Source organism: Paenibacillus piscarius, from assembly GCF_022234545.1.
GTDB classification, from domain to species: Bacteria; Bacillota; Bacilli; order Paenibacillales; family Paenibacillaceae; genus Paenibacillus_AQ; species Paenibacillus_AQ piscarius.
Map to the genome: position 1 here is coordinate 57,672 of NZ_JAIEUI010000001.1, position 57,671 is coordinate 115,342.

The window sequence follows — 57,671 nt, forward strand, 5'->3', positions numbered from 1 at the left end:
GCTTTTGCTGATTACCTGATTCCTTATATTGACCGCCCTGCTAACGTAGGCGTGATTCCCAACGGGTTCGATGAGAAAAGATTCAAGCCGGTCCCCCACGAGAACGATATTCCGCAGCTGGTGACGGTCACCCGCCTGGTGCCGGCCAAAGGCCTGGATATTCTGTTCAAGTCCTGTGCGCAGCTGAAGCAGCGGGGCCATGAATATGTGCTTCATATCATCGGCGACGGACCGAGCCGGGGAGAGCTGGAGCGGCTGGCGCAGGAGCTGGGTATCTATAATGAGACGATTTTTTATGGCTATACGTTGCATCCTGAGGAGTTCATGCCCTTCTTCGATATCTTTGTCCTGCCTTCGCGGGCGGAGGCATTCGGGTCGGTATTCGCGGAGGCGGCCCTTAGCTGCCTGGCACTGGTCGGGACCAACGTGGGCGGTATCCCTGAACAGATTGAAGACGGGGTGAACGGACTGCTGGTGAATCCCGATGATGAGCTGGCACTGGCGGATGCGCTGGAGAAGGTTATCAGTGATCCCGGCTACCGCTACGAGCTGTCGCGTTCCGCCTGGGACAAAGCCAAGAGCCGCTACTCGCTGACCCGGGTGGCCAATGAGCTGAAGAAGACCTACCTGCAGTTTCAGCCGGGAGTGAAGGGGTGAGCAGGGTGATTCCGTTTCGTTTCCTCCATGCTGCGGATCTGCATCTGGGCAGCCGGTTTGCCGGGCTTGCCCATCTTCCGCAGGAGATACGCTCCTATCTCCGGGAGTCCACCTTCGCCGCCCTCGGGCGGCTTGTTGGCGTAGCTGTAGCACAGCAGGCGGATTTCGTAGTCATCAGCGGCGATGTCTACGATATGGCAGATGCCTCGCTCCAGGCCCAGCTCAGGTTCCGGGAGGCGCTGAATGAGCTGGGCAGCCACGGGATTCAGGTGTTCCTGATCCACGGCAACCATGATCCGCTGGACGGGCCGCGTCTGGCTTCCGCACCGCCCGGGCATGTCACGGTGTTCGGCGGCAGCGAGCCGGGGTTCGGCATCGCCCGCCGCAGGACAGACGGACAGGAGGTGGCCGTGGTCAGCGGAATCTCCTATCCGACCTCCAAAGTAACGGAGAATACAGCCTTAACCTTCAGCCGCCAGCCGGGAAGCCGGCTGTTCCATATCGCCATGCTGCACGGCAATGTAGACGGAGATCTCCAGCACGAGACGTATTCTCCCTGCACCCGTAAGGATCTGATCAGCAGAGGATATGATTACTGGGCGCTGGGACATATCCATAAGCGCAGTATTCTGCACGAGCATCCGCCGATTGTCTATCCGGGGAACATTCAAGGAAGAAGGATTAAGGAGACCGGGGCCAAAGGCTGTTACATCGCAGACGTAAATGAGGAAGGGGCGGTGTCTCTTCATTTCCACGAGCTGGATAGTGTCCGCTGGCAGGTCTGTGAGCTCTCTATCGGGGGGCTGGCTGACGAAGCGGCATGGACAAGGGCCGTCGAGCTTGCGGTAGAGGAGATCCGGGAGAGTGCCCCGCAGATGATGACGGTGGTCCGGTTCCGGCTGACCGGGCGGGGCGATGTACATAAGGTGCTGGCGGAGAAGGGGGCTGTGGACGACCTGCTCTCCGAGCTGCAGCGGAGGGAAACAGCCCGCGCGGTGCGTAAGGATTATGCGGGGCTGGTCTGGACGGAGGGATTCTCCATCGAGACCGGGCTTGCGGTTGACCAGGAACGCCTGCTTCAGGAGGACAGCTTCCTGGGCGAAATGCTGCGGCTGGCCGGACGGTGCACGGAGAATGAGGAGGAGCTGGACGGGCTGATGGCTGCTGCTCTGCGGCCGCTGACGGAGAATCAGGAGCTGCGTCGCCTGCTTGCGGCAACCGGCAGCAGTGACAAGCTGGAGTGGCTGAGAAGTGCGGCGGAGCTGGGGATTACGCTGCTGAGCGGCCTGGAGGAGTCTGGGACAGGCAGTAGCGGAGCAGCTGGGATTGACGGTTCCGAAATTGATGGATTAACAGACATTGCCGGGCTGGTGAGTGACGAGCTGGCAGCGGGCAGACCATCGGGTGCTAATGTGCACAAGGATATTGAGATGTATACAGGGAAGTCCGAAGGCTCTCTAGAGAGGTCAGCACCGGGAGCAACGTCTGAGCTCGGCGATCAAGCGGCCGGGCGGAATCGTTGGCAGGAGCGGGGGGATGCGGAGTGAAGATAGAAGCGGTGCAGATCGGCGGCTATGGCCGTCTGACCCGGCGCGAGCTTGAGCTGAGTGAAGGGATGACTGTGCTGTTCGGGCGCAATGAGGCCGGGAAAAGTACAACCCTGCAATTCATCCGGGCCATGCTGTACGGTATTCCAAGCCGGGCGAATCCTGCCGAACGGTATGAGCCGCTGGAAGGGGGGACCCACGGCGGGGTGCTGACGGCGCGTGACGATGGCGGTGCACTATGGACTATCCGCCGTTACGCCGCAGGCGGTGACGGGCCGGGCCGGGTGGAGAAACTGCATGTTGCGGTCCGCCATGCGGATGGTCAAGCCGAGGAGCTGAATCAGGCCGAGCTGGAACGCCGTCTGCTGGGCGGACTCTCTGCGGGGATGTTCCGCCAGTTGTTCGCTGTCTCCCTGGACGAGCTGCAGGAGCTGGGGACGCTGCAGTCCGGGGAGATGAGCAGCTACCTGTTCCATGCCGGCATGGGCGGCGGCGGCGAGATCATGCGGGCTGAGAAGCGCCTGCTGCAGGAGGCGGAGAAGCTCTACAAGCCGCGCGGCAGGGTGCAGGAGGCCGCCAAGATTCTGCAATCCATTGACAAGCTGGAGCGCGAGGTTGCGGAGAGCCGCACCTATCTGCCCCGGTATAATGCGAATACGCTGGCGCTGGAGACGGTGGAGCAGAAGCTGTCGCAGATGAAGGCAGCGGGTGAGCTTGCCGCAGCGAAGCTCTCGAAGCTGCGTAAGGCACAGGAGATCCGCGAGCTGTGGCTGAAGTGGTGTGAAGGCCGGCTGGAGCTTACCGAGCTGCCGGAGATCCCGGCGTTCCCCGAGGACGGTGCGGAACGCTGGAGGGCGCTGGAGGCCGAGCAGCACAGCCTGCAGGGCTCGGTGCAACGCCTGGAACGGCAGCAGGCTGAGCTGGAAGCCGGGCTGGCCGCGAATCCGCCGGACCCTGTGCTGATGCAGCAGGGGCCGCTGCTTGAGGCGATGGACCGCAGGCGGAGCAGCTACGAGAATAAGCGGTCCGAGACGCTGCAGATCCAGGCAGAGCTGGCTGCGCTGCACGGGCAGCTGGAACACGTCCTGCGCGGTATCGGCGCAGGCTGGGACGAAGCGAAGCTGGCCGGCTTCACCGCCGCCGCGGCGGACCGCGAGGCCGCGCGCCGCTATGCGGCATCCTTTGCCGGATATGACCGGCAAATGGAGACCCGGGGCGCGGAGCTGCTGAGCCTCCGTGCCAAGATCGCCGCCGCAGACGCTGCGCTGCAGGCGGCGGAGCGCCAGCTTGCGCGCGAGCACGCAAGCGGCGAAGCGGACTTCGCGGGCCTCGCCGCGCGCAGCCCGCGTGAACTGCTGCAGCTGTGGGACGAGCTGCAGCAGGCCGCCGAGCGGTGGCGCGAAGCGCTGCTCGGCACGGGAGGCGGCGCGTCCGCCCCGCGCCGCAGTGACGCCGCCGGGGGCAGCCGCCCCGGCGGGAGCCAACGCCGGGCGGCACGCTACCGGCGCCTCCTGCAGGCGGGCGCAGCGCTTACGCTGCTGCTGCCGCCTGCGCTGTGGCTGACCGGCGCGCCGTCGGTCAGCGTATGGTCCGCGCTCGGCCTGCTGGCCGCCGCGGACCTGTGGCTGTGGTCCGCCCTGCGCGCAGCAGGGGCGGACCAGGCCCCGCCGCCTGCGTCAAGCGGCGGGGAGGCGGGCGCAGCCGCAGCGGAGATGCTGCGGCTGCGCGGGCTGTTGCTCTCCGGCGCGGAGCGGGAGAGCGGGGGCCGGGCGGCCAGCCCTGACGCCAGCGGGCTGGAGGCCGGGATGAAGGAGCTGCGCCGCCTGATGGAGGGCTGGAACGCCTGGCGCCAGCGCCTGGAGCGGTGCAGCGCCGAGACAGAGAGCTGCCGGACAGAGCTGGCCGTGCTGACCGGCCAGGAGAAGGTGCTGGCCGGGGAGATGGAGCAGGCCGAAGCCGGATTCACGGAGCTGGCCGCGCGTTATGAAGAATGGCTGCGCGGGCGGGGGCTGCCCGAAGGACTGTCGCCGGACAGCCTGCCGGATCTCTTCGCGCTGGCGGGGCAGGGCCATGAGCTGCTGCGCCAGGAGAGCAAATGGACGCAGCGGCTGCGCGGGCTGGAAGCGGAATGCGCCGCCTATGAGCAGGAAGGGATGAAGCTGCTGGCGGAGGCCGAGGCTGGACGGGCGGATCAGGAGGTTTCAGCTGACGAGACTGATTCCAACGGATGGTTAAGCCAATCGGTAGCCGATTCCTCCGTGCCTCTGTCTGATCCCGCATACGCCGTTTCAGCCGATTCCTCCGCCGTCCCAGCTAATCCTGCAAACGCCGTTTTAGTCGATTCCCCCGCCGCTCTCCTGACGCGGCTTACGCTGCGCAAGCGGGAGTGGGAGGAGCTGAAGGCGGAGCTCCTGCGCAGAGAGAGCATGGAGGTGCGGCTGGCTGAGGTGCGGGAAGAGCTTGCGGCAGCCCGCAGCGAACAAGCCGGATGGAATGAACGCTCTGGCAGACTGCTCCAGGAGGGCGGAGCACGGGATGGGGAGGACTTCCTGCGCCGCTCTGCCGCCTGGCTGAGACGGGCTGAATTGACGAAGTCCATCCGCCAGTGGGAGCTGGCGATGTTCGGCGGTTGGGAGGCGGAAGGCAGGGCCGAGCTGCTGAGCCTGCTTGAGCACCACGATGCCCGGGGGCTTGCGAACGAATGTCTTGCCGCAGAAGAAGCGGCAGCTGATCATGAGGAGGAGCGCAGCGCCTTGCTTCAGCAGCGCGGCAAGCTGCTCCGGGAACGGGAAGAGCTGGCTGAACGCTGCAGAGAAGATATGGCGCTCCAGCAATTGGAAGAACAGCGGGCGGCGCTGCGCCAGCTGGCCGGTCAATATGCCGTAACGGCGCTGGCGGCCGAGCTGATTGGACGGACACGGCGGATCTATGAACAGGAGAAGCAGCCGCAGGTGCTTCAGCTGGCCTCAGTCTATTTCGCGAAGCTGACGCATGGGGAATACCGGCGGATCGTTATGACCCTGGGCCACAAGGAGCTGAAGGCCGAGCACAAGGATGCCGGCCTGCTGGACAGTGCCCTGCTCAGCCGGGGGACGGCGGAGCAGCTGTATCTGGCGATCCGGCTGGCACTGGCCGAGACGATGAGCAGTCAGGCGAAGCTGCCGCTGTTCTTCGATGATCTGTTCGTCAACTTCGACGAGCACCGGCTGCGCGCCGCCCTGGCGCTGCTGGGCGAGCTGTCCGCAACCCGGCAGATCGTCATGATGACTTGCCACCGGCATGTGGCTGAGGCAGTGGCGGAGCTGGTACCGGCCGCTGCTATTATTTCCGTGTAGTCCGGATCACGGGCTTGACACTGACAATCGTGATGCCGTGCTTCTTGCCGCCCGCCCCTCCTGCGGGCGGCTTGCCCTGCCCTGGCGGTGCAGACACAGGCGTGCGCAGCAGCATGACCACCCAGACCAGGCACAGGCCCCCGAAGATCGGGTAGAAGGTGCCCAGCAGGGAGCTGAAGCCGAACTGGCTGACCACATAGCAGATCAGCATCAGCAGCGGGGAGACCAGAGCCGGGGCGACCGGCAGCCGCTGCTGGAGCTGCACACTGACCCCGTAGATCCCTGCGATGAAGGTGCTGAAGATCTCCAGGAAGATCAGCAGCAGGAAGATCATCTGCACAGTGGGACCGAGCCGGAAGGCGATGTTGCCCATCGGGATCTCATATTGGAGGATGCCCGGCATTTGCGAGCTCATGGCGAAATGGGCCGCCAGCAGCATGAAGCCGATGCCGGCCCCGCCCAGAATGCCGCCGCGGATCAGCGCCCGCTCATCATCGGTATGCCGGGCCAGCGGAACCAGCACGGCTTGGGCCATCCCGAGGTTGAAGGAAGTATAGAGCAACGGTGACATCCAGGCGGTGAAGGCGGTGTGATCCGTCGGCAGGAACAGGAAACGGTCGGCTCCCGGTACGCCCAGCGTATTGAAGACAAGGATCAGGGACAGCGTAAGCATTAGGGGCACCACCAGGCTGTTGAGCTGCAGAATGCCGGAGATGCCGCGTCTCAGCAGGATATAAGAGCCTATTATCGTCAGGAGCAGCCCTAACTGGTAAGGCAGGCCAAGATGCTCTTTGAAGATGGCCCCCGCGCCTGCGAGCATAATACTGTTCACCCCGATCAGAATAATCATGGTGAACAGGCTGATGGCGGACCCGGTCCGCGCCCCGAACAGATGGCGGTTGAAATCCTCGAAGGAGTCTGCGGCAATCCGGCGGGCAATGATCATCATTTTGGTGCCGAGCCATATAAACAGGATCGCCGAGAACAGAATCGTCAGCAGGGCCCAGTGCCCGTACCTGGTGAAGAAGCGGAGAATTTCCTGACCGGTGGCGAAGCCGGCGCCTACGATCGTGCCGATATAAGTGAAAGCAATCTGCAATGTGCGGACATGTGACTTCATGCGTACCCTCCTCTGAATGCTGTAAATCGCGGGTTCTGTAGGTCAAGAGCCTTGTGCAGTCCGCATAGTACAGGTTATGATGGGGAACAGAGGGACATGACTTCCGCCTGTGGGAATAGGAGTTATTCATGTGAAACGTCTGCAATAATAAGGGTAATGGAGGCTCAAAGTCATGGAATTATTGAAACAGCGGATTTTGGAGGAAGGGGTCGTCGTTTCGGATCAGGTGCTGAAGCTGGACGGACTGCTTAATCACCAGGTTGATCCGGCGCTGACGATGGAAATGGGACGGGAGTTTGCCCGCAGATTTGCTGAGGCCGGGGTTACACGCGTCGTAACCGTGGAATCCTCGGGAATTGCCGTGGCATTTGCCACCGCATATGAGATGAACGTGCCGCTGGTGTTTGCCCGCCGCAAAAAAACGCTGCTTGCCGATCCCGACGCCTTGTGCGAACGGGTACCTTCTTTTACCAAAGGGATTGTTACGGACATTATGCTGTCCCGCCAGTTCATCTCCGAGGAGGACAAAGTCCTCTTCATCGACGATATCATTGCTAATGGTGATGCTGCCCGTGGCCTGATCAAAATCATTCAGCGCTCCGGTGCGGAGCTTGTGGGCCTTGGTGTAGTGGTCGAGAAAAGCTTCCAGGCCGGCGCACGCACCATCCGCGATCAGGGAATCCGGCTGGAGTCCCTGGTGAATATTACTTCACTCAGCGGGGGAACGATTGTCTTTGGATAAGACTGGAGCGCCTATTTTGAAACATCTGCTTTTCACCCTATAAGTTTTCCTTTATAATAAAAGTCAGACATGAGAGAGGAGGCGTCACAATGGGGAAAGAGCCGGTGACAGAGCAATTTTTTATTGATAAACTAGCCGAGGCTAAGGATCATTTCGAACGTGCGCTGGATTGCAAACACACGGAGTTCGACAATTTGTATCCCTATATGATCGAACATCCTCAGTTTTTCTGGTACAAACGTTACGTCGCTTGGTCGGAGCTTCTGACAATCACAAGTTTGTGTGAGGAACTGTCGTTTAACTGGAGACAGACCTTCACTGAGCATCAGGTAGAATATCTGGAAGAACGAGTGATGTCCGCTAAAGTTCTTGACTTCTGGTTTGAGAAGAATGAGGCGCTGATATAATACAGATCGAACTGGCAGTACCAGACCCGGATGATTATCATTTGGGTCTTTTTTTAGATATAATTTATGTGTACCGGGGTCCCCGCATAGTAAGCTATTGCCCCACTTTGTGGGGTTATTTTGTGCCGATGTCCGCATTTCTGGACAAGCTAATAACAGAGAGGGGAGCAATATACCTATGATCAGTGATGAACAACTGGATGCCTACCGGATTTCCGGTGAGCGGATAAGAGTCGTGCGCGACGGGCTGGCGAGCAATGATATCAGGGGAATCGTGCTGGCCTGGGACGAGACCCAGGTGATGATCCGGCGTCCTAACAAGCATGTGGTGAAGCTGGACCGGAGATACCTGTATCAGCCGGTGAGCGAGCCCAGACCGGAATCGTATACGGCAGAGTGAGTGAAGGATGGAGGCCACAATGAGTCATCAGCATAAAATTGCAATCGTAACCGGCGGCGCGGGCGGAATCGGGCGCTGTATCACCGAAGAATTCCTGAAGGCAGGGGCGACGGTCGCCTGTATCGATACGGATGCTGAAGCCGGACGCCGGCTGGAGGAACGGTACGGGACTGAGAGGCTGTTCTTCTATGCCGGAGACATCGCGGAGCAGTCTGTATTGGACGATTTCATTTCACGGGTGGTCAGCCGGTTCGGACAGGTGGATTATCTTATTAATAATGCCTGCATCAGCAAAAAAGGCTTGTTGTCCGGGTGCAGCTATGAGGACTTCGAGTACGTGCAGCGGATCGGAGTGACTGCGCCATATTACCTGACACTGCGGCTGAAGCCGCACTTCGCTGGGGGAGCTGCTATTGTTAATATCTCCTCCAGCAGGCAGTTTATGTCCCAGGAGGATACGGAGAGCTATACGGCAGCCAAAGGCGGAATCGGCGCTTTGACCCACAGTCTGAGCGTAAGTCTTGCCGGCAAGGTTCGCGTGAATGCGATCAGTCCTGGCTGGATTGATACGACAGCCTACCACGGTACGGAAGAAGCGGCGGAGCCGGTTCATTCCGCGCCAGACCGGCTGCAGCATCCGGCGGGTCGGGTCGGAACCCCGCAGGATATTGCGGCGATGGTGTTGTTCCTCTGTAGCGAAGCTGCAGGCTTCATCACCGGCGAGAATATAAGCATTGACGGCGGAATGGGGCGGCTGATGATCTATCACGGGGATAAAGGCTGGACCTATAACCCTGGAGGTCAATCATGAAGCTGCCAGTGATTAAGGATGCACAGCAGTTAGCTGATCTGGTGCGTGAGATCGGCTTCCTCCCCATGTTCCGCTCGGAGATCGCAGGCTTCTCCCTGGAGGAATGCACCCCGGCGGGCTACTGGTTCGTCAAAGGGGTAGAGGGACCATGGGAGTGGCGTGAGGAGATTGCCGCAGCGGGCGAGATCGCTTATGCCAAGCTCTTCAACCGCAAGGCCGGATTCATCAGCAGAGCGTGGTACCCGGATTTCGCCAATTACCGCCGGGACGGCTATGACTTCGATGCCAGATATGATGACGGCCTTGCCTCCATGGCCAGTAAACGAATCATGGATGTGCTGCTGGAGCATGAGCTAGGCCTGCTCTCTAGTGATCTTAAGCAATTGTCCGGCTTCGCAGTCCAAGGCGCCAAAGGCTTCGACACCGCTCTGACGCTGCTCCAGATGCAGACGTACATTACAGCCAGTAAATTCGAGTATAAGCTGGACAAGCATGGCCGTCCCTACGGCTGGGGCATCGGGCGTTATGCTGTCAGCGAGAATGTATTCGGAGCAGACTGGGTCACTTCACGTTATAGCGATCAGCCTGAGGCCTCGAAGACACGAATTGTGGAGCATACGGCCAAGCTATTCCCGGAGGCCGGGACGAAGCAACTGGAGAAGCTCTTGAAGTAAAGTTTGGTGTTACAAAAACCGAACACAATCGCTCACACGCAGGCACTTGCACCAAATGTATGCGAAAACCGAACACAATTGCTCACGCGAAGGTAGCTGAATCAAATGTAATCGAAAAACCGATTACAATTGCTCGCGTGGAGGTAGCTGAATCAAATGTAATCGAAAAACCGATTACAATTGCTCGCGTGGAGGTAGCTGGACCAAATGTAATCGAAAAACCGATTACAATTGCTCACACGCAGGCACCTGGGCCAAATCATAGTTTGATCTGTACCCGCACCAAGAGCCTCGTCCTATTCCGGACGAGGCTCTTCATGTCAGCATTATAATTATAACAGTGGGCAGCTTAGATGGACATCGCCATCTGTTCGGCCCGTTCTTCTCCGGGAAGCACGGAGGCAAGCTCGGCGCCCAATCCGAGATAAGCGCGCATACGCTGCATCATCTCATTACGGAAGCCGGGCCACAGGATGTGAATCTCGCCTGCGTATCCGCGGCAGTTGTACTCAGCGGTTACACCGCGCTGGTCCTGACGGACCGTGTTGATCTTGAGCTGACTCACGGTCAGCTCGCGGGTAACCTCCTTCAGCATCAGGGACGTCTTCTTCGTGGCGCTGGATACCAGCTCCATGTAGAGCTGGGGAGTCTTGAACAGACCGCTCTTGCCGATGGCGCGGCAGTCGCGCTCGAAGACTTTATGAATGAACGTTAGCAGCAGATAGCTTCTCACCAGGGACAATTCATCTTTGGTTATATTCTCAGGCATCGTTGGAATAGTTAGGGGAGTTCTCTTGGTAATCGCCATTATAAATCACCTCATTTATAGTATGCGAACCTTTGTTCTCATTATACATCGAACAGTCCATGAAATGCAATATTTAACATGAAATTTATGGATTGCAGTAAAAAAAAATTATTCTTGACTCATTCTTATCCGCATGGTATGATCTATCTTGTGGCTACGGAAGTTGGCCAACTGAATATGCGGTCATGGCGGAATTGGCAGACGCGCTGGCTTCAGGTGCCAGTGATAGCAATATCGTGGAGGTTCGAGTCCTCTTGACCGCATTACTTGATGAATTAGCTCTTGAATCAGTCCTTTTGACTGTTCAGGAGCTTTTTGTTTGATTGGTTAGATCTGAGTAATGTAGGAATTAATTGTGCCAATATGGTTTTGCTATTGAAATAGGCCGCTTGTATTGTTTATGATAATATTTATGATATTCATTAAATCTTGAGTAGGTAGATTATGAATTTAAATGACAATATATTAATTAAGATTCGTGAAATGAGGGACAGCTTTACTCCGGTTGAACGGCTGGTTGGGGATTATATTCTGGAGAATAAAGAAGAGATTCCCCATTTATCCATTAAGGAATTGGCCCAATCGAGTAAGACCAGTGATGCCTCGGTCCTGCGGTTCTGTAAAACAATGGGCTACAGCGGATACCGCAATTTTATTGTGAGTATATCGGCTTCTTTGGGTTCCCGTGATGAGGATGCAAAGGCCCAATATACAGATATTCAGCCGGGTGATGAGCTCTCGACGATTATTTCAAATATTTCACTCAATAACATGAAATCCATTGAGGACACACTTAGTGTGGTTGACCGGAAAGAGATTGCCAGGGCGGTTGAAGTGCTGTGCCATAGCAAAAGAATTGTTTTCTTTGGCATAGGGGCCTCAGGAATCGTATGCATGGACGGGGAACAGAAATTCTCACGCATCAACAAGATGTGTCATGCTTATACGGATGGCCATAGCCAGCTTACGGCAGCAACCTTACTCGGCAAAGATGATGTTGCCATTTTTATTTCCAACTCCGGTGCAACCAGTGACATTATTGACGCCCTGATCATTGCCCAGAAGAATCAAGCGACATGTATTGCGGTTACCCGGTACAACAAAAGTGAGCTTGCAGTGCGGGCCGATATTGTTCTTAGCATATCTACCCCTGAAATCACGATCCGCAGTGGTGCCATGGGCTCGCGTATTGCTATGCTGACGATCATCGACATCCTGTTTGCCGGAGTTGCAAGTGCAGAGTACGAGCAGGTCAAAACCTCTTTAATCAATACCCATAATATTTTGAAGAAAAAGCTCAGATATTAAGTTTTTAAGTTCTGACAATTGAATGGATCTGGAGGAAGCATTGATCGGTCATCGGTCAATGCTTTTTTGTATTCCCATTAACCATGTCAGATTATCTACATCAACAAATGTTTGATTTTGGTGAAGCTAATGAGTCGTTTTTCAGGAATACGGCAGAAGGAGTGATAAAAACGTTTGACAAAAGTAGAAAACGCTTATTGTAAGCGCTTTATAGATATGGTATAACTGATTATACAAGATGTTGAAATAAAAAATCGGAATAATACTCATAAATAAAATTTTATTTCAAAATCTATTGACGGCTTTGGGGATATATATTAGTATAAACATTAATAAATGTATGATATTCTAACATGAATTGTTAGATATATGTAATTTATAATCAACAAGAAGGAGGATGACTATGAATGACTACCTTGCGGGATTAACCACAGAAGCCGTGAATCCGGACACCCTGATGATTGATGAATGTACCACTGAACAGATGGTCCAGTTAATGAATCAGCAGGATGCTCTGGTCTCCGCAGCCATCGCTAACGAAATCCCGCAGATTGCAGGAGCGGTAGATATTCTGCACCACAGGCTGTCTGCCGGCGGGAGAATGTTCTACATAGGAGCCGGCACATCCGGAAGATTGGGTGTTTTGGATGCTTCTGAATGTCCTCCTACCTTTGGTACAGATCCTTCCATGGTACAAGGATATATCGCTGGGGGTGATATTGCTCTACGGAGTGCGGTTGAAGGCTGTGAAGACGATGAGGAGGCAGGGGGCGCATTAGTCGATAGCATCGGGGTGACAGACCAGGATGTAGTGATCGGCATTTCGGCAAGCGGGAGCGCCAGGTTTGTGATTGCAGCTCTAGTGAAGGCGAAGGAGCTTGGGGCAGCTACCATCGGAGTGTGCAACAACAAGGGCTCGAAGTTTGAACCCATTGCAGATATTTGTATTTCACCTGTGGTAGGACCGGAGGTCATTAGCGGCTCGACCCGGTTAAAGGCGGGAACGGCTCAGAAGCTGGTGCTTAATATGCTGACTACTTGTACTATGGTCAAGTTAGGGAAAACCTATAACAACTTAATGGTTGATTTGAAAGCCAGCAATTTCAAGCTGGTCGACCGCTCCCTCCGCATTATTATGAATACGACGGGTGTAGACACCCAAACCGCCTCAGAGACACTTGAGCAGGCAGGAATGAATTGTAAGCTGGCCATCATGATGATTAAAACGGGGTTAGACGCACAGGCGGCAGAAGAAGCGCTTGAAGCCAATGGAGGACGCCTGAAACAAGCGATCCTGTCATTGAATTAGAAAATTGAGGAGGCTGCTATCCATGAAAAAAAGAAAAGGTGTAACTCTGTTGTTGTCCGCAATCATGATGATGTCGCTGTTATCTGCCTGTGGAGGGAAAACAAATAACTCTGCGGGGTCTGCAAATTCCGGAAACTCAGGCGGCGGTGCGGGAAAAGATACGATAACGGCATTATTACCTCCGGTATCGGCTAATTACCAGGCCCGTTTTGCGGATATGGAAAAAGAATTTAATGCACTTCATCCTAATTTGACGCTGAAAATCGAACCGGCGAGCTGGGAGGATATGACCCAAAAGCTGGATACACAAGTCAATGCAGGCTCCCCTCCGGATATTGCCTGGATCGGTGCCTCCGGACTTTCGAAATATGCAGCACTGGATGTTCTAATCGACTTGAACCCAGTCCTGTCTGACGAAGTGAAGGCGGATTATGACGAAGTTCCAATGAAATACTTTCAATTGGGTGACGCCCAGTACGGCCTGCCGGCATATATGGAAATCCACACCATCGGCGGTAATAAACAATTCCTCGAAGAAGCCGGAATTGACTGGAAGAGTATTCAGCAAAACGGCTGGACCTATGATGAGTTCCGGAAAGCTATTTCCAAGGGTGTAGTCAAAAATGATAAAGGTGAAACCAGCCGGTACGGTTTCGTATTCGCGACCTCCGGTGTAGCTTCTAAAGACTACCTGGCTATTCTTGCTAAAACTGCAGGTCTGCCGGATTACTTCGATAATGACCTTAAATACACGTATACAAGCAAAAAATTCCTCGGTCTGCTGACAGCGATCCGTGAAATGATCGACGATGGTTCTATGCCGAAAGAATTAAGCTCCATCGATGCCGGCAAACGCTGGAATATGTTCCTGACCGGCCAGACGATGATCACCGGTAAAGGCTTGTCGGCATTTGAAAACTCCGCCCGTCTAAATAATGAGAAAATTAAAGCGAAGGATGGATCAGCGGTTGCCGATTCGATCGAAGTGGATTACATTTCCCTTCCGGTTCCAACCTTCAACGGTGCCGATTATGTCCCTACCTCCATCGTGGATGGTTATATCGCACTCCGCGGTAAAAAAGAGCCTTCAGAAGAACATATCAAGAATATTGCCCTGGCGATGAACTTCTTGTCTTCCGGTTCGATTGCTGCCAACTACAGTAATGAGCTGTTCTTAACACCAATTACCGAGTCTGCACGCAATGCAGAAGTGCTTGAAAAGTTCCCGCGTAATGAAGACAACGTTGCTGCAGGTCAAGCGATGATGGCCAAAGCGCTCCCGGCCCGTACAGATATTCCTACGGAGCAGGCTGCTGAAGCGCTCAAAATTGAAACAGAAGTGATCATTCCTAAACTGCAGGCATTGCTTGCCGATGAGATTACACCGCAAGAGATGTATGATGCAGTGAAAGCAGCTGCCGTCAAATCCTTCGGTGAAGATGGTGTGGTCGCTGACTAGATTACCATATAGACTGGTCTGTGAAGTGAAAGCTGTACGAAGCTTAAACGTACAGCTTTCCTTCTGAATTTTGGCAAGCAGAAGGTACTTTTTGAAGAAGAGAGGTGCGGCCCAATGAATCAAATGTTGACCAAACGAAAAAAGCTGAAGCTCGAAAGTGACTCCGGTTGGGGATACGCGTTTATCGCAGTAGCACTTATTGCGTTTTCTTTATTCACTGCCTATCCGGTAATCAATGCCTTTATAATCAGCCTGCAGAAATATCGTCCGTTAGGGTCCACTTATGTCGGCCTGGAGAACTTCGTCAATTCCTTTTCAGATGAGCTGTTCTGGAAAGCACTGAAGAATACATTAGTCTATACGCTGTTAACCGTACCCTTTAATATTTTTCTGTCCTTCCTTGTGGCCATTCTGATTATGCCTTTTAAGAAAAGAACACAAACGATATTTAAAGCGGTCTATTATTTGCCGGCTGTAGCTTCAGGTGTATCACTTGCTGTCGTATGGCTGTGGATCTTTGATCCGTTAAAATCAGGGATTGCCAATCAAGTGGTTGGGTTGTTTGGAGTCAGCAATCAGAACTGGCTGGGTTCCAGTGCCACGGCCATGTTCTCACTTGTATTAATGTCCTGGCTGTCAAGTCATGGTACAGCGATCATTATCTATCTGGCTGCACTACTCAGTATTGACAACAGTTATTATGAAGCAGCTGACATTGACGGAGCGACCTTTTTGCAAAAGCTGCGGTATATTGTCATCCCTTTCCTTAAGCCAACCACGCTATTCCTGCTGGTTACAGGGGTCATTGGTTCCTTCCAGGTGTTCCAGAACGCTTATCTGATGACAGGCGGCGGACCGGACCATGCCACGACCATGGTGGGATTGTTGATCTTTAACAATGCGTTCACATATTTCGAGTTTGGTGAGGCAGCGGCCCAATCCTTACTTCTGGCAGCGGTTATTGCCTTGATCTCTTTCTTCCAATTTAAGATTTTAGGTAAAGACATAGAATACTAGGAAAGGGGCAGAAACCTATGGGGTTGTTCAACAATACTATCAAAAGCAAAGGGTCTCTGTTAGCCCGTAATGGTCTGATCATTACATGCCTGCTCCTGTTTGCCGCAGCGACCATTTTCCCGATATACTTTATGATCATTTCCTCGTTCGGCGATCCGGTAGAAGCGGGCGCAATGAGCTATTCGCTGATCCCGGCGAAGATTTCCTTTGAGTCCTATAAATTCTTTTTTAACTTCAGTGCCCATTCCTGGGATTGGTTAAAAAATTCTTTTATTGTAGCAGCCTGTGTTACGGTATCGAACGTATTCTTCGCCACACTTGCAGGATACGCTTTTGCCAAAATGAAATTTAGAGGAAAAGGCATTCTGTTCGCGATTCTGCTGGGGTCCATGATGATCCCTACTCAGGTCACCCAGGTTCCGCTGTATATATTGATCGTAAATATCTTTGAATTGCAAAATACGTATACCGCGCTGATTATGCCAAGCATTGTCACGGTGTATAACATCTTCCTGGTCAAGCAGTTCATGTCTTCCATTCCGGTTGAAATTATTGAAGCTGCCAAAATTGAAGGCTGCTCCCAGCCTAAAATCTTCTGGTATATCATTATGCCGCTGTCCAAAACGGTGATGGCCGTGCTGGCGATCCTGACGTTTATGGCAGCATGGAATGACTTCTTCTGGCCGTTCCTGGTTACCAATACCATGGATATGCAGACGATCCAGGTGGGGCTCAAAAACTTCCGCTTTGCGAATACAACGTACTTTGCACCTATGATGGCCGGGGCAACCATTTCTGCAGTGCCGATGTTTATTTTGTTCTTCAGCCTGCAAAAGTATTTCCTTGAAGGTGTCGCCGTCGGAGCGGTGAAAGGGTAATGGGCGGCCCATCTGAAGTAGGCGTTACCTATCTCGTTGGCTTGATGTCCGGCACATCGGTAGACGGTATTGATGCAGCGGTAATTAAACTTTCTTCTTCGCCGGACAAAGCGTACGGAATAGAGACGGAATTACTGGCTTTTGAGAACACTCCGTTTCCAGCGCATGTCAGAAGCTCGATATTCGAGCTGTTTGAGCCTTCCAAGGCTACGGTGGATAAAGTAGGCGCAATGAACATGTGGCTGGGGGAATTATACGCACGGGCGGCAATGTCGGTGATCCGCAAATGCGGGCTTGCGCCTTCCCAAATAGCTGCGATAGGATCACATGGCCAAACGATCTATCATGCGCCGGAAGTGAAGATGATCGACGGCTATAACCTGCACTGTACGGTGCAGATCGGGGAAGGTGCTGTGATAGCGAACCGGACGGGTATTCCCTGCATTTCAGATTTTCGGGTGGCTGACCTGGCAATGGATGGACAGGGGGCGCCACTCGTGCCTTTTACCGAATATTTATTGTATAACCATCCAGAGAAAACATTACTTCTGCAGAACATTGGAGGAATAGGGAATGTAACGGTTCTTCCGGCAAATGCTGCTCCCGATGAGGTGTATGCTTTCGATACAGGGCCCGGAAATATGATTATTGATGGTCTTGTAGCCCATTTATTTGCGCCAATGACGATGGATGCCGGCGGTGAAATTGCTGCGGGTGGTGAGGTTATTGATCAGCTTCTGAAATGGATGAAGCAGGATGAATATTACACGCTGCCTTTACCGAAATCGACGGGCAGAGAACGGTTTGGACAACCCTATGTTGCCCAAATCCTTCAGTTGATGGAGGAGCATCACTGGAAGGCTGAGGATGTTATTGCCACAGCTACACATCTGACAGCATGGAGTATTGCTGACAGCTATGAACGGTATATTGCGCCCCGGCATCAGGCTCAGCAATTGCTGATTGGCGGCGGGGGCAGTTACAACCAGACGTTAATGCGTGAGTTGCAGCAGTTGTTTGCCCCCTTTGGAGTGCAGGTGCTGACACAGGAGGACATTGGCGGCAATAGCGATGCCAAGGAAGCCGTCGCATTTGCTGTGCTGGCTTATTATACGATGAGACGTCTTCCGAATAATATTCCGCAGGTCACCGGAGCTTCCCGGCCGGTGGTCATGGGCAAAATTTCCTGGCCTTATCCGGAGCACAGGAGGTTTGAATGATGGATATCAGACTCTTCACCATGGAAGATCTTGCTGTAGTGGTCGCGCTCTGGAACCGGGTGGCTACCAAATATGATTACAAGCCGTTTACCGAACAGGAATTTCAGGACACCTTCATGAATCATACTTATTTCGATGCGGAGTGCATGTGGGTAGGCATTAATGAACAAGGGATTGCCGGGTTTGCAGCGGGCTGCAGCGGAGATGATCTTCCGCTCGGCGATGTGGCCGGTTATATTACGTGCGTAATTATCGATCCGGGAGCCGCTTCTTTAGAGCTGTACGATGCCTTTGTGCTGCGAATGGAAACAAGATTCCGGCTGCTTGGCAAAAGTCAGGCGGAGGTGTTGTTCTTTAACCCTGTTAAGCTGAAATGGAATATTCCAAGCGCACCGCGGCATGAACACAATAATGCTCCGGGCATTAGTAAAGACCAGCCGTTATATGATGCTTTAATCGCCAGAGGGTATACAGACCGGGCGACACAATGCGGCATGTACCTGAGGCTGGGCAGCTTTAGTGTGCCTGAAGATATTATAGTCAAAGAATATAAAGCCAACCGTAAAGGCTATCAGGTTACTCATTATGCGTCCGCTGTTCATCAAGGGCTTGAAGCCATGCTTGCTGCCTTGCAGAATCCGCAGTGGGAGGAGGATGTAGCTGCGCATGTAAAGAATGGTGAACCTCTTGTAGTGGCAGTTCATGGCATTGAGGTTGTCGGTTTTGCAGGTCCAATTATGGCAGAACCGGATGGCCGGGCATTTTTTTGCGGAATCGGGGTACACCCGGAGCATGAGGGACATGGTCTCGGCAGCGTCCTATTTTTCCGGATGGTTGAAGCTTTTCAGGCTTCAGGCTGTCAATATATCTCTTTGTTTACCGGCAGCAATAACCCGGCGCTTCGAATCTATGAAAAAGCAGGCTTTCAGATTGAAAAACAATTTGCGATATTGCGGAGGGAGCTGTAAGGATGAGTGGAAAGCTGACAGTCTTAGCGGTTGGAGCGCATGTTGGGGATGTGGAATTGGCGTCCGGCGGTGTACTGGCCAGCCATAGCTTACAAGGAGACCGGATCGTAACCCTGGCTCTAACTCCAGGTGAAAGAGGCGTGCCGGCCGGGCAGGACATGAAGGCGTACCGTCAGCAAAAAATCAAAGAGGCTGAACGTTTCGCTGATATGCTGGGCGGTGAGGCCGTTGTGTTTGATTATTGTGACGGAGAGCTGCCTGACAATCAGCAGATCCGGATGGAAGTCTGCGATGTGATCCGCCGCGTGAAGCCGGACATTATCATTACCCATTGGAAAAACAGCATGCATAAGGATCATGCACTGACCCATCATATCGTGAACGATGCCAGGTTTTTTGCCAGTCTGTCTTCTTTTGAGCGTGAGCTTCCTGCCCATTTTGCTGCAAAGCTGTATTATTCGGAAAACTGGGAAGATGCTGTGGACTACGTCCCTTACGTTTACGTGGATTTTGATCAGGCGGCTTATGATTTATGGATTGAGGCTTTAAGTCAGCATTGGTTTGTGACGAACAGCAAATCTTTTAAATATATGGATTATTATAAAGCGCTGGCCGTTGTCCGGGGCTGTGAAGCAAGAAAAACCTATGCCGAAGCCTTCATGATCCCTGCCGAGACGATGAAGATCAGACAATCGGGGCTTGTGTGATATGGTGTTGAACGGAATTGACTCTATCGCAAGGTATCTTCATCTGTTAAAAGGGAAACGTGTGGGGTTAATTACAGCGCCGACAGGGCTTGCCAAGGATTTCAAATCAACCATTACGATCTTACACGAGAATTGTAATCTTACGGCCATGTTCTCGCCTGAGCATGGTGTCCGGGGAGACTTGGATGCAGGGGCATTAGTGGAGACGTATACGGACCCCTATACCCAAATTCCGGTCTACAGCCTGTACCGCAAGGATTCCAAACGATTAACTAAGGAAATGCTGGAGAAGGTAGATATCCTTGTGTATGATATCCAGGATGTTGGCGTACGGTATTATACCTTCATTTATACGATGCTGTATGCCCTTGAGGATTGTGCTGCGGCAGGCGTGGAATTTGTTGTGCTCGACCGGGTGAACCCGCTGAACGGGGTGAATGTGGAAGGGAATATCCTGCAGCCAGGCTTCAAATCCTTTGTCGGGAATTATGAGCTGGCTGTCCGCTACGGTCTGACTGCAGGTGAAGTGGCTGTCATGGCCAATGATCAGATGAACTGGCAGGCATCGCTGCATGTCGTTCGTCTGGAGGGCTGGGAACGGAGTATGTCTTTCCCGGATACAGGCTTGACCTGGGTTCATCCTTCACTGGGCATCCCCCGGTATGAAACAGCATTGTTATATACAGGCACCTGTCTATTTGAAGGAACCAACTGCTCCGAAGGAAGGGGGACAACCTTCCCCTTTGAAATGATTGGGGCGCCCTTTATCGAGGCGCAGCAGCTGGCAGATGAGATGAACGCATTGAAGATTCCAGGCGTGTATTTTCGTCCGGTTCATTTCAAGCCAACGACCTCCAAGCATTCCGGAGAGCTGTGCGGCGGCGTGCAACTCTATATTACCGACCGCCAGGTGATCAAGCCGTTAGAGGTGGGCGTAACCTTACTATTTACGATAAGGGATTTGTTTGAGCCCTTTGCCTTTCTGCCTCCCGTGAAGGAGGGCTCACGTCCCTTTATTGACTTGCTGGGCGGAAGCAGCATCTACCGTACGAAGGATATTCAGGCTAGGCAGCTGCTTGAACCGTTTGCAGAGGACAGCAGGCAATTTGCAGAAATGAAACAGCAATATCATTTATATCACTAGCGGATGGTGAATAGCGGATGAGAACGATAGAACAAATGAGCTTGCGTGAGAAAATCGGGCAAATGTTCGTAACTGGCTTTCCGTCAACGGAGATGTCACCTGAGCTGAAGGAAGTCATTGAGCACTATAAGATCGGGAATATTATTTTATTCTCCCATAATATCAGCAATAAATATCAATTAGGCGGGCTTGTAGCCGAGCTGCAGCAGTGGTTCACCACACATACAGGCATTCCGGGCTTTATTACGATTGATCAGGAAGGCGGCCGGGTGACCCGGATGCCCAAGGACGCGACGAATGTAGCCGGAGCCATGGCTATTGCCTCTTCAGGACGCCCTGAAAATGCTTATGCAGCAGGGAGAATAACGGCCCGGGAGCTACAAGCATTAGGCATTAATTTCAACCTGTCGCCCGTGATGGACATTAACAATAATGCGCTGAATCCGGTGATCAACGTCCGCTCTTACGGGGATTCCGTTGAGACGGTATCGCAGTATGGGATTCAGATGATGAGGGGCTTGCTCGACGGTGGCGTGATGTCCTCGCTGAAGCATTTTCCCGGTCATGGGGATACTGATGTCGATTCACACATTGGCTTGCCTGTCATTGATAAAACGGTGGAGGAACTGGAACAGCTTGAGCTGCTGCCGTTTAAGGCTGCCATCAGGCAGGGGGCTGAGGCCATCATGAGCGCACATATTTTATTCCCGCAAATTGAAAAGTCCGGCGTGCCGGGAACGATGTCTTATACCATCATTACAGAGCTGCTCAAAGAGAAATTGGGCTTTCAGGGGCTGGTTGTATCCGATTGTCTGGAAATGGATGCGATTAAACGCTATTACGGGACGGCAAAAGGTGCACTCGAAGCTATTAAGGCAGGGATTGATCTGGTGTTCATCAGTCACACGCCTGCAACGGTCAAAGAAGCGGTGCATTTAATAGAAGAAGCTGTAGCGGCCGGTGAGTTGGATGAAGCGGTTATTAATGCAGCCGTCGCCAAAATTGTAGCCTATAAAGCCCGCTATGCGCATGTAGAGGAGCCGGATTACGGGATCGTGGGCTGCGGGGTTCACCGCCGGGCGAACGAGCTGATGCGTACGGAAACGATCTGCCTGATTAAAGGTGAAATCGAGCCCGTTCAGACAGGTGACGGACAGGTCTTCTTTATAGGCTCTTATGCCTACCGGACCGACCAGGCCTCCAGCAGTGTGAATCAGGAGCTTAGCTTCCCGCAGTATATGGGTGAGCATTTTGCAGCAGCGTATGAGCTGATCAGCATTGATCCGGACGAGGAACAGATTAACGCAGTGCTGCAAAAGGCTGAAGGGTACAAGCATGTGGTTATCGGGCTGTTCAATGCGCGTGAAAATACAGGCCAACTGGCGCTTGTGCAGAAGCTCGTGGCAGCAGACTGTAAAGTAACGGCAATTACACTCGGCCGGCCATATGATTTGGCTTTAATCGAAGGCGGGTTTTGCGGCATTGCCGCCTTTGAATATACTCCGGATGCATTCAAGTCCCTTATTCCCATCCTGAATGGTGAGGTCACATCTGCTGCCCGTATTACGATTCAGCTATAGGGGGACATAAGTATGGCATATATTGTCGGCATTGACGGGGGCGGCACCAAGACAGCGGTCATTGTTACTCCTGAGGATCAGGAAGAGCCTGTACTATCCTTTACCGTAGGGCCAATTAATTATAATGGCGGTGATGCCGGGGCGATTGCTGCCGCTTTCGGGGAGATGTTTAATCAGATAAGCTCCTGCTGCATAGGCCTTGCGGATGTTATTCATGTATGTATAGGAGCGGCAGGCGTAAGCAATCCGGCAGTAGCGCGTTTTTTGGAGCAGCAGGTAAGAGATAACGGGTATAAGGGGCCGCTAACGATTACCGGTGATCAGGAAACCGCGCTATATGGAGCCCAGAATGCGATGCAGGGCATTATTCTCATTGCCGGTACAGGCTCCATTTGCTTCGGTGTTAATGAACAGAGCGAGCGGCACCGCACAGGAGGCTTTGGCCATCTGATTGATGATGTGGGAAGCGGCTATTATATCGGACGTGAGCTCTTGTCCGTGCTGGTTCAGGCAGAGGACGGAAGAATAGCGGATACGATGATTCCATCGCTGGTATATAAGCAGCTTGGACTTGGTACGGTGCAAGAGGTGATAGGTTTTGTCTATCACAAAAACACAACGAAAAAAGATATTGCAGCGCTCGCCCCGGTGATGACGGCAGCATGCGGGCTCGGGGACGCCCGGGCGCTACAGCTGGCGGAGCAATGTGCAGCCGGTCTGTTTGAGCTGGTGGTACCTGTTATTGAGCGGCTGAAATTATATGAGAGCAAGGTTGCGATTGCCGGAAGTGTGCTGCAGAAATCCCGTTTTGTAAGAGAGGCCTTAGAGCGGAAGCTTGCCCGCAGCTACCGGCAGACCAGACTGATTATGCCTGTTCATAATGCAGCCTATGGTGCGGTACTGCTCGGAAAAGCAAAAATGAGTAACGGGTAATCCGATGAATGAAGCAAAGGAAGGGTGTGCCATAAGTCCGGCAGTGTTGGACTTGCGGCACACCCTTTTAAAATTTGTCGGTTAAATAAAACACGGCCTGCTGTTTCGGGAAGAGGGCTTGCAGGATATCTGCATGTCGAGCAGGGGCCCCAGCTTCAGCTGCGCCTTCCGCAGAATAGCCGAAGATGATATAAGAGATCAGATCCCGCTCTTTCACTTCTATGGATATCCGGGACCCGGCCTGACTGCTCCCGGAAACGGTAAGCCGCTTCTGATGGTAGTCGAGGCAGACCCGATCCTCCCCGCATTGCAGCGCGATGGACAGTTCCTGTTCTGCCAGCAAGTCATTGCCGTTCAGGCGCTGCTCCAGTTCGTGCTGAAGCTTGTGGAAGGTAGAATACAGGTTGATCATTTTCCACATTGCCATATGGATCGGAACGGGCTCTGCCTGAAGCTGCTGATAATAGGCATATAGCTTGTGATCCTCAGGAAGCATCGCCAATATTTGCTTGGCCTTCGGCCGAAGGCGGCATAATTCGTGAAATAAGTACTCCACTCCGTCCGCTGCCACATCCAGATAGTTGAATTCGTTGATAAAGACCTGTTCGGTGTCCTTTTTCTCTATAATGCCATAAGCGACAATTTTATGATTGTGCTGAAGCAGCAGACAGTCCGATTTCTTCCATTCCGGCCAGCGGATCAGATCCTTCCAGTAGGTTTCATTACGCACAACGGTATAGGTACGGTTCTGATTGAATTGTTCATAAATACCACGGATATCATCCAGATAACGCGGCTCAAAAGGGATAATCTCATAGCCGTCCGGCTGCCCGCCCCGCGCCTGATTCTCAACAGCATAAGCAGTCTCGGGAATCAGTCTCCAGCCGGCCTTCTCATAAAAGGCATGCTTGCTGGCCAGAAGTACACTTATATCATAACAGGCTTCTCGCATGTAGTCTGTTTGTGCAGCAAGAATCTTGTGGGTCAGCCCCATGCCGCGATAATGGGGATCTGCAGCGACGCTGCCCATAGCACCCGTGCGCAAGACCGCTTGGCCGACTCTGATGGAGAGCGGGAAGATTTGAACATTGGCCGCAACCTTGCCGCCGACCGCCGCAAACCATGTGGTATCCGGGTCATAGGAGGTGTCGAGGTCTAATCTTTCCTGGAAATACCCCCGGCCTACGGAAAAACATTCATCCAAAATATCGTAAATCTGTTCAAGCTGTTCTCTGTCCGGCCTGTTTGTTACGCAGATGCTTTGTTCTGGGGTTGTCGTCATCTGTTCTGTCCTCCCGGGTCGTCAAGCTGAAAATTATTGTCATAGATAGATCTTAATATTGAAAATAATTTTCGTCAACAACTGCTTAGGCGTTGCCATAGTGGTCCAGCTCGATGAATTTATTTCATATTAATATGACAGAATGTAGTCATGTTAGGCATGTTATTGTTTTCTGGTCATTTGAAATGGAGGGGGCGTTATTGTTAACTGATACATTTCACGAAGTTCTGAAGCATGAGGGGATCGTCACCATTGTATCCTGGGCCGATAGTGAGCCGCATATTGTGAATGAGTGGAACTCTTATCTGGCCGTGACCGAGGATGAAAGAATTCTAATCCCCGCAGGAATCATGCGAAAGACTGAGGAGAACGTTAATGTTAATCCTAGAGTCAAGCTGGCATTAGGCAGCAAAAATGTAACAGGCTACAACAATTACCCCGGCACCGCTTTTGTGGTGGAGGGGATTGCCCGGTTTTTTGATTCCGGCGCTGAATTTGATGATATGAAGCGGAAATATGCTTTTGTCACCCGGGTACTGGAAATAACCGTTACGTCCGCTAAGCAAATGCTATAACCAGAAGGAGGGACTTACTAAGTGGAAAAGAAGAATCTGAGCTTCAATGAGATTATTGAGCGCTCCCTCGTGATAAGAGATCGTTATCATAGACTGGAGCAGCAGCATCATGGGACAGAGTGGAGTGTGGAAGAGGATGCGCTTGCTTTTTTGACCGATGCCGGATTAGTGGGCCGCTTGACGATGTCCGAGCAGAAGCGTTGGCCCAAAGGCGGAGACACCCGCTCCGAACTGGAGCATAAGCTTAGCGAGTGTATCTGGTGGCTTATTGTTCTGGCGGAGCGGATGGAGATTGATATCAGTGAATCCATGGAAGTGTTCCTGTCAACCTTGGAGGAGCAGCTAAGAGGCTGAACTGACCCCTGTCCTGTTTGCCCGCATATAAATATCATCCGACACATCGCAAGATATTGATGATTGATCAGGGAATCTTGAAGCTTTATGATCATATCATGCAACACGCTGTTGGATGATTCAAAGGAAATATGAGGAGCCAGGGGGAAATGGAATGGCAGCACAACCCGTCAGGATTTTAATTTTCGGTGCAGGTGTCATCGGGAGTATCTATGCAATGAAGCTTATGGAAGCAGGAATTGACGTGACCCTGTTGGCACGCTCAGACAGATTTAGATCTTTACAAGAAAAAGGTCTACAATATAATGACAAGGGTACAGCCCGGTCGGTACCGGTGAAAGTTATGGATACGCTCGAAAATGATGATGTCTACGATTATATTTTCGTCACCGTCCGTTATGACCGTGCCGAATCAGCGTTGTTAGCGCTTAAGGATAATCAAAGCCCGAATATCGTTACGATGACCAATAGCCCGATTGGATTTTCTTCGTGGCAGGATATTGTCGGGGATCGGCTATTACCGGCTTTTCCCGGCTTCGGCGGACAGATCAAAGAAGGGGTCCTGTACGCCCGGTTCATGCCCAAGTTTCTAGTGGCCACCTCATTTGGCGAAGTGAACGGCGCAGTGACGCAGCGCGTCTTAAAGCTCGCACAAGTATTTCAAGCCGCCAAGCTTCCCTATGTTATCAAAAAGGATATGCAGGCGTTTCTAATCACCCATTCCGTATCAGATATTGCTTTGTTGGGCAGTTTGTACGGCGGAAACGCAGACCCGGCCCGAACCCGAAAGACGGCGCGCCAAATCACAGTCACTTTTAAAGCGTATCTAAAGGCAATCCGTAAGGCAGGTGTTGCTGTTGATCCGCCCGTTTTTAACATCGTTCCTAAGCTCCCGGGCTTCATTCTGGATGTTCTCTTCATTGCCTGGCTGCGCACAAACATGGTGAAGGATATGCTGCTGCCGGATTATGCAGGTGCTGCGAATCAGGAGGTAGTGCAGCTGGAGCAGGATCTGACGAAATTTCTATCGATGCAGAGCAGCTGATGAACCGTTTGTTCCGGTATTGTAACCTGTCTGTTTATTCTTCGCTTCCAGCGGATGGTAAGGTTGAAGGACTGAAGCAGGCGGGAGGCTTACCATGATAACAAGATTGGCGATGATATTGAAAATATCGGTATTGGCGGTCTGTCTGGCTGGATGCAGCCAGGCCGGACAGCCCACACAGCCCTCAGACGCACAGCACGTCCCGGTCACTCCAGTACCACCATCAGAACATGCTGCGCAAGAGGAGAATCTGATTCCGCGCAATACCTCCGAACCTTTTATGGGGCGAATGGATCTGGATCAGGCGACGGAGGAGTTCATCTATGGAACCTGGAAGGTGGACAAGCTGCTGGGCTTCGCGAATTCCTATAATGATGCGTCTGAATATCCTACAGGACAGGATATCATTGGTGATGAACTTGTGATTCAAAAGGATTACTTCTCCTCCATGGGACTAGAGGGCTATGAAGCGTATCAATACGAGTTCACCAATCCCCGCTACAGCATAACCCAGAGGCATTATAACCGGGATTCCTTTTACAGAGTGAATAAACTGGATCTGTCCATGATCGGGATCAACGATGAGATGATCGACATAGAGGTAACTGAGCCTTCGCCGGGGCTGGGTATACCGCTAGGTTTCCTGGATGTGAATCATAACAAGCTGATCCTGTGGATCGAAGCCGCAACGTTTGAGCTGATAAGAGTGGACGAATCGGGTAATAAGTAGTCTAAGTACTGGAGTTTATAATGACAGGAGTGAGCATCCATGAGCTGGGATGTACTTATTATGAAAACGAAATATGATTTTGAAGCGCCGGAGGAACAGCAGCCCCCAGTGCCACCGCTGGGACAACGTGATGACATCATCGCGAAGCTGTCCCGTGCCATTCCGCAGCTGGATTACCGGGATAAGGCGTGGGGCATCCTTGAGGGCGAAGGGTTTTCGATCGAGTTCAACACTGGCGATGAGGAGCTCGTGGATTCCATCATGCTGCATGTGCGGGGCGGGGGAGAAGTGATGGAGACCCTCCGTTTGATCTGCGGGACACTGGAGGCTTATGCCCTGGACACATCGGATACCGGCTATATCGACTTTGAGCAGCCTGAGGCTGCGGAGCAATCCTGGGAGCAATTTCAGAAGTATCGTGACCAAGTGTTGAACCAGGACAACTGAAAAGTCTGGAGATGAACAGAGGCGCAGGATGGAGTACATCGGCAGCCTCTTTTTTTGCTTTTTAACCCCCTTACCAAATCCCCAGAAATAACGTGCAGAATGCTATTGACGCCTGAAGATTGATCATGTTAATATTTTCACGTAGCAAACTAACATGTCAGTATACCTAAATAGCATGTTAGCATGTTAACTCATTGATCCTACTTCAGGAGGTTATGTTGTGGATGTGACTAATGTTGTAATCGGTTTCATTATGGTCTTGTCATTTTTCGGGTTGGTGTGGTATTGCGTCAAGGGGTATAACCTTATGGTCGGCTTCTTCGTGATGTCGGTGCTCTGGACTACGATCGCTCTGATCGGGAACAGCATTCATCCCACCTCTGTGATGGAGGGCAAGACGTTCATTGACGTCCTGACGAATGTGTTCCAGACGGGGCCTGAGAATTACGGGAAGGCGATACTGGTTAATATTTTCTTCGGTGCCTTCTTCGGCAGAGTCCTGATCGACACCGGGATTGCCGCCACGCTGATCCGTAAGGTCGTAGAGCTTGGGGGAGACAAACCAAGAATCACCATGTCTCTGCTGTGTATCGTTACCGCTGTAATCTTCACCTCCATGACCGGGATCGGCCCGGTAATCTCCATCGCTGTTATCGTGCTGCCGATCATGCTGTCGCTCGGGATTCCTTCGCCGATTGCCTTGTTCTCCTTCATGGGCTCGATCATGGCGGGGATCTTCGGAAATATTGTGAACTTTAAGCAATATCAGGCGATATTTGCAACAGCCAATGAAAGCTATGCCAGCTACGACTATAATACATATTTCAAATTCGGCGTGATTGCGATGGCTGTATCTCTGATCGTGGTTCTGGTGGTCTCTAATGTGATGATGAACCGCAAGCTGTCACGGGCCTGGGCGGCCACGCCAGAGAGTGGTGCTACCGTTGATGCGCCTGCGATCTCCTGGATTTCGATTATTCTTCCGGTCATCGGTGTAGTGCTGTTCAAGGTTCCGATTATCTTCGGCTTCATCTTCGCAGCCCTGTTCGCTCTGTTGACCTGCGGAAAGCTGAAGGGCGGTTTTGCAAGCGTTTGCAGAATGGTGTCGAAGCAGTTCGCAGACGGAGCCATCGATGTGGCGCCCATGATCGGCTTCCTGCTCACGCTGTCGATGTTCAATAATGCCGCTACCTATGCCTCCCCTTATTTCAAAACCCTGCTGGACGGCGCAATGCCCCAGACCGCGCTGCTCCTGTGTATCGTCTTCGCGATTCTGACACCGCTCGGCTTCTTCCGCGGTCCGATGAACCTGGTCGGCTCCGGTTCCGCGATCCTGGCTGTGGTCGTAGCTACGGCCGCCTGGCCGGTGCAATTCCTCTATCCGCTGTTCGCCATTACTACAGTCGCTCCGCAGCATTTGGACGTCACCCAGTCCTGGGTGGCCTGGGGCTTCGGCTACACGAAGGTTCCGGCTAAGGAATATATGAAGATGTCGATTCCTACCGGCTGGATTATCGGGATTATCCTCTGCGCGGTTGTGTTCTTCATGTACGGCAATCTGGTTTAGCACACTATTAATGAAGAGAAACGGAGAAATCATATGAGTAAAATGGTTAGAATGGGGATCGACGTAGGGGGAACCCATACCAAGGCAGTGGCCATTGATAATGCGACACATGAGATTATCGGGAAATCCTCCGTCAAGACGACGCATGATCATGTCACTGGCGTAGCCGCAGGTGTTGTGAAATGCTTCATGAATTGCCTGGAGGAGAACAACATCCGTCCAGAGGACGTAGTATTCGTGGCCCATAGTACCACACAGGCTACCAATGCGCTGATCGAGGGCGATATAGCACAGGTGGGCATCATCGGTCTGGCGAAGGGCGGTCTGGAGGGCTGGCTCGCCAAGCGGCAGACCAAGCTTCAGAATATCGATCTGGGCAACAGCAAGGAGATCAAGATCTACAACAGCTTCCTTAATGTTAAAAAAATGTCCGAAGCCTCCGTGATGGCGGTCATCGACGAGCTGAAGCAGCAGGGGGCGCAGGTGATTGTGCCTTCGATGGCTTTTGGCGTAGATAACGGGCGGCCCGAGGAACTGGTCTATATTGAAGCGGAGAAAAAAGGGATGCCGACCACCATGGCCTCCGACATCACGAAATTATACGGGCTGACCCGGAGAACCCGGACGGCCGCGATCAATGCAAGCATTCTGCCGAAGATGCTGGATACTGCCAATTCCACCGAGAATTCGGTGCGCGATGCCGGGGTCCATGTTCCGCTGATGATTATGAGAGGCGACGGCGGCGTCATGGAGATCAGTGAGATGAAGAAGCGGCCCGTGCTGACGATGCTGTCGGGTCCGGCGGCTTCGGTCATGGGCTCGCTGATGTACCTGAGAGCATCGAACGGAGTGTATTTCGAGGTCGGCGGCACGACAACCAATATCGGGGTCATCAAAAACGGCCGCCCGGCCATCGACTATTCCATCGTCGGCGGTCATCCGACCTATGTCAATTCACTGGACGTCCGGGTGCTCGGCGTGGCCGGCGGGTCGATGATCCGGGCGAACAAAAGCGGCGTGGTTGATGTCGGACCAAGATCGGCGCATATCGGCGGTCTGGATTACTCGGTATTTACCGACCCGGACAAGATCAAGGGAGCGCAGGTCGAATTCTTTTCCCCGAAGCCTGGTGATCCTGATGATTATGTAGCGATCCGGCTGGAGAACGGGGAACGGGTGACGATTACGAACTCCTGTGCAGCGAATGTGCTGGGACTGGTGAAGCCGGAGCATTTCTCCTACGGGGATGTGGAGGCGGCCCGAAGAGCGATGCAGGCGCTGGCGGATTACTGCGGAACTACGGTAGAGGATATCGCCAAGCAGATTATGGAGAAGGCCTATGCCAAAATCGAGCCGATCATTCTGGCGCTGGCCGAGAAATACAAGCTGGAGAAGGACCAGATCTCGCTGGTCGGCGTGGGCGGCGGTGCGGCTTCGCTGATTGTCTATTTCTCGGAGAAAATGGGTCTCAAATACAGCATCCCCGAGAATGCGGAGGTTATCTCTTCGATCGGAGTTGCCCTGTCTATGGTCCGGGATGTGGTGGAGCGGATTATTCCGTCCCCGTCCAAGGAAGTGATTGCCGCGCTCAAAATGGAGGCCATGAACAAAGCCATCCAGAGCGGGGCCACCCCCGAGAGCATCGAGATTCATATTGATATTGACCCGCAGACGTCCAAGGTGACAGCCATTGCTACCGGCTCTACCGAGGTGAAGACGACCGAGCTGCTGAAGGAATGCGATGAGGCCGAGCTGCGGGAGCTGGCTGCACAGGATATGCGCATCCCTGTGGAGCGGACGGAGCTGCTGCAGAAGACTAGATATGTCAGTATTTTCGGCGAAAAAATGGATAAAGCCGGTGAAGCCGGTGCAGTCCGCATCCTCGACACCAAGGGCTTCATCAAGGTGCAGAGAGGCCGGGCCATGGCGCTGAAGACCACTGCCGGGGAATATCTCAGCGCGGTCAAGCAGCTATGGGAGGCTATGGCAGTCTATCAGACGGAGCTGATTGCCAGACCTGACTTTTACCTGTGTGTTGGCGCGCGGGTGATGGACTTTACCGCCTCAGACTTCGAACAGTTAGAGCTGCTGATGGACATTGAGGTATCTACGTTCGAGCCGGACACGGAGGTCGTTGTGGTGGCGGCCAATATCAAGCAAAGCTAAGCGCTGCGCGGGAGAGCGTATAGACAGGAGGACGTATGCAAGTACAGACGAAGCTGGGAGAGCTGATGTATCCATTGCTGGAGGTTGACCATGAAGCTTGGGGGATGTATGCCTTCTCGAGAGACATCCTGAACCGGCGTATTCCGCCGGAGACGAAGCGGGAGATGCTGAAGCGGGCCAGAGCCTGCGGCATAGAATATGCACAGCGGATGATGCTGGAATATGGGACCCGTGATGTCAGGGTACTTGCCGGGCGGATGAACCTGAAGCTTGAAATGAAGGATGCGCTCATGACCGGCAAGCGTGTGCTGTTCGCCTCCTATACCCCTCCGGGCCGGATCGAAATTATGGAAGAACCCTTGCGCAGAGCGGCCGGGCAGGTGCGGGAGGCGGGGGCTGGTCTAGTTGAACTTTTTCCGCAAGCTGGTATAATGAATACTATCCTTGGCCACGAAATTTATCATTTTGTAGAAGACCGGTTTGCACAGGAAATATACACCCGGACCGAGCGCATTCTGCTATGGAAGCTGCTGGGCCTGAAGAATTATTCTACAATACGCACCTTAAGTGAGGTTGGAGCCATGGCTTTTACACAGGAGCTGAACAGACTGCGGTATTCGCCGTTTATTCTGGATGTTCTGTTGTATTATGCCTACGACCCTGCCAGTGCGGAGACAATAACCCGTGATGTACTAGGAGTGAGTTCAGGGAAGGTGTAGGGAAGCCGTTGAAGATTATGAATAACAGTAATTCACTGAATGATGTAACTTATAATCGAATAAAAGAAGACATCATGAATATGACGCTCGAGCCGGGAATGGATGTCAGTGTGCAGAAGCTCTCTGAACGCTATGGCGTCAGCCGCACACCGGTGCGGGAAGCTGTCGTCCGTCTTCAGCAGTCAGGACTGGTGGAAATATATCCTCAGCGCAAAACCGTAGTCTCCAAGATCGATCTGCAGCGGGTCCGTGAGGAATGGTTCATCCGCACCTCGCTTGAATCAGCGGTGATCGATGAGTTCATCCGCAAGTGCAGCGAGCTGGTCGCAGATACGATGCAGGAGCTGATTAATAAGCAGAAGAAATACATGGACAAGAAATACTTCAGAGAATTCTATATCAAGGATAACCGGTTCCATCAGCTGATCTTCCAGACGGCCGGGGAGGAATTATCCTGGTTCACCATCGAAGAGGTAGCCTCCCATTATAACCGTATCCGTCTGCTCTACGGCAAGATGGAGGGGGTGCAGCCCTCCGATATCGATAAGCATGTGAAGATGGTGGCGGCAACCCGCAAGCGGGATGTGGAAGGGATGCGCAAGGTCGTGATGGAGCATTCCAATACGCTGCTGGAACGGGTGCAGAGCATGTCCAAGCAATATCCGCAATTCTTCTAATTGTACACAAGATCAAAGGCGTATCCGAAAGTTCCTCTCTATAGGGAGAATTCCGGGATACGCCTTTTTGTTGTGAAATAAGCAGGCTGTTTCTGTATGTGTTAAGCCCTTATTGCTTCTTGAGCCGGCGGTAATACAACCAGGATCTCCCGGTCAGCAGGCCGAAGAGCAGAATGCAAAGGAACAGAATGGAAGTGTTCCATACCCGGGATGGAGTAAATCCGTCACGTATTAGCCCGTCCACGAAGGCTGTTACATTCACACTGTAGAGCAGCATAATGGGCAGGAACAGCGCAGTATAGCTCACGGCAATCTTCCGGGCGTGCTTCAGGCGGTGGAGCGGATCGCTATAGAGCTGCTCCGGGTGTCCGGCAGAATGCTGACCCTCCCGGCCCCACAGGGTCCACTTCTGCAGCGAGAAGGGAGAGCTGTAGAGCTTGCTCCAGCCTGCCTCCTGATGCAGCTCGAAATATCCTTCGCCTGCAATGACCTGATAATCTGCGTGATAGTGCATTGTCCGCGAACGGCCTTGGCTGAAGTGGAACAGTGTGCCTCCCAGGCTTACCTTGTATAGATTCCAGCCCAGCAGCTCCTGCTCCTCCAGCCATTGCTCCAGCCGGTCAGGAGCATACATCCAGCCTAATTTCATCCGCGCCATTGTAGTGCCCGTAGGCTTATGCGTTGCGGGAGGCTTCGTCATGTCCGTGTGCCCATGGAGAAGTGCGTTATTGGCCGCCCGGAGCTTGATCAGCGAATAAATGGCAAGCACCAGCAGGAGTACTGCCAAGGCAGCGGCCGTCCAGGTAACCGCCCACATTGGGCTGGGTTGAATGCGGACGGGAGCATTCTGGGAGTAGGAGAAGCTTAATATAAGGAGCGGTATAAGTGCGATAAGCAGCAAATACACCAGAATGCCCATAAATACATAGTAGATGATGCGGTTCCGCTTTAAGACATCCTTACGGGAAGGATAGGCCTTAATCTGTGACGGCTGCTGATCGTTTTTGTAGAGGCACCATTGTCCTTGCTGTAACTGCTTGGTCCATCCCGCTGCGGTTAGGGAGGAAGCGACCTTGAAGCGGGAGGCCGGACCGTAATCCAGTTGATATGTCAGCTGGACCGGCTCCGCCTGCCGGAATGTAAAGCGCCGCAGCAGCAAGTTCCACTGTGTCAGCTGCCATCCCCGGCCGGCCATACCGGCCAGCCATGCCTCTGTTCCAGGCAGGTCATAGCTCCAGAAGGGCCGAAACACTTTTTTCATTGAAATTCCTCCTCACTGGCGGCAGCATTGCGGTGAAGCTCCTTCAATCTGCCGATTTCTGCGCGCATGACTTCCTTGCCCGGCTCCGCTACCTCGTACACCGTCTTTCGCTCTTCATCGGCAAAGACGGTAATCAGACCGTCCTTGCTCATCTTGGTCAAGGTACCGTACACCGTACCCGAGCCCAGCCTGAGCCGCCCGCCGGACAGCTCCTCCACATGCTTGATGATTCCATATCCGTGGCGCGGCTTGGTTAAGGATAACAGAATATAGAAGGCCGTCTCGGTCATAGGGACGTACTTCTTGAGAATCTTGTCTACATTGGACACTGCGGTCACCTGCTTCGATATTCATATGTCACGCTGCGACTATGTCATGGTGTGACTATATCACGTTGTGACATATTAGGCAAGAAGGATTACTCCTGAGAAATAATCAGGGGCTCACATACCGGCTGCCAAATCTCAGGCACCAGCTGCGGCTGTGAACAGTAGACGGTCTGTAAATAACGGCTGATAGGGGCCAGCTCGCCTTCAACCAGCACCTCCTTAATCTCTGAGGGCTTGGAGGGGATAGCTTGTCCGGTGGAGGACATGAATTCGGTAAGGGGGAGCAGCATGGCGCAGCTTTTGCGGTACAGCATCCGGTGCGGGAATCTGGGCGAGCTGCCGGAATCATATTTGGAGAGTCTGATGCGGGAGAAGTGAGCGGCCAGTACCTGACGGGCATCGAGCTTAAGCACGGCGAAGGGTTCGTCCGGCTCCCGGCGCGAATACATCGCAGCCATCGCCAGGCAATCGCGCCAGGTCGGCCACAGGAACACATGGCGGTCCAGGCAGCGGCGGAATTCCTCTACGGTGGTACCCGGTGCCATCGCTTCAGGCTTAATGCGCAGATGGGCATTAAGCACTGCGGCTTGCCCGGCATAGCTTATCCGGTGCGCGGCCGTCCGGCGCTCCCCGTCTGCATGGGCAGGACTCAGCACCGCTGGGGAATATAAGCTATCCAGGGCAGCGATGGCCGGCAGATTCGCCGCCCGGGTGAAGTGGTAGAAGGAGGTGCGGAGTGGGCTTTTGGTTATGGCGTCAATCAGCGAGGGGTTCATGGCAGCCTCTTAGCCTTTAGGGAGCTGAGAGGCATACTCTTCACCTTACGGTTCAGCAGCACTGCATTAATCTCGCCTCCGGCCAGGATGATGAACGAACTGATATAGAGCCAGAGCAGAAGCACCGTTACGCCTCCGAGGCTGCCGTAGGTTTTGGAGAAGTCGCTGAACTGGTTAACATAGACTGAGAACAGGATGGAGGTCGTAATCCAGCCGATGGTGGAGAACAGCGCACCGGGCATGACCTCCCGCAGGAGCAGTCTGCGGCTGGGCGCGATCCAGTAGAGCAGGGTGAAGACAATGAACATCACCAGCAGCGGAATCAGATATTGCAGCAGGTCCCACAGCTTCTGGAAGCCGTAAGGGAGATCAACCAGCAGGAACACCTGCGTCTTAAGCCAGGTTCCAAGCACAAGCAGCAGAATGCTTAGCAGCACGACTAAGCCGATCGTCAAGGTGGCCAGCAGGGCGATCCCGCGGATTTTCCAGAAGACTCTGCTCTCATCGATCTCATAGGCACGGTTCAGCCCCTTGATGATGGCATTGATTCCCTTGGAGGCGGCCCAGAGCGTAGCGAGCATCCCGAAGGACAAAAGCGTCTGGCTGCGGCCGGCAGATACATCCTGCAGAATCTCTTCAATAATAGTGATGGCTTCGGCGGGCATAACCTGCTCCAGCTGGTGAATGTACTTCTCCAGGGAGATATTCGCATATCCGATCAGGGTCATAATGAAGATGAGGAAAGGGAACAGGGACAGAATCAGATAATAGGTGAGCTGCGCGGCAATTCCCTGGACATCGTCGGTATTGATTTTGACCCATAATTGCTTGATGAAACGGAAGGTGCCTCGTGCACCGCCGGAGCTGCTGTTCATAGAATCCTCCTAGATGATTTGATGAGTAGGCTACCATGTTCGCCAAATATATCAATATATATGTATACCCCGGCAAAATATCCTTTTACCCGCAAACCTGCAGTTATTGTATCACCAGAAAATTTCCGGTTCCCTGCCTGATTAGATTCTGTTATTCTAGCTTCAGTCAGATTATATATGCCGGGAGAGTGCTCGAGTGCCGCTGCTGTATTATGTTCAGACCGCTATGATCGGGTTAGTGATTACCCTCATTATCAGCTTCCATATGTTTATCCGCAACAAGCAGAAATCGGAGCTGAGAAGTATTTTCCTCGGCCTGCTACTGGCTAATACGCTGCTGCTCTTGCTGGAGATGAGCATTAACATCGTTACAGGCACGGATTCGTCCGTCGCCGGAAGACTGCTGCCTTATATGATCTGTCTCTTCTATATTCTTAATCCGCTCCCGGAAGCGCTGTGGATCTTCTACCTGGATGCGGTGATCCGCAGGAATGAACAGCAGGGCATGAGCCGGAGCACGGCTGTGTGGGTCTGCCTGCCGCTGCTTGTGAATACGCTGCTGTCCGTTGCCAGCTTATCCGGGGGTTATCTATTCTATGTAGACGGGGACCATGTGTATCACCGCGGGGAATATTTTCTGCTGATGCCCGGGATGTGCTATATCTATCTGCTGTATTATCTGGTGATGATCGTACGGAAGCGCAAGCATATTTCGCCTCAGGAATTCCGCGCCCTGCTGTTCGCAGCTCTTCCGGCCATTGTTGCCGGTCTGCTGCAGAGCATGTTCTACGGCATCAGCGTGGTGTGGATCGCCCTGGCGTTCTCCCTGCTGATTGTCTATATCAACCTCCAGAACGAGCAGGTCTACAAAGAGCTGGTGGAGCTCGACCGGCTGAAGGATCAGCTGCTGGCCAATACGTCACATGAGCTGCGCACGCCGCTGAACGGAATTATTAATATTACCAGCTCCGTACTGGATAGCGGGCGGGAAGAGCTGGATGAGGCGCGGCGGTATAATCTTCAGACCGTTGTGTCCGAAGCGCGGAGACTCGATAGTCTGATCAATGATATTCTGGATGCGGCTGTCATGAGAAGCGGCAAGCTGAAGCTGAAGCTGCGTCCGATCGACCTGCACTCCGTTGCCGAGGCCTCCCTGAATATGATCCGGCAGCTGCATAACAGCGGAGAGATTGCCTTCATCAATCAGGTCCCGGAAGCTCTGCCGCCCGTCTATGCCGACGAGGACCGGCTGTACCAGATTCTCTACAACCTGATCGGGAATGCCGCCAAATTCACCCGGCAGGGTTCAATAACCGCGGGAGCCGCGCTTAGGCAGAACCGGATGGAAATCTGGGTCGAAGATACAGGCAGCGGGATTGCCGGGAACCGGCTGGAGGACATCTTCAAGCCCTTCTACCAGATTGATTCCAGCGAGACCCGGGAGGCTGGAGGCACCGGACTCGGGCTGTCTGTTACCAAGACACTGATCGAGCTGCACGGGGGCGGGATCCGGGTCAGCTCCGAGCCGGGGCAGGGCAGCCGCTTCATCTTCACTCTTCCGGTCAGCAGGCTGCCTGCGGAGAAGGGACGCAGGAAGGAGGCGGCAGGCTTGCCTGTACAGTCCCGCAGAAACGCTCCTGCCGCAGGGAATGAGAGCAGGGGAGATCAGAGCCGCTCCATCCTGGCTGTGGAGGATGATCCGGCGAGCCTTGCTGCGCTGATCAGCATTTTGCAGCATGACGGATATTCGGTCACAGCCGTCACGGACGGCGTGGCTGCACTGGAGGCGCTTGAGCAGCAGGGCCGGTATGATCTGATGATTCTGGATGTGATGATGCCGCGGATGTCAGGCTATGAGGTGCTCAGGAGGCTGCGGGACAGATACGGGATGCTGGACATGCCGGTGCTGATGCTGACCGCCAAGGCCCGGCCGGAGGATCTGCAGGCCGGATTCGCGGCGGGAGCGAATGATTATCTGGCTAAGCCGTTTGAGGCGCTGGAGCTGAAGTCGCGGGTCAATACACTCGTACAGCTGAAGGAGTCGGTCAGTAACCGGATCACGGCGGAGCTGTCTTTTCTGCAGGCGCAGATTAAGCCTCACTTCCTGTTCAACTCCCTAAGTACCATTATTGCCCTCAGCACGAAGCAGCCCCAGCGCTCCAAGGAGCTGCTGTACCACCTGTCTGATTATTTGCGCGGAAGCTTCAACTTTGAACAGAGTGACGGGTTCACGCCGCTGGCCAGCGAGCTGTCTACGGTAAGGGCTTATGTGGCGATTGAGCAGGAGCGGTTCAGGGACAGGCTGTGTGTAGAGTATGAGATAGATGAGCACATAGAGCTGATGGTGCCCGTGCTCGTCATTCAGCCGCTGGTCGAGAATGCGATCCGCCATGGCATTATGCGCAGGATGGAGGGAGGGACCGTCCGCCTGAGCATTAAGCAGGAGGGCCGCCGGGCGGTCATCCGTATCGGGGATAACGGCGTCGGCATATCCCCTGAACAGCTATCCGGCCTGCTCGAGCGCCAGGGTCCGCAGACCGGCGTGGGGCTGGCTAATATTCAGCGGCGCATGATGATCCATTACGGCTACGGGCTGCTTGTAGAGAGTAGACCGGATCAGGGCACCTCGGTAACCTTCAGCATTCCGCTGGATCCCAGAATACTATAATCGATGAGCGTCTTCTGTGCCGTTAGCGGCCGGAAGGCGTTTTTTTGCCGCTTGCTGCGGGGGCAGAATATGACTATGGCGGGGTTGCGGAATGAATGAACGAGTGCTGTAAACCCAGCAGCAGCAAGGCTTCGCACAGTGGTACTAAGATGACTATAGACGGCAATTCGCGGACTCCTCTATATTGGGGGCAGAGCAAGCAGCTGCTGCCTTACCCTGCTGTGCCGGAGCAGAAGCTCACTGGCCGGCAGTGAAATGAATACGCTTTCCAGAGGAGGCAAGAGATTTGACAACGACAACAACTGGAACGGTGAGCCGGATGAAACGGGTGCAATTGAGAGCGGTATGGATCTGGGCGTTGTGTGTCCTGCTATGTGTTCCATTGCTGGCAGGCGGGGGCCGTGCGCAGGCTGATCCTGCTGAAACCGGCGGACCCGCCGGACCTGCTCCGCTTACCGCGAAGCAAATGGTTGCTCTGATGGGCAGAGGGACGAACCTGGGCAACACCTTCGAGGGGAACTGGAACAGCCAGAGCTTCGCGGATGTGAAGGGGGCGGTGGATGCTTACATTGCGGCGGGCTTCACCAGCATCCGCATTCCGGTCAACTGGGGCGGACGGGGCAGTAAATATGCTTCGACTGCGGATGAGGCCGGGAATTTCTCTCCCGATGCACCGAATGTGGCAACTGTGAAGCAACTGGTGGACTATGTGCTGAAGGATGTGAACGTCCAGCGTGCCTGTGAAGGCAAGCAACCGGTGATCCTGATTGTGAATACCCATCATGAGGAATGGGCGATGAATGCGGTGCAGGGGGAACCTGCTTTTGAGACGAATATGCAGCGGCTGGAGACGATCTGGTCGGGTATCTCCGCCTTATTCAAGGACGCGCCGGACACGCTGGTGTTCGAGCTGTTCAATGAACCGCATCTGAGTATGAATACGGGAGCTGCCGCCAAGGCAAGTGTGATCGAGCTTAACAAAAGAGCCTACGACGCCATCCGCAGCTACACCTGGAATGGCACCCAGCCCCATGCCAGCCGGGTCGTGATCTTCGGCGGGTACAATTACAACAGCGGCTGGGGCCTGTACGACACGTACCGCAATCCGCTGGATCTGCCGGGTGAAGGCACAGACCCGTATGTGATGGGCACGTACCATTCGTATTTTCAGAATCTGGCCGATCATCTGAAGCGGGTGGACGATGTGAAGCGTGAATTCGCAGATGTGCATGATATTCCTGTGTATCTGGGCGAATTCGGGTACGAGCACCGGGGCGTCATTACGGATACGCTGCTGGATAACTACCGGCAGATTGCGAATAAGGCGATATCGGCGCAGTTCGCCGTGTCGGTATGGGATGACAATGGCTGGTATCAGGTCTATAACCGGGCAACCGGGCAATTCAATGCACTGAAGGATCAGGTCCTAGACATAGATAACTGATCCTCCGTGCCGGAAATGGGGAAGGAAGATGGGAAATCCATTAGCGGCCTCCCGGCCGTCAATGTCTGCTGTCCACCGGAAGCAGAGACTGAAGCGTCTGGTCCGCAACCGCTGGTTATATATCATGCTGCTGCCCGGACTGCTGTACTTTATTATTTTCAAATATATCCCGATGTACGGGGTACTGCTCGCCTTCAAGAACTACCAGCCGTTCCTGGGCTTCCTGGATAGTGAATGGGTCGGGATGAAGCATTTCGACCGGTTCTTCGGCGATCCGCTGTTCTGGAAGCTGCTGAAGAATACGTTCGTGCTGGCGGCTTACAATATTCTGTTCTTTTTTCCGCTGCCGATTATTCTGGCCCTGATGCTCAATGAACTCCGCTCGCAGACGTACAAGAAGACGATCCAGACGCTGGTCTACATCCCGCACTTCATGTCATGGGTCGTCATTGTCTCGATTGCCTACCTGTTCTTCACGACCGAGGGCGGGCTGGTCAATGAAGCGATTGCGTCTATGGGCGGCGAGAAAATCCAGTTCCTGCTCAGTCCAAGCTGGTTCCGCACCTTCATTACCGGGGAAGTGATGTGGAAGGAGACCGGCTGGGGAACGATTATCTTCCTGGCGGCGCTGGCCGGTGTAGACACACAGCTCTACGAGGCTGCCAAAATCGACGGAGCCGGGCGGACCCGCCAGCTATGGCATATTACGCTCCCCGCCATCCGTTCCACCATCGTTATTCTGCTGATCCTGCGGCTGGGCAACTTCCTGGATACGGGGTTTGAACAAATTTTCCTGATGCTGAATCCGCTCAACCGCGAGGTCGGAGAAGTCTTCGATACCTATGTCTACACCACCGGGATCTCCCAGGGAGAGTACAGCTACAGCACGGCGGTCGGATTGTTCAAGTCCGTGGTCGGGCTGGTGCTGGTGTTCGGCTCGAACTTCCTGGCGAAGCGCTTCGGTGAGGAAGGCATTCTCTAAGGCTCATAGCGAAAGGAGGAAGTACCCGTGTTAAAAGAAACCTCTATCCCCAGCCGGCTGTTCGATCTGTTCAATATCATCGTGCTGGCGGTGATTGCAATCATAACGATTGTCCCGTTCATCTATGTCGTTGCCGGTTCGTTCGCAACCCAGCGGGAGCTGCTGGAAAAAGGGTTTATTCTCTTCCCTACAGAATTCTCACTGGACGCGTACAATTATATTTTCTCCACCAGTACCTTGATGCGGAGTCTGGGTATCACGATCTTCATCACCGTGACCGGGACGCTGATCAATATTGTACTAACCTGCCTGATGGCTTATCCGCTATCCCGCAGGGATATGGATTTCCGCTCGCCGATTCAGCTCCTGGTGATCTTCACCATGCTGTTCAGCGGCGGGATGATTCCAACCTTCCTGGTCGTCAAGGAGCTGGGGATGATCGATACGTATTGGTCGCTCCTGCTCCCCGGAGCGATCAGCGCCTTCAACCTGATTATCGTGCGCAGCTTCTTCCAGCAGCTTCCGCCGGACCTGGAGGAGTCGGCCAAAATCGACGGTGCCAGCGACCCCGGCATCCTGCTGCGGATCGTCATTCCATTGTCGCTGCCGGTGCTGGCCACGTTCTCGCTGTTCTACGCGGTCGGCCACTGGAACACTTATTTCAGCTCGATTCTCTACATTAATGATTCCACGATGTGGCCGATTCAGGTGCTGCTGCGCCAGATCGTCATGCTGTCCCAAGGCGGCAGCCTGGGCGACACCTCGTCGCTGGAGAGCAACTTCGTCCCGCCGGACCAGGCGGTGAAGATGGCCGTCATCGTCGTATCCACCATCCCGATTCTGATCGTGTACCCGTTCCTGCAGAAGCATTTTGCCAAGGGGGCGTTGCTGGGATCGGTGAAGGGCTGAGGGCTGGGAGCTGAAGTATGGCTGAATTGGCAGGCGGGGGTTTGGGCTTGAGCTTGGGCGAAATGTTGCACAATTTGCAATTTAGACTCCTGGATAGTTAGGTGAATAGAAGGAATGTTGCACAAATGACAAGATTATTCCAGCGAAACCGCCGGATATAGATGAGATGCTGCCTTTTATGCAACAAATTTGGATTTAGCACGATCGGGTGCGTGAAATGTTGCATTTGGTGCAGGATTTCAAGAGAATGGCTACTACCGAATTAAAAAAGGAGAACAACAACCATGACCACAACCAAAGGGGCAAAACGCTTCACCAGACTGGCAACGGCTGCGCTGTCCGCAGCGCTGGTGCTGGGCACATTAGCCGGATGCGGCAGCGTCAATAGGGCGGCAGAGAACGCCGCAGGAACAGACGGAGCCGCAGCGCCTGCCGGACCGTACAAAATGTCCATGATGCTGACCAGCTACAACCCGGAGCCGATGGACCCGGAAGGCGAAATCTACCAGAAGCTCGAAGAACGGACGAACACCGATCTCAAAATCACCTGGGTCCCGTCCACAACCTATTCGGATAAACTCAGCGCGACCATTGCTTCCGGTGAGATGCCAAGCGCCGTACTGGTGCTGGACCAGAAGCTTCCCTACATCGTCAACTCAGTCCGCTCCGGCATGTTCTGGGAGCTGGGACCTTACCTGAAGGATTATCCGAACCTGAGCCGGATGAATGAGGTTGCGCTGAACGCCATCTCCATTGACGGCAAGGTGTACGGCATCTACCGGGCCCGCGATCTGGCCCGCGACGGCTTGATGCTGCGCAAGGACTGGCTGGAGAACCTGGGGCTGCAGGAGCCGAAGACGGTGGATGAATTTTACAAGGTGCTGCAGGCGTTCGTGAAGGATGACCCGGATAAGAACGGCAAGGCGGATACCATCGGTCTGGCCGAGCAGCAGGTGGCGGCGGGCTGGCGGGCGATGCTGACCTGGATGGGCGGTCCGGCGGACTGGGAGATCAAGGACGGCAAGGCGAGCCCGGCGCATCTGAACCCTGCTTTTCTGGAAACGATGAAGTTCTACAAGAAGCTGTACGATGAGAAGCTGATCAATCTCGATTTCGCGGTGGTCAAGGACGGCAAGCAGATGATCAACGCAGGCAAGGCCGGGGCATGGATCGCCAACCTGAATGATGCCAACGGGATTGATGAAAGTGTGCAGAAGGTAACACCAACCGGCTCGATCACGATGGTTAACGCGCTGGAAGGCCCGGAAGGGCTGCGCAGTCCCGGCGGCTCCGGCTCCTACGGTCTCTTCATGATTCCCAAAACGTCCGTGAAGACGGAGGAGGAGCTGAAGGCGGTGTTGAACTTTTTTGACAAGGTGTCGGATGAAGATATGCAGAATATGCTGGTGAACGGTCTGGAAGGCCGCCAATTCACACTGGAGAGCGGAAATTACGTCAAAACAGCCGATCCCAAGCTGCTCGCGGAATACGGGATGGGCGACTCCTCGCAGCTCGCTGTGCTGAGAGATAAAGTGGTGACCTACGGCAAGCCGCTGGTGCATCTGCGCGATGAGATGTGGAAGAAGAATGCGGAGATCGCTGTAGTGAATCCGGTGCAGCCTTTCATTTCTGACACGTACAGTGAACGGGGCTCCGAGCTTAGCAAAATCATCGACGATGCCCGGGTCCGCTTCATTATGGGCGATTTGGACGAGAACGGGTGGAACCAGGCGGTAGCGAAGTGGGAGCAGGACGGCGGCGCCAAGGTAATTGAGGAATACACGGAGGCTTACAATAACGCCAACGCCAAATAGGCAGGAATGGAATTCCCCATATGCTAAAATGAAACCAACAACGCAGATTGCGGGGGGAGTTAGTGATGCGGATACGGATATCCAGCTATTTATTGAAGTTAATCCTGTTTACTCTGGTGATCGGCTCCTTTCCGGTGCTGATCCTGGGATGGTATTCCTATCACTACTCCTCCCGGTCGGTGCTGCAGCAGGTGGAGGAACGCAACTCCCAGGTGCTCAGGCAGAGCCAGCTGCGGGTGGAGCAGACGCTGAAGATGATCGATTTCTCCACCACGCAGCTGCTGGGGCTGCCCACGGTCACGAAGGCGATGGCCACGAAGCTGGACATTAAGGATATGGACATGATTCATGAGCTGTACAAAAATCTCTCCTCGATCCAGACCTTCGAGCTGGGCATTAAAGACGTCTATCTGTTCAGTCTGGAACAGGATTGGCTGATTACGAACTCCGGCATGGATGCCTACAGTCAGCCGGGGCTGAAGGAGAAGCTGCGCCCGTTCGCCGGTATGCAGAGCGGCTCGATGTGGCTCAGCGGCAATTCGGCCAGTATCCAGGGTGCGGACGGGATGGTTGAACTGAATCATGCGGTGATAAATATCAAAAAATGGCCGATTAACGCCAGCCGCCCGCGCGGCTTAATCGCGGTGGTGCTGTCGTCCCAGCAGCTCGATGACCTGATCGGCAACGAGCCGGGGCCGGGCAGTGTGTTCATTCTCGATGAGGACGGCCGGGCGATCACTCATTCCAATCCTTCGCTGCTCGGCAGAGACCTGTCGTCCGAAGGGTATATTGCTGCGATTCTGGAGCGGGAGGATACGGCCGGTGTGTTCAACGGAACCGCCGGGGAGCGTAAGGCCTCCATCTCCTTCCGCAAGTCTGCCTATAACGGCTGGACCTATGTGTCGGTCATTCCGACAGCGGCGGTCACCCGCCAGGCTACCGCGATTGGCCGGACCTCCATCCTGATCAGCTTGAGTGTGCTGGCGGCCACGATGCTGGCGGCGCTGATCGGGTCACGCCGGATGTACAGTCCGGTGCGGCATATTTACCGGTCCCTGCTGCCCGACACCAAGGATCCGCGTCCCAAAAAAGATGAATTCATCGCCATCTCCGACCGCATTCAGGGCATTCTGTCCGACCAGTCCAAGCTCCAGGTGGAGCTGGCAGGCCAGCAGCAGCAACTGGCCGAGTTCCTCGTCCGCAAGCTGATGCTGGGCGAAGCCAGATTCCAGGGTATCCCGGAGCGCCTGCAGGATTACGGCTACGGATACACAGGGAAGTGGACGCTGATGCGGGTATTGCTGGTGCAGGTGGACCGGCTGGACCACAGCAGGTTCACCGAGGAGGACCGTGATCTGCTGCTGTTCGCGATCAGCAATATCGCCCAGGAGGTCATCCCGGAGGGAGACCGGCTGCCGCCGATTGTCATCCGCGAATCGGTGGTGCTGCTGACCGGCAACAGCTCGCAGTCCGAGGAAGCCTTCAAGGAGGCTGTGTATGCCAGGGCAGCCGAGGTGCAGGCTTCTGTGAAGAGCTATCTGCAATTGCAGACCAGCATCGGCATCAGCCGTTCCTGCCAGGCCTGGACCGAGGTAGGACGGGGCTATGAGGAAGGTGAGAATGCGCTGAAGTACCGGGCCCGGCTCGGAGAAGAGGTCATTCTGTTCATAGAGGATGTGCAGCCTGCCAGCCGCAAGGAGATCGTCTATCCCAAGCAGCTTGAGGATGAGCTGTCCGCGGCGATCAAGTCGCATGAACGGGAGCAGGCCGGGGTGCTGCTGTCGCGGATGATGAACGCGCTGGCCGGCGAGGAGGCGGACCATCAGGAATATCAGATGTCGCTGGTCCGCCTGCTGATGGACCTGATCCGGCTGCTTCAGGATGCCGGGATCTCCCATCATCTGCTGAATGCCGGGGAGAACTCGCTGTTCGAGGAACTGCTCGCGATGCACAGCCCCGGCGATATTGAGACCTGGTTCGGAGAGACCATTGTGTATCCGGCCATAGAGCTGCTGAAGCAGCGGCAGGAGACCCAATTCACCAGCATCTCGGAAGAGGTGAAGCAGCTGATCGCCGAAGCGTTCGATACCGATCTGACGCTGGAGAAATGCTCGGCCCGGCTGAACTATCATCCGCAGTATATCGGCCGGGTGTTCCGCCAGGAGACCGGAATCAGCTTCACCGATTATCTGGCGCAATACCGGCTTAACGTAGCCAAGAGATGGCTGAAGGATTCCGATCTGACGATCACCGAAATTGCCATGAAGCTGAAATATAATAACCCGGCGAACTTCATCCGTTATTTCCGCAAAATGGAGGGGATGACCCCGGGCCAGTACCGGGCGGGTCTGATGGAATAAAACGACGGCCCCCTGGTGCTGGAAGCAGAACAGGAAAGGTGTGCTTATCACTTGAATTCAATTACTGCAAGTCAAGGCAAGTCTTACGGTGCATTCCGCAACGGGGGCAGACAGTATGTCATTACAACGCCCCGGACACCGGCAAGATGGTTTAACTATCTGTTCAACGACACGTATTACACGGAGGTATCCCAGACCGGCCAGGGGGACAGTGTGGCCTTCCGGCCTCGTCACCGTACGATAACAAGGGGATTCCGCTACTTTTATCTGAAGGATCAGGTCACGGGCGAGGTCTGGTCACCGCTGTATCAGCCGCTGAGAACAGAGCCTGAATTCTATGAATGTATTCATAGCCTGGGAACGACTGAGATCATCTCAGAAGCGCAAGGGATCAGGTCGTCCGTGCATGTGTTTGTCCCGCGCACAGGCCAGCAGGAGATCTGGACGGTTACGCTGCGCAACACCGGATCTGTACCAAGAGAGCTGTCGCTGTTCAGCGCCTTTACGCTGGAGAACGGGGGCGTGATGGGCAGCCGCTGCCACTTCGATGAAGCGTCGCAGACGGTCTCCAGCTATTCCTTCCCGTATCACGTGACCTATGAGCAGAAGGCCGGCTGTGATGACCATACGAACAGGGTCTATGTCTACCCGGATGCTCCCCCGGCTTCCTATGATTGCAGCCAGCGGGCTTTCTTCGGCGGCGATGATCTGAATGAGCTGCCCGAAGCGGTGCGCAGGGGTATGTGCTCGGGCCGGGTGGCCGAGGCGGAGCATCCGCTGGGTGCGTTCCAGCATACGATGCTCCTCCAGCCGGGGGAGCAGGCAGTGCGGCACTTCGTGCTCGGCTGCGCTCATTCGCTGGAGGATATCCGCCGCAGCAAGGCGGAGCTTGCCGATCAGGGGTACGCGTCCCTGCTTCAGGAGACGGAAGAATACTGGGAGCAGATGTGCGGCAGCTTCCAGGTGGAGACGCCGGATGCGGATGTGAATGCTTTTATGAACCGCTGGCTGCAAAAACAGATCATCATGCAGAGCCGCACCAACCGCATGTCGAATTACTGCCCTGTCCGCAATCAGCTGCAGGATGCGCTGGGGTATGCCCTGGTTGATCCGCAGGGTGCGGCCGGGTATATGATCTCTGTGCTGGAAGGGCAGGAGAAGAGCGGTTTCATTCAGCAGTGGATTATGACGGACGGCTCGCCGCCCAAAAATCTGTGTCTGCTGAAGCACACAGACGGGCCGGTATGGCTGATTATCTGTTTCACCGCGCTGTTGAACCAGTACGGGGACCCGGAGCTGCTGCATCGCCAAGTCGGTTTCAAAGACTCTGATGATAGCGCTACCATCTATGAGCATCTGCTGCTGGCTGCAGACTACATGGCAGGTGCGACCGGTGCCCACGGTCTGTGCCTGATGGGGGACGGGGACTGGAATGACCCGATTAACGGGCCGGGCAGATTGGGGCGCGGGGAATCGGCCTGGAACACGATGGCGCTGGTCTATGCGATCCGGTCATTGCTTCCGTTCTGTGAGCGGCTTTCGGATACAGCGGCAGTGCAGCGTCTGAATGCTGCTGCTGAACGGTTGACGGCAGCAGTGAATAGCATCTGCTGGGACGGCGGCTGGTATGTGGCCGGCTTCGACGATGAAGGCCGGGCGTTCGGCACCGCCCGGGATCAGGAGGGCAAGCTGTTCCTGAACACCCAGACCTGGGCGATAATGAGCGGCATTGCCGAGGGGGAACGGCTGGAGCAGTGTCTGGCGGCCATCGACAGCCTGAATACACCGTTCGGTCCCCGGCTCCTGGAGCCACCGTTCAGCGGGTGGAACCCGCGCTGGGGCCGGATCAGTCTCAAGCTGGCCGGGACGACCGAGAATGGCTCCGTCTATTGCCATGCCTCGATGTTCAAGGCGTTCGCCGACTGCATCGCCGGGCGGGGGAATGAAGCCTGGGAGACTCTCCGCCGGACGCTGCCAACGAACCCGGATAATCCTCCGGAGCGAAACGGTCAGGTACCGATTTTTGTGCCGAATTATTATTTCGGTCTTGCCGATTCCCCGAACTACGGCAAATCCAGCCATCATGTGCCTACCGGAACCGCAGGCTGGATGCTCTGGACCACGCTCGAATATGCCCTGGGGATTCGCGCTACGATGAGCAGGCTGGTGATCGATCCCTGTATCCCTGCCGAGTGGCCGGAGTACCGGGTCGAGCGCCGGTTCCGGGACTCGGTCTACCGGGTTCATGTGCTGAACCCTGAACGGATCGGCCGCGGGACGGTAAAGGTCACGGTGAACGGTGAGGAGTGGACGGAGCCTGTGCTTCCTTATGAGGCGGGGCAGGTATATGAGGTTACGGCTGAGTTGGAGCGTTGACGGAGCAGCGGCCGGAAGTCCAAATGTTCACCGGAGTGACGATTACGCTATAAGTAATTTAAGAGATCGGAGTGGATAAACATGCTGTTCCCCAAAGATACATTAACGCGTGAAATCAAGGACCTGTCCGGCATCTGGCGCTTCAAGCCGGACCCGGACAACCGGGGCAGGGAAGAGAACTGGCAGGCGCAGCCGCTTCGGGATACGATCCCGATGCCAGTGCCCGCCAGCTATAACGACATCACCCAGGATGCGGCGCTGCGCGATCATATCGGTGACGTCTGGTATGATCAGACGTTCATCGTACCGCGCTCCTGGTCCGGGGAGCGGATCATGCTCTGGGTCGGCAGTGCCTGCCACCATGCCGTAGTCTGGGTGAATGGGGTGGAGGTGGCCGCTCATAAGGGCGGGTTCCTGCCTTTTGAAGCAGATATAACAGAGAAGGTATTGCCTGGTCAGGAGAACCGGGTGACGCTGGTGGTCAACAATGTGCTGGACTGGCAGACCCTGCCGCCGGGGCGCATCCGCACCTTTGACGATGAGAAGCATCCTGAGGGCTACCGGGTGCAGGAGTATTTTCATGATTTTTTCAACTATGCGGGCTTGCACCGGCCTGTGAAGCTGTACCGGACCGCTGCGGCGTACATCCGCGATATCACTGTCACTCCAGATGTGCAAGGGCAGACGGGGATCATCGGCTATGCGGTTGAAATCTCTGCGGCTGAAGGCGAGGTTCGCGTGCGGCTGGTGGATGAGGAAGGGAAGGAGGTGGCCGCCGGGACGGGACGCTCAGGCACCTTAAGGGTGGAGAATGCGAGATTGTGGAGACCGCTGAAGGCTTACCTTTACACCTTGCATGTGGAGCTGGTTGACGCAGACGGGCATCTCACCGACCATTATCCGCTCCAGACCGGCATCCGTACAGTGAAGGTGGAAGGGACGCGGTTCCTGATCAACGGCGAGCCCTTCTACTTCAAGGGCTTCGGGAAGCATGAAGACAGCGATATCCGCGGCAAAGGGCTGGACCATGCGGTCAACGTGAAGGATTTCAACCTGCTGCGCTGGATCAACGCCAACTCCTTCCGCACCTCCCACTATCCGTATGCCGAAGAACTTCTTGAACTGGCCGACCGTGAGGGCATCGTGGTTATCGGGGAAGTGCCCGCCGTGGGCTTCACGTTCTTCAATTATAACGACAAGGTGTATACGCCGGATCAGGCGAATGATGAGACGCTGACCCATCACCAGGATGTGCTGTGTGATCTCATAGCCCGGGACAAAAATCATCCTTCGGTGGTGATGTGGAGCTTGGCCAATGAAGCAGCCACGTTCCAGGACGAGGCGGTGCCGTATTTCCGGCAGTTAGCCGATACCGCGCGCAGGCTGGACCCGCAGCGTCCGATCACCATCGTGCAATGGCCGTTGCCGGATAAGTGTAAGGTGGCGCAGTTTTTTGACGTCATCTGTGTGAACCGTTATTACTCCTGGTATCAGGACCCGGGTGCGCTGGAGCTGGTCGAGCATCAGGTGGAGTGGGAGCTGACGAACTGGTACAGCCGGTTCGGCAAGCCGGTGATTATGACCGAGTACGGGGCCGACGCCATCGCCGGGTTCCATCAGGACCCGCCCGTCATGTTCACTGAGGAGTATCAGCAGGAGCTGCTGACCCGGTATCACAATGTGTTCGACCGGCTGGATTTTGTGATAGGGGAGCATGTGTGGGCGTTTGCTGATTTTGCCACCAAACAGGGAATTACCCGTATTAACGGGAACAAGAAGGGCGTGTTTACCCGCCAGCGCCAGCCCAAAGCCGCCGCCCGGATGCTCCGCACCCGCTGGGGAGAGATGGGGAAATATCCGGGGGAAAAATTGGGTAAGTAGGTGGATTAACTATCTCAGTGGTTCCCCGTAGCAAATATGCCAGTGCAGATGCTTCGAGTCCTGATATTTACCGAGATTGGTAATCACTCTGCACGCTCCGTATTCTTCAGTTACCTGGGCTGCAACCTGCTGGATTACTCCGATAAGCTCAAGCAGCAGCTCATGTTCTTCCGTCTGAATGGTTAATAGGGAAGAGATGTGCCGTTTGGGAATGGCTACAATATGAACGGGGTAAAAGGGTCTGGTATGGTGGTAAGCTAGAATATTGTCCGTTTCGATAACCTTGTTAATTTCTGTTTTGCCGCTCAGTACTTCGTCACAATAGAAATCTTCTGTCATATATATCCTCCTAAATAAGTTTTATTCACTTGTATTATACTGGAAAACTCTTAGAATAGTAGGAAAGATAACTAGCCAAAGCTGTCAAAGCCTGACGGTTAAAATACTTCATCAAACCTGCTATAAGGAGAGTGCACTATGAAGCTGCTGCTTGAGGAATACGAGGGAATCAGACGCTGGATGTACCGCAATGCCCGTCCGCTGGACCTGGCACGGTGGAGATTTCATTTGGAGGGCGGCGGGGCTGCGCCGGTACTGGGAGCGCTATCGGCATACCAGAATGAAGACGGAGGCTTCGGCCATGCGCTGGAGGCGGATGCCTGGAATCCGTATTCCACCCCGATTCAGACTGCTACCGCTGTGGAGCGGCTGCTGGAGCTGGAGTTCACAGATACTGAGCATCCGCTGGTGCAGGGAATCCTGAACTATCTGGACAGCGGCGCGGATATGGATAAGCGCACATGGAAGAACGTGGTGGCCTCCAATAACGATCATCCCCATGCTCCCTGGTGGCATACGGAGGCGGATAGTACGTCCCGCAGCATTTACAATCCGACGGCCATTCTGGCCGGATTCATCCTGAAGTATGCTCAGAGAGATAGCGGGCTGTATGCAACCGGATTGGGGATTGCCCGCGAGCTGGCGGAGCTTTTTCTGCGTGATCCTAATATTGAGATGCACCCGCTGAAATGCGTAGCCACCCTGCTGGAATGTATCGCCTGGGCGGAATTGCAGGAGGAGTTCCCTTACGCTGCCCTAAGAGAAGCGCTCAAGGTGCAGAGTGTGCAGCTGATCAGCCGGGATGCGGCTGAATGGAACGGGTATAGCTGCAGGCCGTCCGCATTCATCCATTCTCCGCATAGCCCCGAATACGCAGAGCTCGGCGGATTGCTGCATCAGGAGCTGGATTATCTGCTGGAGACCCGGAATTCTGAAGGTGTATGGAACCTGACCTGGAGCTGGGCGGGGTATGAACGGGAATTTGCGGTCAGTGAGAACTGGTGGAAGGCGCATATTGTCATTGAGAACCTGCGGCTGCTGCGGGCGTTCGGGCGGATGGCTGAGCTGCCGGGGAGCGAATAGAAATTGATTGAACTGTTAAAAAAATGATGCAGCGCATAGTCAAGCCACAGCCCTTCTGATGGAGGGGCTGTGGCTTGACTTGTGCCCGGATACCCGCCTTGCCGGCAGGCAGAGACCGTTAACGTGCGCTATTCGTCTGAACGAATTCCCGCTCGTATATGGCTTGCACATTCTTCAGAATGGTGCTGCTGTGTTCAGAGAATTTCAGCGGGGTGACCCGGTTCTTATGCAGGAACACCCCAGACTTGCCGCTGTGTTCACCGAGGGCCGCCTGATAGAGTAAGCCTGCTCCGTGGGCCGGGCCCGGGAAAAACATGCGTGTAATCGGCCGCAGCCAGAAGGGGATTCCTGATTTTTTGTCGCTGCGAAGGGTGTTGTTGCCTCCGGGATCGGCGCTGCGGATCAGGATGCCTTCGGCTGCAAGCTCCGGGGCTACTGCCTCTGTCCATAAGGACATGGCGCGCTTGGTGTCGGCATAAGGGCCGGTCAGCATCTGAAACTTCGCCGGGTGCTCCAGAGAAGCCGGGTCGAAGCTGCGTTTCATCATGAAAGCGTTGGAGGACGTATTCACGACCGTACGGAGCGTGCCTTTCAGCAAGAGGGGCTTCAGCTCCATCGTAATGATATACGGAGCCACCGTCTGCAGCTCATAATGGAGCTCACGCCCTTGCTTGGACAGGAGTAACTCGGGGAAGCTGCCGCCGGCATTATTGAACAGGATGTCAATCTGCGCTTCGTGGCGGTTAATCTCCTGCAGGGCACTCCTTAACTTTCCAAAATCGCTTAAATCCGCCTTATAGATCCGCAGTTGTCTGCTGCTTAGCGCCTGCCCGACAAGCGGGTCATCTTCTGCAAAAGCAGAGCGGATCAGCGCAATGACCTCCCAGCCTTCTTCCAGAAGTCTATGGGTCAGGGCCAGTCCGATACCGTGATTTGCCCCGGTAATCAACGCTGTACGCGTGGGATGTGATGATTTCATATTGGTTACTCCTTTTCATGGAAAAGTGGTGAATGGTGTTCATTGTATAACTTGGAGCCGAATCCAAGTCAAGTACTAAATTGAGTCATTGACTTGGAGCCAGCTCCAAGTTATATAATGGAATGGAGGATTGATGAGACTAATCGAAGGAAGTGATTGTATGAGTCTGGCGGAAGCGGATCTCCAGCAGGGATATTCGATCAAGGAAACGGCGGAGCGGACCGGTATGTCGGAGGATACAATAAGATATTACGAGAAGATTGGCCTGCTGCCCCGGGCGAAGCGCAAGGGAAACAGTCACCGCATCTATAGCGATTCGGATCTGAACCGGATGCTGCTGATCACATGCCTCAAAAAAACAGGGATGTCACTGGATGACATGCGTCCCTATCTGCACTTGTCTATGGATGCCGATCTGTCAGACTATCCTGAGCTTCATACGATGATTCTGGATCACCGGCAGAAGATACTGGAGCAGATTGCTTCATTGCAGCAGATTGTTGACTTCATAGATGTCAAAATAGATCAGGGTAATCTGGGCCCGCAGGCTTGTGAGCTGACCGGAGACCGCAAGCAGATGCCAAGAGGCCGTCAAGCCAAAGCTAAAGTGTGAGGATTAATGAGAGGTAGGAGGGAATACAGGTATGCCGCAGATCATTTATTCACCGTCAAAATATATACAGGGTAGCGGAGAAATCGCGAGACTGGGCGCTTATTGCCGGGATATGGGAGCTAAAGAGGCTTGTGCGATTGTTGATCCTTATATTCTCTCGAAATATGAGCAGGAAATTTGGAGCAGCTTCGATTCGGAGTGTATACCGCTGAGTCTGCAGGTATTCCAAGGCGAATGCAGTCAGGTGCAGGCGGAGCGGATAGCGGCTGAGCTGTACCAAGGCAGCAAAGGAATGATTGTAGGGATCGGGGGCGGCAAAACACTGGATATGGCCAAAGCAGTTAGCCATTTCGCCAGTCTGCCGGTTATGCTGGTGCCGACCGTTGCTTCGACAGACGCCGCTTGCAGCGCCTTGGCGGTACTCTATCACGAGCCGGGGGAGATCGACCGCTATTTGCCGCTGCGGCGCAGCCCGGATCTGGTCGTCGCCGATGTAACGGTGATTGCGGGTGCGCCGGTAAGACTGCTAGCTGCCGGAATGGGTGATGCCCTATCCACCTATTATGAAGCGCGGGCCTGCCACAGATCGGGAGCGGTAACCAGTACCGGAGGGACGGGAACTCTGGCTGCGCTGGCATTGGCCCGCACCTGCCTGGACACGCTCCTGGCGGATGGACGGCAAGCGCTGGAGGATGTCAGGGCGGGGCGTGTCACGGCTGCCGTTGAGCATATCGTTGAAGCCAATATTTATCTCAGCGGCATCGGCTTTGAAAGCGGCGGTCTGGCGGCTGCCCACGCCATTCATAACGGCTTGACGCTGCTGGAGGAATGCCGGGGTGTGCTGCACGGGGAGAAGGTGGCTTTTGCCACACTGGTGCAGTTGATTCTGGAAGACGCACCAGAGGAGGAGATCCGCGAAGCAGCGGAATTCTGCCGGATGGCAGGCCTTCCGGTGACGCTGGGAGAACTGGGGCTGGACGGATCGGATCATGAGCGGCTGATGGTTGCCGCCGAAGCGGGCTGTACCCTTGCGGACACACCTATGACGAATATGCCGTTCCCGGTAACACCGCAGCAGGTGCTGGAGGCCATGCTTGAAGCGGACCGCCGGGGAGCAGTGTTGCTTAGCCAGCCCAATGGCGGGTGAAAGCCGCTCTCCCCGCCATTGTTAATTTTTGCGTGACCACATCGTACATATTTCGCCTTCGGGAGCCAAACAATGAGAACAATTGTTGAATCACGAAGGAGGTTCTATAGATGAAGAAATGCAATTCCAGAGGGAAGCACAACCTTCTGTATCTGCTGGCTGTGATCATGATGATGCTCACTGCGCTGATCCCGTCAGCACCGCAAATGGTGTCTGCCGCTTCGGCAGGGAAGGCCACTTCCTCACCTGCACCTGGAGACCGCAACGGTTCGGTCACTGGGAAAGAAGCGGAGCAGAAGCAGCCGCCCCGCGTGGCGGTCATAATCGACGACTTCGGCAATGACATGCGCGGAACGGAAGAGATGTTCAAGCTGCCGGTCAAGATTACGGTGGCGGTGATGCCGTTCATGCGCACCAGCGAGCAGGATGCCCGGCGTGCACACGAGCTAGGCTTCGATGTGCTGGTCCACCTGCCGATGGAGCCGCGGAAGGGCAAGCCGGAATGGCTGGGACCGGGCGCTGTGCTGACAAGTCTGAGTGACGCCGAAGTCCGCAAGCGGGTTGAGGCCGCGCTGGATAATGTACCATATGCAATTGGCATTAACAATCACATGGGCTCCAAGGTGACCGGTGACGAGCGGGTCATGGGTATAGTCCTTGCCGTCTGCAAGGAGCGCGGCCTGTTCTTCGTGGATAGCCATACCAACTACCGCTCGGTGGCCGGCCGGATGGCGAGGGAGCTGGGGCTGCCGCCGGTGGAGAACCATATTTTCCTGGATGATGTGCATTCGGCCGGCCATGTGGCCAAGCAGATGAAGCTGGTGCAGGAGCGTGCACTGAATCAGCGGTATTGCGTGACGATCGGCCATGTCGGCATCCAGGGCAAAGAGACCGCAGCAGGTATCCGCAGCGGCATTGCCGGAATGCAGGGCAAGGTGCAATTTGTCGGCATCTCTGACCTGGTAAGGGACGAATGGAAATGGAATTCCCGGCTTACACTTCCATAAGATAAGCGGCAATGCCGTTCGCCACCGCTTCGGCAATCTCCTCCTGGCCCTTCGGTGTACAGAGCTTCGCCCGGTCAGCCGGGCTGCTGATGAATCCCGCCTCGACGATTACCGTTGTGGCGGTTATTTTGTTGAGCAGATAGAAGGGCTTGCCCGGCACCGGAGCAGTCTTCATCTTGTAGAGCTGATTCAACTGGTCCTGGATCGTCTTGGCCAGCAGGAAGCTGCGTCCTTCCTGGCGGTACAGGACGAGCGGGCCATGCTTGGACGGGGACTTTGCCCAATTGATATGGATGCTGACCACGACATTCGCGGGGAGTGTCTCGGCCAGCTCCTTGCGCTGGGCCAGATCGCGCAGATGCCGTGATCTGCTGCGCAGCCACAGGTTCTCATCGCTTGGCGCATAGTCGCCGGTCCGGTTCAGGATGGCGTCGAAGCCGTCCGCCCGCAGCAGCAGGAAGAGGCGGCGGGAGATGGCCAGGGTAATGTCCTTCTCCAGAATATCGCCGTATGATGTCCCCCCGTCGATGCCCCCATGTCCGGCATCAATCAGAATAATCCGCTGGTCATGCCCAAGCATGTGCTGGCGGTCTTGGGGCTGACTTGCTTTAGGTGCAGCTCCCGGTGTGGCAGCGTGGCTGATCCCGGCTGCTCCGGTCAGCAGCAATAGAATTAGTCCTGATGCGGCAATAATCCGGTGTATGCCGGACAGCCGCTCCCGGGCAAGACTTCTGGCCTGTCCGCCGGGACCGGACTGCTCTAAGCGTTCTGCAATATGCTGATCTGATATATCCGTGGTTCTCATGTGAAATCCTCCCTGGCAGTTGTCAACAGCATCATATTAGGAGTGACCTGTATCCGGATGGCAGCATAGCATAGCAATGGCGCCCATCGGACACGGGTAATCTCTGTTAGATTGTGCCTTATCAGTCAAAGCTATACGGAGCATAAGAGAATGGTTTAGAGAACGGAAGATTGGCGCAAACTATAAGCATAAGGGCAGCAGCGGAAGGCCGCTGCAGGCTAACATGGGAGGTGTTCATTATGGCATCCGGCGGAGATGATCTGGTGAAGTACATTACGGAGAAGGTCGTCGTCTATATTGAGAACCCGCGCGCCGTGCACGCCAGACGGAAGGCCGAGAAGCAGCCCTGGGCGGAAAAATGGTTCGGCACCCTGCCGCTCGCCTGGTCCGTCTGGCGCAGCAAGTGGAGCCGGGACGGGGACGGCAAGGAGTAGCGATCCGGCTTGGCCCCTGAGCGGAAATGAGGTGCAGAGGTGCACTTGATATCACCGAACGCAAGCATCATCAAGCATCACTAAACAGCCTTCCCAAGCGCCGTTCAAACGGCACCCGGGAAGGCTGTTTCAGTATAAGGCGGTTTTACTTGCCCTTTTACCGGCTTCTCGCTGGCCGGAGAGCGGCAACACCCGCCGACCTACCGGCTTGAGCCGGAAGGAGGAGCCGAGCCCAGCGCGGCTCCTCCTTGCACGGCGCAGGCGGAACATGGAAGGTTCCCGCGTGCTGGAGCGCGCCCAGCGGCAGGAAGCGCAGCCCGCCGGGACCGGCGGCGGCATAGACTACCGCAGCTTCATTACCGGCTGCTGAGTCTCCGGCCGCATCTGTCTTCAGCCAGCGCTGGCTGCCGGTAATCATAAACGGCGCGCCCAGCGTGTCGTTGTGTCCGGCCGACTGGAAGGCGAGGCTGCCCTGCTGCTGAAGCAAGGCGGTCAGGCTTGCTTCATTAATGTTTTTCAATGCAGGCGCGGTCAGCCATAGCAGATCGGCATACGGATCATCCTGCCCGCCGCCCAGAAGGGCGGGCAGGGGAGCGCGCAGCTGATCCGCCCCGGAGGATAACGCAGCTCCATTAACCGGCGGGGTGCTCAGAACCCGTTCGGCTTCCTTGGAGGTCCAGGGCAACACCTCCAGCACAGAGGCATTAAGATACACTGTCTTATGCTCGACCTTAAGTTCCCACACCGGCAGCAGCGGAGCGTAGAGCGCCGTAAGCTTGATTTTACCTGAAGAATTAGCAGAAATAAGTCCTTGCTGCACCAGATACTGGTGCAGTTCATTCATACTGTAAGGTAGACCGTCCGTTCCGGCTCCATATTCACTAAGCAGATAGCTGCCATCGTCCGCCGCAGAGATAATGAGATAACCGATCCGCTGACCGCCGTTCATTACATTAACCAGCCAGCTTCGTGTCCCCGGGCCCAGAGGGTAGACCTGGGTTGC

Annotated in this window: 53 protein-coding genes and 1 tRNA gene (2 of these 54 cut by a window edge); 43 read left to right on the forward strand and 11 right to left on the reverse strand. The window is 54.5% G+C overall.

All coding sequences use genetic code 11. The annotated features are described in order from the left end of the window. The 3 genes in view from K1558_RS00295 to K1558_RS00305 are tightly spaced (each overlapping or abutting the next) and all read left to right on the forward strand, a layout consistent with a single transcriptional unit that may run on beyond the window. Positions 1-657, forward strand: the 3' portion of a protein-coding gene (locus K1558_RS00295) for a glycosyltransferase family 4 protein (RefSeq protein ID WP_238649380.1). It extends 480 nt beyond the left edge of the window; only the last 657 of its 1,137 coding nucleotides appear in the window; its start codon lies beyond the left edge, outside the window; the stop codon is at positions 655-657. Further along, the gene (locus K1558_RS00300; protein WP_238649381.1) at positions 654-2,204 is read left to right on the forward strand and encodes a metallophosphoesterase family protein; all 1,551 of its coding nucleotides are present in this window, start codon (positions 654-656) and stop codon (positions 2,202-2,204) included. The genes K1558_RS00295 and K1558_RS00300 overlap by 4 nt, the downstream gene beginning before the upstream one ends. Continuing rightward, entirely contained in the window at positions 2,201-5,539 is a 3,339-nt protein-coding gene (locus tag K1558_RS00305; RefSeq protein ID WP_238649382.1) for an AAA family ATPase, read from the forward strand. Before K1558_RS00300 ends, K1558_RS00305 begins: the two co-directional genes overlap by 4 nt. On the opposite strand, the gene K1558_RS00310 is transcribed toward K1558_RS00305, so the two are convergent. Further along, the gene (locus K1558_RS00310; protein ID WP_238649383.1) at positions 5,526-6,659 is read right to left on the reverse strand and encodes a YkvI family membrane protein; all 1,134 of its coding nucleotides are present in this window, start codon (positions 6,657-6,659) and stop codon (positions 5,526-5,528) included. The two genes, K1558_RS00305 and K1558_RS00310, sit on opposite strands and share 14 nt — an antisense overlap. A gap of 172 nt (positions 6,660-6,831) precedes the next feature. Here K1558_RS00310 and K1558_RS00315 point away from each other — a divergent pair, with 172 nt between their 5' ends. From K1558_RS00315 to K1558_RS00335, 5 genes are all read left to right on the forward strand, one after another. Beyond that, on the forward strand, positions 6,832-7,401 hold the full coding sequence (locus K1558_RS00315; protein ID WP_238649384.1) for a xanthine phosphoribosyltransferase: 570 nt from the start codon (positions 6,832-6,834) through the stop codon (positions 7,399-7,401). An 89-nt stretch (positions 7,402-7,490) separates the two neighbouring features. Then, on the forward strand, positions 7,491-7,808 hold the full coding sequence (locus K1558_RS00320; protein WP_238649385.1) for a hypothetical protein: 318 nt from the start codon (positions 7,491-7,493) through the stop codon (positions 7,806-7,808). 178 nt (positions 7,809-7,986) lie between these two features. Continuing rightward, positions 7,987-8,208 (forward strand): hypothetical protein, encoded by a 222-nt coding sequence (locus K1558_RS00325; protein ID WP_238649386.1) that lies wholly within the window; start codon positions 7,987-7,989, stop codon positions 8,206-8,208. Between the two features lie 19 nt (positions 8,209-8,227). Next, the gene (locus tag K1558_RS00330) at positions 8,228-9,019 is read left to right on the forward strand and encodes an SDR family oxidoreductase (RefSeq protein ID WP_238649387.1); all 792 of its coding nucleotides are present in this window, start codon (positions 8,228-8,230) and stop codon (positions 9,017-9,019) included. Beyond that, a complete protein-coding gene (locus K1558_RS00335) occupies positions 9,016-9,693 on the forward strand; it encodes an AlkZ-related protein (RefSeq protein ID WP_238649388.1) in 678 nt (225 codons plus the stop codon). Before K1558_RS00330 ends, K1558_RS00335 begins: the two co-directional genes overlap by 4 nt. Positions 9,694-10,042: 349 nt before the next feature. On the opposite strand, the gene K1558_RS00340 is transcribed toward K1558_RS00335, so the two are convergent. Beyond that, positions 10,043-10,501: a YhjD family protein gene (locus K1558_RS00340; protein ID WP_238649389.1), complete on the reverse strand. Its 459-nt coding sequence runs from the start codon at positions 10,499-10,501 to the stop codon at positions 10,043-10,045. A 179-nt stretch (positions 10,502-10,680) separates the two neighbouring features. Here K1558_RS00340 and K1558_RS00345 point away from each other — a divergent pair. The 12 genes from K1558_RS00345 (at position 10,681) to K1558_RS00400 (ending at position 23,024) form a co-directional block, all read left to right on the forward strand. Continuing rightward, a tRNA-Leu gene (locus K1558_RS00345) sits at positions 10,681-10,764 on the forward strand. Between the two features lie 181 nt (positions 10,765-10,945). Beyond that, on the forward strand, positions 10,946-11,809 hold the full coding sequence (locus K1558_RS00350) for a MurR/RpiR family transcriptional regulator (RefSeq protein ID WP_238649390.1): 864 nt from the start codon (positions 10,946-10,948) through the stop codon (positions 11,807-11,809). 403 nt (positions 11,810-12,212) lie between these two features. Next, positions 12,213-13,118, forward strand: a complete 906-nt coding sequence (murQ, locus tag K1558_RS00355) for an N-acetylmuramic acid 6-phosphate etherase (protein WP_238649391.1) — start codon at positions 12,213-12,215, stop codon at positions 13,116-13,118. Positions 13,119-13,140: 22 nt separating this feature from the next. Next, positions 13,141-14,577, forward strand: a complete 1,437-nt coding sequence (locus K1558_RS00360) for an ABC transporter substrate-binding protein (RefSeq protein WP_238649392.1) — start codon at positions 13,141-13,143, stop codon at positions 14,575-14,577. A 114-nt stretch (positions 14,578-14,691) separates the two neighbouring features. Continuing rightward, positions 14,692-15,594 (forward strand): carbohydrate ABC transporter permease, encoded by a 903-nt coding sequence (locus K1558_RS00365; protein WP_238649393.1) that lies wholly within the window; start codon positions 14,692-14,694, stop codon positions 15,592-15,594. 17 nt (positions 15,595-15,611) lie between these two features. Then, on the forward strand, positions 15,612-16,472 hold the full coding sequence (locus K1558_RS00370; RefSeq protein ID WP_238649394.1) for a carbohydrate ABC transporter permease: 861 nt from the start codon (positions 15,612-15,614) through the stop codon (positions 16,470-16,472). After that, a complete protein-coding gene (locus K1558_RS00375; protein ID WP_238649395.1) occupies positions 16,472-17,692 on the forward strand; it encodes an anhydro-N-acetylmuramic acid kinase in 1,221 nt (406 codons plus the stop codon). Before K1558_RS00370 ends, K1558_RS00375 begins: the two co-directional genes overlap by 1 nt. After that, a complete protein-coding gene (locus tag K1558_RS00380; protein ID WP_338019660.1) occupies positions 17,689-18,660 on the forward strand; it encodes a GNAT family N-acetyltransferase in 972 nt (323 codons plus the stop codon). The genes K1558_RS00375 and K1558_RS00380 overlap by 4 nt, the downstream gene beginning before the upstream one ends. 2 nt (positions 18,661-18,662) lie before the next feature. Further along, the gene (locus tag K1558_RS00385) at positions 18,663-19,367 is read left to right on the forward strand and encodes a PIG-L deacetylase family protein (protein ID WP_238649396.1); all 705 of its coding nucleotides are present in this window, start codon (positions 18,663-18,665) and stop codon (positions 19,365-19,367) included. Between the two features lies 1 nt (position 19,368). Continuing rightward, the gene (locus K1558_RS00390; protein WP_238649397.1) at positions 19,369-20,511 is read left to right on the forward strand and encodes an exo-beta-N-acetylmuramidase NamZ family protein; all 1,143 of its coding nucleotides are present in this window, start codon (positions 19,369-19,371) and stop codon (positions 20,509-20,511) included. Positions 20,512-20,528: 17 nt separating this feature from the next. Beyond that, positions 20,529-22,091, forward strand: coding sequence for a glycoside hydrolase family 3 protein (locus tag K1558_RS00395; protein ID WP_238649398.1), 1,563 nt, complete (start codon positions 20,529-20,531; stop codon positions 22,089-22,091). A gap of 12 nt (positions 22,092-22,103) precedes the next feature. Then, positions 22,104-23,024 (forward strand): N-acetylglucosamine kinase, encoded by a 921-nt coding sequence (locus K1558_RS00400; protein ID WP_238649399.1) that lies wholly within the window; start codon positions 22,104-22,106, stop codon positions 23,022-23,024. Positions 23,025-23,091: 67 nt separating this feature from the next. On the opposite strand, the gene K1558_RS00405 is transcribed toward K1558_RS00400, so the two are convergent. Continuing rightward, positions 23,092-24,306: a GNAT family N-acetyltransferase gene (locus K1558_RS00405; RefSeq protein ID WP_238649400.1), complete on the reverse strand. Its 1,215-nt coding sequence runs from the start codon at positions 24,304-24,306 to the stop codon at positions 23,092-23,094. Between the two features lie 200 nt (positions 24,307-24,506). On the opposite strand from K1558_RS00405, the gene K1558_RS00410 reads away from it, so the two are divergent. From K1558_RS00410 to K1558_RS00450, 9 genes are all read left to right on the forward strand, one after another. Then, on the forward strand, positions 24,507-24,881 hold the full coding sequence (locus K1558_RS00410) for a pyridoxamine 5'-phosphate oxidase family protein (RefSeq protein ID WP_238649401.1): 375 nt from the start codon (positions 24,507-24,509) through the stop codon (positions 24,879-24,881). Between the two features lie 21 nt (positions 24,882-24,902). Next, a complete protein-coding gene (locus K1558_RS00415; protein WP_238649402.1) occupies positions 24,903-25,235 on the forward strand; it encodes a nucleoside triphosphate pyrophosphohydrolase family protein in 333 nt (110 codons plus the stop codon). A 154-nt stretch (positions 25,236-25,389) separates the two neighbouring features. Beyond that, positions 25,390-26,280, forward strand: coding sequence for a ketopantoate reductase family protein (locus tag K1558_RS00420; protein WP_238649403.1), 891 nt, complete (start codon positions 25,390-25,392; stop codon positions 26,278-26,280). Positions 26,281-26,374: 94 nt separating this feature from the next. Continuing rightward, on the forward strand, positions 26,375-27,010 hold the full coding sequence (locus K1558_RS00425; RefSeq protein WP_238649404.1) for a hypothetical protein: 636 nt from the start codon (positions 26,375-26,377) through the stop codon (positions 27,008-27,010). Positions 27,011-27,070: 60 nt separating this feature from the next. Next, the gene (locus K1558_RS00430) at positions 27,071-27,457 is read left to right on the forward strand and encodes a hypothetical protein (protein ID WP_238649405.1); all 387 of its coding nucleotides are present in this window, start codon (positions 27,071-27,073) and stop codon (positions 27,455-27,457) included. Positions 27,458-27,677: 220 nt separating this feature from the next. After that, on the forward strand, positions 27,678-29,024 hold the full coding sequence (locus K1558_RS00435; protein WP_238649406.1) for a citrate transporter: 1,347 nt from the start codon (positions 27,678-27,680) through the stop codon (positions 29,022-29,024). Between the two features lie 33 nt (positions 29,025-29,057). Next, the gene (locus K1558_RS00440) at positions 29,058-31,190 is read left to right on the forward strand and encodes a hydantoinase/oxoprolinase family protein (RefSeq protein ID WP_238649407.1); all 2,133 of its coding nucleotides are present in this window, start codon (positions 29,058-29,060) and stop codon (positions 31,188-31,190) included. A 35-nt stretch (positions 31,191-31,225) separates the two neighbouring features. Next, on the forward strand, positions 31,226-31,909 hold the full coding sequence (locus tag K1558_RS00445; RefSeq protein ID WP_238649408.1) for a hypothetical protein: 684 nt from the start codon (positions 31,226-31,228) through the stop codon (positions 31,907-31,909). 17 nt (positions 31,910-31,926) lie between these two features. After that, complete coding sequence (locus tag K1558_RS00450) at positions 31,927-32,586, forward strand: GntR family transcriptional regulator (RefSeq protein WP_274528323.1); 660 nt, start codon at positions 31,927-31,929, stop codon at positions 32,584-32,586. Between the two features lie 109 nt (positions 32,587-32,695). Here K1558_RS00450 and K1558_RS00455 read toward each other — a convergent pair whose 3' ends face one another. The 4 genes from K1558_RS00455 to K1558_RS00470 all read right to left on the reverse strand — a co-directional run bounded on the left by K1558_RS00455 (position 32,696) and on the right by K1558_RS00470 (position 35,827). Continuing rightward, entirely contained in the window at positions 32,696-33,847 is a 1,152-nt protein-coding gene (locus K1558_RS00455; protein ID WP_238649410.1) for a DUF2812 domain-containing protein, read from the reverse strand. Continuing rightward, positions 33,844-34,137 carry a PadR family transcriptional regulator gene (locus K1558_RS00460; protein WP_238649984.1) on the reverse strand — a complete coding sequence of 98 codons (294 nt, stop codon included), beginning with the start codon at positions 34,135-34,137 and terminating at the stop codon, positions 33,844-33,846. Before K1558_RS00460 ends, K1558_RS00455 begins: the two co-directional genes overlap by 4 nt. A gap of 128 nt (positions 34,138-34,265) precedes the next feature. Further along, positions 34,266-34,952 carry a DUF7002 family protein gene (locus K1558_RS00465; protein WP_238649411.1) on the reverse strand — a complete coding sequence of 229 codons (687 nt, stop codon included), beginning with the start codon at positions 34,950-34,952 and terminating at the stop codon, positions 34,266-34,268. Next, positions 34,949-35,827 carry a YihY/virulence factor BrkB family protein gene (locus tag K1558_RS00470; protein WP_238649412.1) on the reverse strand — a complete coding sequence of 293 codons (879 nt, stop codon included), beginning with the start codon at positions 35,825-35,827 and terminating at the stop codon, positions 34,949-34,951. Before K1558_RS00470 ends, K1558_RS00465 begins: the two co-directional genes overlap by 4 nt. Before the next feature lie 196 nt (positions 35,828-36,023). On the opposite strand from K1558_RS00470, the gene K1558_RS00475 reads away from it, so the two are divergent. The 9 genes from K1558_RS00475 to uidA all read left to right on the forward strand — a co-directional run bounded on the left by K1558_RS00475 (position 36,024) and on the right by uidA (position 50,261). Further along, positions 36,024-38,495 carry an ATP-binding response regulator gene (locus K1558_RS00475; RefSeq protein WP_238649413.1) on the forward strand — a complete coding sequence of 824 codons (2,472 nt, stop codon included), beginning with the start codon at positions 36,024-36,026 and terminating at the stop codon, positions 38,493-38,495. Between the two features lie 95 nt (positions 38,496-38,590). After that, entirely contained in the window at positions 38,591-38,749 is a 159-nt protein-coding gene (locus tag K1558_RS00480; protein WP_238649414.1) for a hypothetical protein, read from the forward strand. Positions 38,750-38,781: 32 nt separating this feature from the next. Beyond that, complete coding sequence (locus K1558_RS00485) at positions 38,782-39,939, forward strand: glycoside hydrolase family 5 protein (RefSeq protein ID WP_238649415.1); 1,158 nt, start codon at positions 38,782-38,784, stop codon at positions 39,937-39,939. A 61-nt stretch (positions 39,940-40,000) separates the two neighbouring features. Continuing rightward, complete coding sequence (locus K1558_RS00490) at positions 40,001-40,921, forward strand: ABC transporter permease (protein ID WP_274528345.1); 921 nt, start codon at positions 40,001-40,003, stop codon at positions 40,919-40,921. Positions 40,922-40,948: 27 nt separating this feature from the next. Continuing rightward, positions 40,949-41,830: a carbohydrate ABC transporter permease gene (locus K1558_RS00495; RefSeq protein WP_238649417.1), complete on the forward strand. Its 882-nt coding sequence runs from the start codon at positions 40,949-40,951 to the stop codon at positions 41,828-41,830. Positions 41,831-42,114: 284 nt separating this feature from the next. Then, positions 42,115-43,644 carry an extracellular solute-binding protein gene (locus tag K1558_RS00500; RefSeq protein WP_238649418.1) on the forward strand — a complete coding sequence of 510 codons (1,530 nt, stop codon included), beginning with the start codon at positions 42,115-42,117 and terminating at the stop codon, positions 43,642-43,644. Between the two features lie 65 nt (positions 43,645-43,709). Further along, entirely contained in the window at positions 43,710-46,004 is a 2,295-nt protein-coding gene (locus K1558_RS00505) for a helix-turn-helix domain-containing protein (protein WP_238649419.1), read from the forward strand. A gap of 51 nt (positions 46,005-46,055) precedes the next feature. Next, positions 46,056-48,380, forward strand: a complete 2,325-nt coding sequence (locus K1558_RS00510; RefSeq protein ID WP_238649420.1) for a 3-O-beta-D-glucopyranosyl-beta-D-glucuronide phosphorylase — start codon at positions 46,056-46,058, stop codon at positions 48,378-48,380. Between the two features lie 81 nt (positions 48,381-48,461). After that, a complete protein-coding gene (uidA, locus tag K1558_RS00515) occupies positions 48,462-50,261 on the forward strand; it encodes a beta-glucuronidase (RefSeq protein ID WP_238649421.1) in 1,800 nt (599 codons plus the stop codon). A gap of 9 nt (positions 50,262-50,270) precedes the next feature. Here uidA and K1558_RS00520 read toward each other — a convergent pair whose 3' ends face one another. Then, positions 50,271-50,600, reverse strand: a complete 330-nt coding sequence (locus K1558_RS00520; protein WP_238649422.1) for an HIT domain-containing protein — start codon at positions 50,598-50,600, stop codon at positions 50,271-50,273. Positions 50,601-50,738: 138 nt separating this feature from the next. On the opposite strand from K1558_RS00520, the gene K1558_RS00525 reads away from it, so the two are divergent. Beyond that, positions 50,739-51,683, forward strand: coding sequence for a hypothetical protein (locus K1558_RS00525; protein ID WP_238649423.1), 945 nt, complete (start codon positions 50,739-50,741; stop codon positions 51,681-51,683). 118 nt (positions 51,684-51,801) lie between these two features. Here the strand turns inward: K1558_RS00525 and K1558_RS00530 are convergent, their stop codons facing one another. Beyond that, the gene (locus tag K1558_RS00530) at positions 51,802-52,662 is read right to left on the reverse strand and encodes an SDR family NAD(P)-dependent oxidoreductase (protein WP_238649424.1); all 861 of its coding nucleotides are present in this window, start codon (positions 52,660-52,662) and stop codon (positions 51,802-51,804) included. 133 nt (positions 52,663-52,795) lie between these two features. Between K1558_RS00530 and K1558_RS00535 the strand changes: the two genes are divergently transcribed. The 3 genes from K1558_RS00535 to K1558_RS00545 all read left to right on the forward strand — a co-directional run bounded on the left by K1558_RS00535 (position 52,796) and on the right by K1558_RS00545 (position 55,429). Then, positions 52,796-53,275: a MerR family transcriptional regulator gene (locus K1558_RS00535; protein WP_238649425.1), complete on the forward strand. Its 480-nt coding sequence runs from the start codon at positions 52,796-52,798 to the stop codon at positions 53,273-53,275. A gap of 31 nt (positions 53,276-53,306) precedes the next feature. Continuing rightward, on the forward strand, positions 53,307-54,422 hold the full coding sequence (locus tag K1558_RS00540; protein WP_238649426.1) for a glycerol dehydrogenase: 1,116 nt from the start codon (positions 53,307-53,309) through the stop codon (positions 54,420-54,422). Positions 54,423-54,532: 110 nt separating this feature from the next. Next, a complete protein-coding gene (locus tag K1558_RS00545; protein ID WP_238649427.1) occupies positions 54,533-55,429 on the forward strand; it encodes a divergent polysaccharide deacetylase family protein in 897 nt (298 codons plus the stop codon). Here K1558_RS00545 and K1558_RS00550 read toward each other — a convergent pair. Beyond that, positions 55,416-56,234, reverse strand: a complete 819-nt coding sequence (locus K1558_RS00550; RefSeq protein ID WP_238649428.1) for an N-acetylmuramoyl-L-alanine amidase family protein — start codon at positions 56,232-56,234, stop codon at positions 55,416-55,418. The two genes, K1558_RS00545 and K1558_RS00550, sit on opposite strands and share 14 nt — an antisense overlap. Before the next feature lie 239 nt (positions 56,235-56,473). Between K1558_RS00550 and K1558_RS00555 the strand changes: the two genes are divergently transcribed. Next, entirely contained in the window at positions 56,474-56,668 is a 195-nt protein-coding gene (locus tag K1558_RS00555; RefSeq protein ID WP_238649429.1) for a YqzE family protein, read from the forward strand. A gap of 157 nt (positions 56,669-56,825) precedes the next feature. On the opposite strand, the gene K1558_RS00560 is transcribed toward K1558_RS00555, so the two are convergent. Next, positions 56,826-57,671 carry the 3' portion of a hypothetical protein gene (locus tag K1558_RS00560; protein ID WP_238649430.1) on the reverse strand. The gene runs 279 nt beyond the window's last position, so only the last 846 of its 1,125 coding nucleotides appear in the window; the start codon falls outside the window, past its right edge; it ends in the stop codon at positions 56,826-56,828.

Bases quoted from the DNA above. Each gene is read 5' to 3' on its own strand.
- K1558_RS00530 (WP_238649424.1), bottom strand. From the start codon at position 52,662: ATGAAATCATCACATCCCACGCGTACAGCGTTGATTACCGGGGCAAAT.
- K1558_RS00470 (WP_238649412.1), bottom strand. From the start codon at position 35,827: ATGAACAGCAGCTCCGGCGGTGCACGAGGCACCTTCCGTTTCATCAAG.
- K1558_RS00550 (WP_238649428.1), bottom strand. From the start codon at position 56,234: ATGAGAACCACGGATATATCAGATCAGCATATTGCAGAACGCTTAGAG.
- K1558_RS00395 (WP_238649398.1), top strand. From the start codon at position 20,529: ATGAGAACGATAGAACAAATGAGCTTGCGTGAGAAAATCGGGCAAATG.
- K1558_RS00545 (WP_238649427.1), top strand. From the start codon at position 54,533: ATGAAGAAATGCAATTCCAGAGGGAAGCACAACCTTCTGTATCTGCTG.
- K1558_RS00400 (WP_238649399.1), top strand. From the start codon at position 22,104: ATGGCATATATTGTCGGCATTGACGGGGGCGGCACCAAGACAGCGGTC.
- K1558_RS00405 (WP_238649400.1), bottom strand. From the start codon at position 24,306: ATGACGACAACCCCAGAACAAAGCATCTGCGTAACAAACAGGCCGGAC.
- K1558_RS00360 (WP_238649392.1), top strand. From the start codon at position 13,141: ATGAAAAAAAGAAAAGGTGTAACTCTGTTGTTGTCCGCAATCATGATG.
- K1558_RS00425 (WP_238649404.1), top strand. From the start codon at position 26,375: ATGATAACAAGATTGGCGATGATATTGAAAATATCGGTATTGGCGGTC.
- K1558_RS00320 (WP_238649385.1), top strand. From the start codon at position 7,491: ATGGGGAAAGAGCCGGTGACAGAGCAATTTTTTATTGATAAACTAGCC.
- K1558_RS00390 (WP_238649397.1), top strand. From the start codon at position 19,369: ATGGTGTTGAACGGAATTGACTCTATCGCAAGGTATCTTCATCTGTTA.
- K1558_RS00420 (WP_238649403.1), top strand. From the start codon at position 25,390: ATGGCAGCACAACCCGTCAGGATTTTAATTTTCGGTGCAGGTGTCATC.
- K1558_RS00450 (WP_274528323.1), top strand. From the start codon at position 31,927: ATGAATAACAGTAATTCACTGAATGATGTAACTTATAATCGAATAAAA.
- K1558_RS00520 (WP_238649422.1), bottom strand. From the start codon at position 50,600: ATGACAGAAGATTTCTATTGTGACGAAGTACTGAGCGGCAAAACAGAA.
- K1558_RS00370 (WP_238649394.1), top strand. From the start codon at position 15,612: ATGGGGTTGTTCAACAATACTATCAAAAGCAAAGGGTCTCTGTTAGCC.
- K1558_RS00385 (WP_238649396.1), top strand. From the start codon at position 18,663: ATGAGTGGAAAGCTGACAGTCTTAGCGGTTGGAGCGCATGTTGGGGAT.
- murQ (WP_238649391.1), top strand. From the start codon at position 12,213: ATGAATGACTACCTTGCGGGATTAACCACAGAAGCCGTGAATCCGGAC.
- K1558_RS00465 (WP_238649411.1), bottom strand. From the start codon at position 34,952: ATGAACCCCTCGCTGATTGACGCCATAACCAAAAGCCCACTCCGCACC.
- K1558_RS00380 (WP_338019660.1), top strand. From the start codon at position 17,689: ATGATGGATATCAGACTCTTCACCATGGAAGATCTTGCTGTAGTGGTC.
- K1558_RS00310 (WP_238649383.1), bottom strand. From the start codon at position 6,659: ATGAAGTCACATGTCCGCACATTGCAGATTGCTTTCACTTATATCGGC.
- K1558_RS00365 (WP_238649393.1), top strand. From the start codon at position 14,692: ATGAATCAAATGTTGACCAAACGAAAAAAGCTGAAGCTCGAAAGTGAC.
- K1558_RS00460 (WP_238649984.1), bottom strand. From the start codon at position 34,137: ATGACCGAGACGGCCTTCTATATTCTGTTATCCTTAACCAAGCCGCGC.
- K1558_RS00335 (WP_238649388.1), top strand. From the start codon at position 9,016: ATGAAGCTGCCAGTGATTAAGGATGCACAGCAGTTAGCTGATCTGGTG.
- K1558_RS00325 (WP_238649386.1), top strand. From the start codon at position 7,987: ATGATCAGTGATGAACAACTGGATGCCTACCGGATTTCCGGTGAGCGG.
- K1558_RS00500 (WP_238649418.1), top strand. From the start codon at position 42,115: ATGACCACAACCAAAGGGGCAAAACGCTTCACCAGACTGGCAACGGCT.
- K1558_RS00315 (WP_238649384.1), top strand. From the start codon at position 6,832: ATGGAATTATTGAAACAGCGGATTTTGGAGGAAGGGGTCGTCGTTTCG.
- K1558_RS00525 (WP_238649423.1), top strand. From the start codon at position 50,739: ATGAAGCTGCTGCTTGAGGAATACGAGGGAATCAGACGCTGGATGTAC.
- K1558_RS00350 (WP_238649390.1), top strand. From the start codon at position 10,946: ATGAATTTAAATGACAATATATTAATTAAGATTCGTGAAATGAGGGAC.
- uidA (WP_238649421.1), top strand. From the start codon at position 48,462: ATGCTGTTCCCCAAAGATACATTAACGCGTGAAATCAAGGACCTGTCC.
- K1558_RS00455 (WP_238649410.1), bottom strand. From the start codon at position 33,847: ATGAAAAAAGTGTTTCGGCCCTTCTGGAGCTATGACCTGCCTGGAACA.
- K1558_RS00505 (WP_238649419.1), top strand. From the start codon at position 43,710: ATGCGGATACGGATATCCAGCTATTTATTGAAGTTAATCCTGTTTACT.
- K1558_RS00535 (WP_238649425.1), top strand. From the start codon at position 52,796: ATGAGACTAATCGAAGGAAGTGATTGTATGAGTCTGGCGGAAGCGGAT.
- K1558_RS00340 (WP_238649389.1), bottom strand. From the start codon at position 10,501: ATGGCGATTACCAAGAGAACTCCCCTAACTATTCCAACGATGCCTGAG.
- K1558_RS00375 (WP_238649395.1), top strand. From the start codon at position 16,472: ATGGGCGGCCCATCTGAAGTAGGCGTTACCTATCTCGTTGGCTTGATG.
- K1558_RS00555 (WP_238649429.1), top strand. From the start codon at position 56,474: ATGGCATCCGGCGGAGATGATCTGGTGAAGTACATTACGGAGAAGGTC.
- K1558_RS00430 (WP_238649405.1), top strand. From the start codon at position 27,071: ATGAAAACGAAATATGATTTTGAAGCGCCGGAGGAACAGCAGCCCCCA.
- K1558_RS00330 (WP_238649387.1), top strand. From the start codon at position 8,228: ATGAGTCATCAGCATAAAATTGCAATCGTAACCGGCGGCGCGGGCGGA.
- K1558_RS00445 (WP_238649408.1), top strand. From the start codon at position 31,226: ATGCAAGTACAGACGAAGCTGGGAGAGCTGATGTATCCATTGCTGGAG.
- K1558_RS00480 (WP_238649414.1), top strand. From the start codon at position 38,591: ATGAACGAGTGCTGTAAACCCAGCAGCAGCAAGGCTTCGCACAGTGGT.
- K1558_RS00440 (WP_238649407.1), top strand. From the start codon at position 29,058: ATGAGTAAAATGGTTAGAATGGGGATCGACGTAGGGGGAACCCATACC.
- K1558_RS00540 (WP_238649426.1), top strand. From the start codon at position 53,307: ATGCCGCAGATCATTTATTCACCGTCAAAATATATACAGGGTAGCGGA.
- K1558_RS00490 (WP_274528345.1), top strand. From the start codon at position 40,001: ATGTCTGCTGTCCACCGGAAGCAGAGACTGAAGCGTCTGGTCCGCAAC.